50 protein-coding genes and 1 tRNA gene (1 of these 51 running past the window's edge) are annotated in these 57,671 nt (G+C 68.0%); 39 read left to right on the top strand and 12 right to left on the bottom strand.

The genetic code is table 11. The annotated features are described in order from the left end of the window. A protein-coding gene (gene lplAB, locus E8P82_RS04355) for a lipoate-protein ligase LplAB (protein WP_136453283.1) crosses the window boundary here: on the top strand, positions 1 to 416 show its final stretch. Its footprint begins 661 nt before the window's first position; the window shows 416 of its 1,077 coding nt (coding positions 662-1,077); the start codon falls outside the window, past its left edge; the stop codon is at positions 414 to 416. On the opposite strand, the gene pepN is transcribed toward lplAB, so the two are convergent. Continuing rightward, a complete protein-coding gene (gene pepN / locus E8P82_RS04350; protein WP_136453282.1) occupies positions 401 to 3,004 on the bottom strand; it encodes an aminopeptidase N in 2,604 nt (867 codons plus the stop codon). The genes lplAB and pepN overlap by 16 nt on opposite strands. 38 nt (positions 3,005 to 3,042) lie before the next feature. Continuing rightward, positions 3,043 to 4,332: a glucose-1-phosphate adenylyltransferase gene (gene glgC, locus E8P82_RS04345; protein WP_281275773.1), complete on the bottom strand. Its 1,290-nt coding sequence runs from the start codon at positions 4,330 to 4,332 to the stop codon at positions 3,043 to 3,045. A gap of 87 nt (positions 4,333 to 4,419) precedes the next feature. Here glgC and glgA point away from each other — a divergent pair, with 87 nt between their 5' ends. Continuing rightward, a complete protein-coding gene (glgA, locus tag E8P82_RS04340; RefSeq protein WP_136453280.1) occupies positions 4,420 to 5,613 on the top strand; it encodes a glycogen synthase in 1,194 nt (397 codons plus the stop codon). A gap of 1,009 nt (positions 5,614 to 6,622) precedes the next feature. On the opposite strand, the gene E8P82_RS04335 is transcribed toward glgA, so the two are convergent. Next, positions 6,623 to 8,752, bottom strand: a complete 2,130-nt coding sequence (locus E8P82_RS04335) for an acyl-CoA dehydrogenase family protein (protein ID WP_136453279.1) — start codon at positions 8,750 to 8,752, stop codon at positions 6,623 to 6,625. Then, positions 8,749 to 9,498: a TetR/AcrR family transcriptional regulator gene (locus E8P82_RS04330; protein ID WP_136453278.1), complete on the bottom strand. Its 750-nt coding sequence runs from the start codon at positions 9,496 to 9,498 to the stop codon at positions 8,749 to 8,751. Before E8P82_RS04330 ends, E8P82_RS04335 begins: the two co-directional genes overlap by 4 nt. 63 nt (positions 9,499 to 9,561) lie before the next feature. On the opposite strand from E8P82_RS04330, the gene E8P82_RS04325 reads away from it, so the two are divergent. The 10 genes from E8P82_RS04325 to E8P82_RS04285 all read left to right on the top strand — a co-directional run bounded on the left by E8P82_RS04325 (position 9,562) and on the right by E8P82_RS04285 (position 19,175). Then, a complete protein-coding gene (locus E8P82_RS04325) occupies positions 9,562 to 10,878 on the top strand; it encodes an acetyl-CoA C-acetyltransferase (protein WP_136453277.1) in 1,317 nt (438 codons plus the stop codon). Continuing rightward, positions 10,878 to 12,254 (top strand): 3-oxoacyl-ACP reductase, encoded by a 1,377-nt coding sequence (locus E8P82_RS04320; RefSeq protein ID WP_136453276.1) that lies wholly within the window; start codon positions 10,878 to 10,880, stop codon positions 12,252 to 12,254. The genes E8P82_RS04325 and E8P82_RS04320 overlap by 1 nt, the downstream gene beginning before the upstream one ends. Continuing rightward, positions 12,251 to 13,216, top strand: coding sequence for a MaoC family dehydratase (locus E8P82_RS04315; RefSeq protein ID WP_136453275.1), 966 nt, complete (start codon positions 12,251 to 12,253; stop codon positions 13,214 to 13,216). Before E8P82_RS04320 ends, E8P82_RS04315 begins: the two co-directional genes overlap by 4 nt. A gap of 43 nt (positions 13,217 to 13,259) precedes the next feature. Further along, positions 13,260 to 14,510, top strand: coding sequence for a kynureninase (locus E8P82_RS04310; RefSeq protein WP_136453274.1), 1,251 nt, complete (start codon positions 13,260 to 13,262; stop codon positions 14,508 to 14,510). A 105-nt stretch (positions 14,511 to 14,615) separates the two neighbouring features. Further along, a tRNA-Leu gene (locus E8P82_RS04305) sits at positions 14,616 to 14,699 on the top strand. A 167-nt stretch (positions 14,700 to 14,866) separates the two neighbouring features. Next, complete coding sequence (locus E8P82_RS04300; RefSeq protein ID WP_211096795.1) at positions 14,867 to 15,619, top strand: hypothetical protein; 753 nt, start codon at positions 14,867 to 14,869, stop codon at positions 15,617 to 15,619. Positions 15,620 to 16,001: 382 nt separating this feature from the next. After that, positions 16,002 to 16,340: a hypothetical protein gene (locus E8P82_RS04295; RefSeq protein ID WP_211096794.1), complete on the top strand. Its 339-nt coding sequence runs from the start codon at positions 16,002 to 16,004 to the stop codon at positions 16,338 to 16,340. After that, a complete protein-coding gene (locus E8P82_RS14975; protein ID WP_168796484.1) occupies positions 16,337 to 16,513 on the top strand; it encodes a hypothetical protein in 177 nt (58 codons plus the stop codon). The genes E8P82_RS04295 and E8P82_RS14975 overlap by 4 nt, the downstream gene beginning before the upstream one ends. A gap of 148 nt (positions 16,514 to 16,661) precedes the next feature. Continuing rightward, positions 16,662 to 17,963 carry a M20/M25/M40 family metallo-hydrolase gene (locus E8P82_RS04290; RefSeq protein WP_136453271.1) on the top strand — a complete coding sequence of 434 codons (1,302 nt, stop codon included), beginning with the start codon at positions 16,662 to 16,664 and terminating at the stop codon, positions 17,961 to 17,963. A 27-nt stretch (positions 17,964 to 17,990) separates the two neighbouring features. Further along, positions 17,991 to 19,175, top strand: a complete 1,185-nt coding sequence (locus E8P82_RS04285; RefSeq protein WP_136453270.1) for an acyl-CoA dehydrogenase family protein — start codon at positions 17,991 to 17,993, stop codon at positions 19,173 to 19,175. A 115-nt stretch (positions 19,176 to 19,290) separates the two neighbouring features. On the opposite strand, the gene E8P82_RS04280 is transcribed toward E8P82_RS04285, so the two are convergent. Continuing rightward, positions 19,291 to 19,524: a DUF5703 family protein gene (locus E8P82_RS04280; protein ID WP_136453269.1), complete on the bottom strand. Its 234-nt coding sequence runs from the start codon at positions 19,522 to 19,524 to the stop codon at positions 19,291 to 19,293. Between the two features lie 41 nt (positions 19,525 to 19,565). On the opposite strand from E8P82_RS04280, the gene E8P82_RS04275 reads away from it, so the two are divergent. Then, the gene (locus E8P82_RS04275; protein ID WP_136453268.1) at positions 19,566 to 19,868 is read left to right on the top strand and encodes a hypothetical protein; all 303 of its coding nucleotides are present in this window, start codon (positions 19,566 to 19,568) and stop codon (positions 19,866 to 19,868) included. Between the two features lie 27 nt (positions 19,869 to 19,895). Here the strand turns inward: E8P82_RS04275 and E8P82_RS04270 are convergent, their stop codons facing one another. Next, positions 19,896 to 20,831, bottom strand: a complete 936-nt coding sequence (locus E8P82_RS04270; protein WP_168796483.1) for an aldo/keto reductase — start codon at positions 20,829 to 20,831, stop codon at positions 19,896 to 19,898. A 76-nt stretch (positions 20,832 to 20,907) separates the two neighbouring features. Between E8P82_RS04270 and E8P82_RS04265 the strand changes: the two genes are divergently transcribed. Further along, positions 20,908 to 21,732 (top strand): undecaprenyl-diphosphate phosphatase, encoded by an 825-nt coding sequence (locus E8P82_RS04265; RefSeq protein ID WP_136453267.1) that lies wholly within the window; start codon positions 20,908 to 20,910, stop codon positions 21,730 to 21,732. Positions 21,733 to 21,755: 23 nt separating this feature from the next. Next, positions 21,756 to 23,084 (top strand): cysteine--1-D-myo-inosityl 2-amino-2-deoxy-alpha-D-glucopyranoside ligase, encoded by a 1,329-nt coding sequence (gene mshC / locus E8P82_RS04260; protein ID WP_136453495.1) that lies wholly within the window; start codon positions 21,756 to 21,758, stop codon positions 23,082 to 23,084. 44 nt (positions 23,085 to 23,128) lie between these two features. On the opposite strand, the gene E8P82_RS04255 is transcribed toward mshC, so the two are convergent. Further along, positions 23,129 to 24,019: a PAC2 family protein gene (locus tag E8P82_RS04255; protein WP_246020943.1), complete on the bottom strand. Its 891-nt coding sequence runs from the start codon at positions 24,017 to 24,019 to the stop codon at positions 23,129 to 23,131. 106 nt (positions 24,020 to 24,125) lie between these two features. On the opposite strand from E8P82_RS04255, the gene E8P82_RS04250 reads away from it, so the two are divergent. From E8P82_RS04250 to E8P82_RS04165, 18 genes are all read left to right on the top strand, one after another. Then, positions 24,126 to 24,905: an HAD family hydrolase gene (locus E8P82_RS04250; protein WP_246020942.1), complete on the top strand. Its 780-nt coding sequence runs from the start codon at positions 24,126 to 24,128 to the stop codon at positions 24,903 to 24,905. After that, positions 24,902 to 26,062 carry a site-2 protease family protein gene (locus tag E8P82_RS04245; protein ID WP_136453266.1) on the top strand — a complete coding sequence of 387 codons (1,161 nt, stop codon included), beginning with the start codon at positions 24,902 to 24,904 and terminating at the stop codon, positions 26,060 to 26,062. Before E8P82_RS04250 ends, E8P82_RS04245 begins: the two co-directional genes overlap by 4 nt. A gap of 90 nt (positions 26,063 to 26,152) precedes the next feature. Beyond that, positions 26,153 to 27,280 carry a tRNA (adenine-N1)-methyltransferase gene (locus E8P82_RS04240; protein ID WP_136453265.1) on the top strand — a complete coding sequence of 376 codons (1,128 nt, stop codon included), beginning with the start codon at positions 26,153 to 26,155 and terminating at the stop codon, positions 27,278 to 27,280. A 125-nt stretch (positions 27,281 to 27,405) separates the two neighbouring features. Continuing rightward, positions 27,406 to 29,163: a proteasome ATPase gene (arc, locus tag E8P82_RS04235; protein ID WP_136453264.1), complete on the top strand. Its 1,758-nt coding sequence runs from the start codon at positions 27,406 to 27,408 to the stop codon at positions 29,161 to 29,163. 77 nt (positions 29,164 to 29,240) lie between these two features. Next, entirely contained in the window at positions 29,241 to 30,806 is a 1,566-nt protein-coding gene (gene dop / locus E8P82_RS04230; RefSeq protein ID WP_136453263.1) for a depupylase/deamidase Dop, read from the top strand. A gap of 54 nt (positions 30,807 to 30,860) precedes the next feature. Next, on the top strand, positions 30,861 to 31,067 hold the full coding sequence (locus tag E8P82_RS04225) for a ubiquitin-like protein Pup (RefSeq protein ID WP_136453262.1): 207 nt from the start codon (positions 30,861 to 30,863) through the stop codon (positions 31,065 to 31,067). 3 nt (positions 31,068 to 31,070) lie between these two features. After that, positions 31,071 to 31,904 carry a proteasome subunit beta gene (prcB, locus tag E8P82_RS04220; RefSeq protein ID WP_136453261.1) on the top strand — a complete coding sequence of 278 codons (834 nt, stop codon included), beginning with the start codon at positions 31,071 to 31,073 and terminating at the stop codon, positions 31,902 to 31,904. Between the two features lie 3 nt (positions 31,905 to 31,907). Beyond that, positions 31,908 to 32,651: a proteasome subunit alpha gene (gene prcA / locus E8P82_RS04215; protein WP_136453260.1), complete on the top strand. Its 744-nt coding sequence runs from the start codon at positions 31,908 to 31,910 to the stop codon at positions 32,649 to 32,651. Continuing rightward, complete coding sequence (gene pafA, locus E8P82_RS04210; protein WP_136453259.1) at positions 32,651 to 34,012, top strand: Pup--protein ligase; 1,362 nt, start codon at positions 32,651 to 32,653, stop codon at positions 34,010 to 34,012. The genes prcA and pafA overlap by 1 nt, the downstream gene beginning before the upstream one ends. Before the next feature lie 167 nt (positions 34,013 to 34,179). Then, on the top strand, positions 34,180 to 35,103 hold the full coding sequence (locus tag E8P82_RS04205) for an FKBP-type peptidyl-prolyl cis-trans isomerase (protein ID WP_136453258.1): 924 nt from the start codon (positions 34,180 to 34,182) through the stop codon (positions 35,101 to 35,103). A 42-nt stretch (positions 35,104 to 35,145) separates the two neighbouring features. Further along, on the top strand, positions 35,146 to 35,541 hold the full coding sequence (locus tag E8P82_RS04200) for an FKBP-type peptidyl-prolyl cis-trans isomerase (RefSeq protein WP_136453257.1): 396 nt from the start codon (positions 35,146 to 35,148) through the stop codon (positions 35,539 to 35,541). Between the two features lie 122 nt (positions 35,542 to 35,663). Then, positions 35,664 to 37,649 carry a helix-turn-helix transcriptional regulator gene (locus E8P82_RS04195; protein ID WP_136453256.1) on the top strand — a complete coding sequence of 662 codons (1,986 nt, stop codon included), beginning with the start codon at positions 35,664 to 35,666 and terminating at the stop codon, positions 37,647 to 37,649. 9 nt (positions 37,650 to 37,658) lie between these two features. Then, entirely contained in the window at positions 37,659 to 38,009 is a 351-nt protein-coding gene (locus E8P82_RS04190; RefSeq protein WP_136453255.1) for a hypothetical protein, read from the top strand. A gap of 34 nt (positions 38,010 to 38,043) precedes the next feature. Beyond that, positions 38,044 to 38,370 carry a Sec-independent protein translocase subunit TatA gene (gene tatA / locus E8P82_RS04185; protein WP_211096793.1) on the top strand — a complete coding sequence of 109 codons (327 nt, stop codon included), beginning with the start codon at positions 38,044 to 38,046 and terminating at the stop codon, positions 38,368 to 38,370. A gap of 69 nt (positions 38,371 to 38,439) precedes the next feature. Continuing rightward, on the top strand, positions 38,440 to 39,225 hold the full coding sequence (gene tatC / locus E8P82_RS04180; RefSeq protein ID WP_136453492.1) for a twin-arginine translocase subunit TatC: 786 nt from the start codon (positions 38,440 to 38,442) through the stop codon (positions 39,223 to 39,225). Positions 39,226 to 39,280: 55 nt separating this feature from the next. Beyond that, positions 39,281 to 42,103: a DEAD/DEAH box helicase gene (locus E8P82_RS04175; RefSeq protein ID WP_136453253.1), complete on the top strand. Its 2,823-nt coding sequence runs from the start codon at positions 39,281 to 39,283 to the stop codon at positions 42,101 to 42,103. 44 nt (positions 42,104 to 42,147) lie between these two features. Next, positions 42,148 to 43,788 (top strand): amidohydrolase, encoded by a 1,641-nt coding sequence (locus tag E8P82_RS04170; RefSeq protein WP_136453252.1) that lies wholly within the window; start codon positions 42,148 to 42,150, stop codon positions 43,786 to 43,788. 442 nt (positions 43,789 to 44,230) lie between these two features. After that, on the top strand, positions 44,231 to 44,971 hold the full coding sequence (locus E8P82_RS04165) for a polyprenol monophosphomannose synthase (protein WP_136453251.1): 741 nt from the start codon (positions 44,231 to 44,233) through the stop codon (positions 44,969 to 44,971). 86 nt (positions 44,972 to 45,057) lie between these two features. On the opposite strand, the gene E8P82_RS04160 is transcribed toward E8P82_RS04165, so the two are convergent. The 4 genes from E8P82_RS04160 to E8P82_RS04145 form a co-directional block, all read right to left on the bottom strand. Continuing rightward, the gene (locus E8P82_RS04160; RefSeq protein ID WP_136453250.1) at positions 45,058 to 45,405 is read right to left on the bottom strand and encodes an RNA polymerase-binding protein RbpA; all 348 of its coding nucleotides are present in this window, start codon (positions 45,403 to 45,405) and stop codon (positions 45,058 to 45,060) included. A gap of 146 nt (positions 45,406 to 45,551) precedes the next feature. Beyond that, positions 45,552 to 46,484, bottom strand: a complete 933-nt coding sequence (locus E8P82_RS04155; RefSeq protein WP_136453249.1) for an SPFH domain-containing protein — start codon at positions 46,482 to 46,484, stop codon at positions 45,552 to 45,554. Between the two features lie 72 nt (positions 46,485 to 46,556). Continuing rightward, entirely contained in the window at positions 46,557 to 47,042 is a 486-nt protein-coding gene (locus E8P82_RS04150; RefSeq protein ID WP_136453248.1) for an NfeD family protein, read from the bottom strand. Between the two features lie 154 nt (positions 47,043 to 47,196). Beyond that, positions 47,197 to 48,099, bottom strand: a complete 903-nt coding sequence (locus tag E8P82_RS04145; protein ID WP_136453247.1) for a putative RNA methyltransferase — start codon at positions 48,097 to 48,099, stop codon at positions 47,197 to 47,199. Between the two features lie 68 nt (positions 48,100 to 48,167). Between E8P82_RS04145 and E8P82_RS04140 the strand changes: the two genes are divergently transcribed. Continuing rightward, a complete protein-coding gene (locus E8P82_RS04140; RefSeq protein WP_136453246.1) occupies positions 48,168 to 50,216 on the top strand; it encodes a S9 family peptidase in 2,049 nt (682 codons plus the stop codon). Next, positions 50,213 to 52,588: an ATP-binding cassette domain-containing protein gene (locus E8P82_RS04135; protein WP_136453245.1), complete on the top strand. Its 2,376-nt coding sequence runs from the start codon at positions 50,213 to 50,215 to the stop codon at positions 52,586 to 52,588. Before E8P82_RS04140 ends, E8P82_RS04135 begins: the two co-directional genes overlap by 4 nt. 23 nt (positions 52,589 to 52,611) lie before the next feature. Here E8P82_RS04135 and E8P82_RS04130 read toward each other — a convergent pair whose 3' ends face one another. Then, entirely contained in the window at positions 52,612 to 53,772 is a 1,161-nt protein-coding gene (locus E8P82_RS04130) for an N-acetylglucosamine-6-phosphate deacetylase (RefSeq protein WP_246020941.1), read from the bottom strand. A 149-nt stretch (positions 53,773 to 53,921) separates the two neighbouring features. Between E8P82_RS04130 and E8P82_RS04125 the strand changes: the two genes are divergently transcribed. The 4 genes from E8P82_RS04125 to E8P82_RS04110 are packed head-to-tail and all read left to right on the top strand — an operon-like array spanning position 53,922 to position 57,553. Further along, positions 53,922 to 54,797, top strand: coding sequence for an SIS domain-containing protein (locus E8P82_RS04125; protein ID WP_136453243.1), 876 nt, complete (start codon positions 53,922 to 53,924; stop codon positions 54,795 to 54,797). A gap of 19 nt (positions 54,798 to 54,816) precedes the next feature. Continuing rightward, the gene (locus E8P82_RS04120; RefSeq protein WP_211096792.1) at positions 54,817 to 55,764 is read left to right on the top strand and encodes an ROK family protein; all 948 of its coding nucleotides are present in this window, start codon (positions 54,817 to 54,819) and stop codon (positions 55,762 to 55,764) included. After that, positions 55,761 to 56,678, top strand: coding sequence for a 1-phosphofructokinase family hexose kinase (locus E8P82_RS04115; RefSeq protein ID WP_136453241.1), 918 nt, complete (start codon positions 55,761 to 55,763; stop codon positions 56,676 to 56,678). Before E8P82_RS04120 ends, E8P82_RS04115 begins: the two co-directional genes overlap by 4 nt. Positions 56,679 to 56,689: 11 nt before the next feature. Next, positions 56,690 to 57,553 carry a class II fructose-bisphosphate aldolase gene (locus E8P82_RS04110; protein ID WP_136453240.1) on the top strand — a complete coding sequence of 288 codons (864 nt, stop codon included), beginning with the start codon at positions 56,690 to 56,692 and terminating at the stop codon, positions 57,551 to 57,553. Positions 57,554 to 57,671: the final 118 nt, after the last annotated feature.

Genomic DNA, 57,671 nt, shown 5'->3' with positions numbered 1-57,671 from the left:
GGGTCATGGAGGCGCTCGGCACGCTCGGTATCGAGGCCTGGTACCAGCCGCTCAACGACATAGCGACCGGAATCGGCAAGATCGGCGGGGCAGCGCAGAAGCGACTGGCCGACGGCGGCATGCTGCACCACGTCACCATGAGCTACGACATCGACGCCGACAAGATGCTCGAGGTGCTGCGGATCGGCCGGGAGAAGCTCTCCGACAAGGGCACCGGTAGCGCGAAGAAGCGCGTGGACCCACTGCGGCGGCAGACCGGGATCTCGCGGGAGGAGATCATCGACGTCATGACGGAGACGTTCCGTCGCCGCTACAACGCAGTGGATGCCACGCTGTCGGCCGAGGAGCTACGCCGCGCCGAGGAGCTGGTGGAGCGGAAGTTCGGCACCGACGAGTGGCTCTACCGCGTTCCGTGAGCCTGCGCCCTGAGCCTGCGCAGCAGATGATCGCGTTCCTCGACGACGATGCGGCGCAGGGCTGCGGGAGCGTCCGCGTTCCTCGACAGCCACTCGTCCGTCCGCACGACGACGGGGTGGTCCTCCGGGGAGGAGGAAAGATCCTGCCGGCCCGGATAGAGACCGCGCACGATCCTGCTCGCCATCTCGATGCCGCGGGTCGCCCAGATGCTGCGGAGCATCCCGAAGTAGGGCTCCTCGTAGGGGATCAGTAGCTCGCGCAAGCCGAGCATGAAGCCCTCGATCGCCGCACTGAGCAGATCGTTCGAGAGCCGGTCACCATGTACGGCTTCCTCCCAGGTCGCCTTCTTGATCGCGGCGTCCGGTATCGCAGCGGAGGCGAGGGTGAACTCCACCCGCCCGGACGCGGTCGTGTCCGCTGCGCGCTCGGCCTCCAGCTCGCCCGGGAGGATGCGCCCCTGGGCGGCGAGCCCCTGGAGGAGCAACCAGCGCAGTTCCGCATCCAGGCGCAGCCCCGGGATCGGCTCGTCGCCGTCGAGAACCGCCCGGACCGCGTCGGCCGACGCGGTGGCGCTGCGTGAGGTGAGGGCCAGCGCCCGCGCCCAGACGAGCTGCAGGCCCGAACCCGCCTCCGACGCCCGCAGGCCGTCCCACAGGCAGGCATGGAGCTGGTCATGCAATCCCGCACGCGACGGTTCGGGCGCGAAGCCGTCGATGGCGGCACGCGCATTGGCGAGCAGGACCTGCAGTACGCCCACGTCCGTCTCCGCGGGCGCGGCGAGCACCACCGCCGCGAGGTAGGAGGGGACGGCCAGGCGCGCGTCCCGTGTCGCGGACCAGAGTGCTCCCAGGCACGTGGCCCTGGCGAGCGGGTCCCGCAGTCGGTGCACGGAGGTCAGGAGGGTGGACAGCGAGCGTTCGTCGAACCAGACCCTGGCATAGGTGAGATCGTCGTCGTTGATGAGGAGGAGATCCGGCTGGGTGCGTCCTGCAAGCTGGGGGACCGGCGTCGTTCCGCCCTCGACCACCACCGCCTCCGCCGAGGTGCGGACGAGCCACCCGTCGTCGTCGAAGCTGTAGAGCCCGATCCTGATGCGGTGCGGACGCGGTTGCTGTTCACCGGTCACCGGGTCCGTGGCGTCCTGCACGATGGTGACGCTCGTGAAGGTTCCCGCGTCGACGGTGACCTCCGCCCGGAGGGAAGGGACGCCGGAGGTCTGCAGCCAGGCCCGCGACCAGGCAGCGAGGTCCTGACCGGTGGCGTCGGTGAGCACCTCGAGGAGATCCGCGAGCGTGGTGTTGCCGTAGGCGTGCCGGGCGAAGTACTGCCGCGCTGCGAAGAAGAAGGCGTCCCTGCCCACGAATGCCACGAGCTGCTTCAGGACCGAGGCGCCCTTGGCATAGGTGATGCCGTCGAAGTTCTGTTTCGCGGCCTCCAGGTTCGGGATGTCGGCGACGATGGGGTGCGTCGTCGGGAGCTGGTCCTGGACGTACGCCCAGGCCTTCCGGCGATTCGCGAAGCTGACCCACGCGGTGCTCCAGCGCGTCGCCTCCGCCACCGCCAGGGTGCCCATGTAGTCCGCGAAGGATTCCTTCAGCCACAGGTCGTCCCACCAGGACATGGTCACCAGGTCGCCGAACCACATGTGGGCCATCTCGTGCATGATGGTGGTCGCACGAGCTTCCCGCTGCGCCTGGGTTGCCACGGACTCGAAGACGTAGTCCTCCGTGAAGGTCACCAGACCGGGGTTCTCCATCGCACCGAGATTGTATTCGGGCACGAACGCCTGCTCGTACTTGCCGAAGGGGTAGGGGTAGCCGAAGACGTCATGGAAGAAATCGAGGCCCCGTTTCGTCGTGTCGAAGATCTCCGGCGCATCGAGGGAGGCTGCGAGGGAGCTCCGGCAGTACACCGTCAGCGGGATCTCGAGACCTTCCCCTGCGGTGCCGGACCGGCCGGTCCACGCATCGCTCTCGAGGTGGTAGGGCCCGGCGAGCACCGTGGTGATGTAGGTGGAGATCCGCGGGGTGGGGGCGAAGCGCCAGCGTGAGAGCGGCGCTCCTTCCACCTCCGCGATGTCCTCGGCGGCGCTGTTGGCGGCGACCGTCCACTCCGAGGGCGCGATGACGCTGAAGGTGAACGACGCCTTCAGATCCGGCTGCTCGAAGTTCGCGAAGACACGTCGGGCGTCCGCCGGCTCGTACTGCGTGTACAGGTACGTCTTCTCGTCCACCGGATCCACGAAGCGGTGCAGGCCCTCGCCGCTGGTACTGTAGCGGGCCCGCCCGCGTACCGTCACCGTGTTGTGCGCTGCCAGGCCGCTGAGCCGGATGCGGGCGCCGTCACGGGCGTCGGACGGGTCCACCGACACACCGTTGAGTTCGATACCGACGACCTCGCCGATGAAATCGAGAAAGGTGTCGGCCCCGGGCTCGCGGCACCCGAAGACGATCGTCGTGGTACTTCGGTAGGTGTCCTCATCCGGGTCGCGGGCTCCCGACAGATCGAGTTCGACGCTGTAGCTCTCGGTCTCCAGCAGTGCCGATCGTACGGAGGCCTCGTCCCGGCCCAGGTTCTCGTTCTCCATCCACGTATCAAATCATGGAGCGTCCTGCCCGCGGGACATCAGCCCGGCTCGACGACCTGCCCCTTGCGGATGATCGTCAGTCCCGAGTCCGTCACGACGAGACCGCGGCTCCGGTCCAGCTCGGCATCGACGCCGATCCTGACGCCGGCCGGGATCCTGACGTTCTTGTCGATGATCGCCCGCCGCACCACCGCCCCCGCGCCGACCTGGACCTTGTCGAGCAGCACGGATCCGGAGACTTCGGCGGCCTCGGCGACGAAGACGTCGGTGGCGAGGACGGAGGACCGCACGGCTCCTCCGGAGACGACGACGCCCGCCGACACGATCGAGTCGTGGGCCTCACCCGGGCGACCGGAGGAACTGCGCACGAACTTGGCCGGCGGGGAGATGCTCTGGCGCGTGTAGATGGGCCACTTCAGGTTGTACAGGTTGAACAGGGGCAGCGGGGAGATGAGGTCCATGTTCGCGTCGTAGTACGAGTCCATGGTCCCTACGTCGCGCCAGTACTGGCGGTCACGGTCCGTGGATCCGGGGATCTCGTTCAGTGTGAAGTCGTACACGGCGGCGTCGTTGCGATCCACGAAGTACGGGATGATGTCCCCGCCCATGTCGTGCTTGGTGTCGAGGCGCGCGGCGTCCTCCTCGAGTGCCTTCAGGAGTGCCTCGGTGGTGAAGACGTAGTTGCCCATGGATGCGAGGAAGCTGTCCGGGTCATCGGGCAGACCGGGTGTGCTGGACGGTTTCTCGACGAATGCCCTGATGCGTCCGGGATCGTCCGGCTCCACCTCGATGACCCCGAACTGGTCGACCAGGTGCATCGGTTGGCGGACGGCCGCAACGCTCACGGAGGCTCCGCTCTTCACATGCGCGTCGACCATCTGCTCGAAGTCCATGCGGTAGACGTGGTCGGCGCCGATCACCACCACGATGTCCGGCTGGGCGTCGTGGATCAGATTCAGCGACTGGTAGATCGCGTTGGCGCTGCCGAGGAACCAGCTCTTGCCCCTGCGCTGCTGGGCGGGTACCGACGCCACGTAGTTCTGCAGCAGCGTCGACATGCGCCAGGTCTCCGAGACGTGCCGGTCGAGGCTGTGAGACTTGTACTGCGTGAGGACCACGATCTGCAGGTAGCGGGAATTGACGAGATTCGACAGGGCGAAGTCGATGAGCCGGTAGCTGCCCGCGAAGGGAACGGCCGGTTTGGCCCTGTCCGCGGTGAGCGGCATCAGCCTCTTGCCCTCCCCGCCTGCCAGTACGACGGCGAGTACTTTCTTCGGTGCCACGTCGGCCTCCCGCTCTTCCTCGAGTGTTCTGCCCCGTCGATCGATACCCGATCGGACGCAGGTGCACGTCCCGGAACCCCTCCGGTCTGCTCACACTAGAGGACTTCGACCGGACTGCACTACGTTGTGAGAGTGCGAGTAGACATTGTGACCAAGGAATTCCCGCCCGAGATCTACGGTGGGGCAGGAGTGCACGTCGCCGAGCTCAGTCGTGTCCTCGCGGGCCAGGTGAACCTGCGGGTCCACGCCTTCGGAGCAGCCCGTCCGGAGGACTACCACGGAGCCTCGGTGCTGTCCTACGGGGTTCCGGAGGCTCTCGCCGGCGCCAATGCCGCGGTGCAGACCCTCGGGACGGATCTGCAGATGCTCGACGGCATCGCCGGCGCCGATCTGGTGCACTCGCACACCTGGTACGCCAACATGGCCGGTCATCTCGCGGCCCTGCTGCACGGCATTCCGCACGTGCTCAGCGCCCACAGCCTCGAGCCGCTGCGCCCCTGGAAGGCGGAGCAGCTCGGTGGCGGGTACGCGCTCTCCTCGTGGGTGGAGAAGACCTCCTACGACGCGGCAGCCGCCGTGATCGCGGTCTCCGCGGGGATGCGTGCCGACATCCTGCGCAGCTACCCCGACGTCGACCCGGGCAAGGTGCACGTGGTCCACAACGGGATCGACGTCTCCCAGTGGTCGCGGGACGAGGACGACGACGTCCTGCGCGCCCACGGGATCGACCCCGACCGGCCGAGCGTGGTCTTCGTGGGCCGGAACACCCGGCAGAAGGGCGTGCCCTACCTGCTGCGGGCGGCCGCCCACCTCTCCACCGACGTGCAGCTGGTCCTGTGCCTGGGCGCCGCCGACACGCCCGAGCTCGCAGCCGAGACGGAGCAGCTGATCAGTGACCTGCGCCGGAGGCGGGGCTCGGTGGTCCTCATCGAGCGGATGCTGCCCCGGCGCGAGGTCGTGCAGATCCTCAGCCATGCGACGGTCTTCGCCTGCCCCTCCATCTACGAACCCCTGGGGATCGTCAACCTCGAGGCGATGGCCTGCGGGGCCGCCGTCGTCGCCTCTGCCACCGGCGGTATCCCGGAGGTCGTCGACGATGGCGTCACGGGCACGCTGGTACCGCTCGAGCAGGTCCAGGACGGCACGGGAACACCACTGGACCCGGAGCGCTTCGTGGCCGACTTCGCCGCGGCCCTCACCGCTCTGGTCGAGGACCCGGCGCGGGCGTCCGCCATGGGCGCTGCCGGCCGCAGGCGCGCTGAGCAGCACTTCGACTGGGGCACCATCGCCGACGCCACGCTCGAGGTCTACCGCGGCGTGCTCTAGATCTGGGGACCCGTTCGGGCGATGTGGACGGGCGAATGGAGTGTCATCCGGGGCGTGCCGCAGCTCCGATCCCACTCGTGGCTGCTGAAATCCGGGATCGAAGCGTCCTCTAGGGACTGCCTGCATCGTCGATCCCACTCCTCGGGAGTCAGCTGTGGGTAGCACCGACCCTTCCCACGCGACAGCCCTGAGCAGTGGGATCGATAGGCAGCACGCCGAAGGGCGGATGGAGCGTCCGTGAGATCCCACTCGCCGTGCCTAAAGTCTGGGATCGAAGCGTCCTCTAGGGACTGCCTGCATCGTCGATCCCACTCCTCGGGAGTCAGCTGTGGGCAGCAGCGGTCCTTCCCACGGGAGAGCCCTGAGCAGTGGGATTGATGGGCAGCACGCCGCAGGGCGGATCGAGTCCCCGCTCGATCCCACTCGTGGCGCCTGGAGTTCGGGATTGAAGCGTCCCTCGGAACCGCCTGTTCCATCGCTCCCACTTCTGGCGCCTAGAGTCCGGGAGCGACCGACGACTCGGCGTCAGCGGCATCGTCGTTCCCACTCCTCGGGAGTCAGCTGTGGGCAGCAGCGGTCCTTCCCACGGGAGAGCCCTGAGCAGTGGGATTGATGGGCAGCACGCCGCAGGGCGGATCGAGTCCCCGCCCGCTCCCGCTCGTGATGCCTGAACCCTAGGAGCGACGCGTCCTCCGGGACCGGCTGCACTGTCGATCCCACTCATGACGGATGACCTGCGGGCAGCAGGAGCATGGCCGTCGGATGACTCCTCCCGATCCCACCCTTGGTGCATGACCGGTGGGATCGGGGGAGTCATCCGGGCCAGGCTGGACCGCGGATCCCACTGCTGGGGTGCGGCATCTGGGAACTACCGGTCGTTCCCACCGGAGGGCACGGAAGGATGGGATCGACGGCCCACCCCCGCTGTGACGGCCCACCCCCGCTGTGACGGCCCACCCCGCCGTGACGGCTCGCCTCCGAGCGATCGGCCCCGTGCGAGCGCCTCGCCCTACTTGGCGGCAGACGACGCCTGGGTCTTCCCGGTCTTCCTCGCCTTCTTGTCCTGGGCCGAGCGGGCGAGCAGGGTCTTCTCGTCGATCGGCGCGTCACCGCTGGCACGACGACGCCGGACGTAGGCGGCCGCTTCCTCCTGGCGCTCCTGCTCCGCTCCGCCGGCCACGGCCGACCGCAGATGCTCCGGACCATAGCCGAAGGCCTCCACGAGATCGAGTGCATGCGGACGGATCTTCGTCAGCAGCCGGTTGATGTACCCGTCCAAGGTGCGGGCGCGCTGCGAGGAGAGCCGGCCGTTCATCAGGAACCAGGCCAGGTCCTTCTCGATCAGGCACAGCCCGAACAGATCACGCAGGCGCGTCATGACCTCCTTCGTCCCCGGATCCTGGATCTGCTGCAGTGCGCGGGAGAACGCCTCCCACTGGAGCAGCTCGGCGTGTGCATGGGCCACTTCGATCAGCTCGTTCTGGTGCTCGTTGAACAGAGCTGCCGACTTCTCCTGTGACATGCCCTTCGCCCCGCGCAGGACGGCGGCCAGCTCCGCCACGCGCGACTGCACGCGATCCGAGAGGAGCTCACGCTGGGTATCCTCGTCGCGCAGTGCCTTGGCGGACTTCCGTTCCGACCCCGAATCGACCACGGTCTGGGCGACCCTGCGCAGACCGGAGCGGTGCAGCGTCTTCTCCGCGGCCTGCGACACGGCGTAGCGTGCCAGCACCCCGAAGTCGACGCCCTTGAACTCCTTCGCGTAGTCCGTCAGCAGACGCTTGGCGACCAGCTGGAGGAGGATGGTGTTGTCCCCCTCGAAGGTCACGTACACGTCCAGGTCCGCACGCAGCGACGCGAAACGGTTCTCGATCAGGAAGCCCTGGCCTCCGGTGGCCTCCCGGCTCTCCTGCAGGGTGTCCAGTGCCAGCCAGGTGCTCAGGGGCTTCAGGGCGGCGGCGAGGGTCTCGAGATCCTGGCGGTCCTCGTCGGTGTCGTGCCTGCCCGAGAAGACGTCGTCGAACTTCTCCAGCAGTTCCTCGTGGGCGAACGACGCCGCGTAGGTCGCAGCCAGTCGCGGCAGCAGGCGCCGCTGGTGGCGCTGGTAGTCCATCAGCACTTCCTCGGTGAGATTCGAGGAACCGTTGAACTGACGTCGCTGGGTGGAGTAGGTGATCGCTGCGGTGAGGGCCAGCTTGCTCGCGGCGACGGCAGCGCCGTCGAGCGAGACGCGGCCCTGCACGAGAGTGCCGAGCATCGTGAAGAAGCGCCTGCCCGGGGACGCGATCGGCGAGGTGTAGGTGCCGTCGGCGGCAACATCCCCGTAGCGGTTGAGCAGATTCGTGCGTGGTACCCGGACGCCGTCGAAGTGCAGTCGCCCGTTGTCGATGCCGTTCAGTCCGCCCTTGATGCCGTCGTCCTCCCCGCCGACGCCCGGCTTGAAGGACCCGTCCGCCTCGCGGAGCTCCACGTACAGCCCGTGCACACCGTGGTTGACCCCGTTGGTGATGAGCTGGGCGAAGACGACGGCGGCCCGCCCGTCGATCGCGCCGTTGCCGATGTAGTCCTTCCAGGCAGCCCGGAAGGGGGTGTCGATGACGAACTCGTCCGTCGCGGGATCGAACGTGGCTGTGGTGGCGATGCTCGCCACGTCACTGCCGTGGCCGGTCTCGGTCATGGCGAAACAGCCGGGGATCTCCAGGGACAGGATGCCCGGGAGCCAGGCCTCGTGGTGCTTGTCGGTACCCAGATGCAGCACCGCGGAGCCGAAGAGACCCCACTGCACACCGGCCTTGATCTGCACCGAGGGGTCACCGATGACGAGCTCCTCGAAGCCGGCCACGTTCCCGCCGTGGTTGTCGTCGCCACCGAAGGCCGCAGGGAACGCGCGGTGAACGGCCTTGTTCTCCACGAGGTAGTGCAGCTGGTCGGAACAGCGCAGGCGGTGGTCGTGGTGGGTGAGTCCCTCGATCTTGTGCAGCTCGGGCCGTCCCGCCAGTTCGCGGGCCGTGCGGCGGATGTCGGCCCATCTGCCCAGGAGCAGTTCGCCGAGTTCCGCCGTGTCGACGGTGGCCTGATCGTTGTCCGTGATGTCGACTGTCGCCGGAATCTGCTGAGGCGTGGAGATGGTCTGCGTCATGGCATGTCCTTTTCTTGTCGGCGCGTGGTGGAAGGAAGTGCGGGGGGCTCGCCAGGGCCGATGCCGTCGAAGAGCCATCCGGTGATCTGGCGGGCGAGTTGCTCCTCCGTCGGCCTGCCCGGTCCGGGCGGTGTGGCGAGCCACTGCTCGCCGGCGGAGCGCACCATGCCGATCGCCGCAGTGGGCCAGTACTCCGGGGCGGCGTCGTCGGGACCGGCGGAGCGCTCCGGGGAGAGCAGGAAGGCGCGGACGGGGCGCGAGATCATCGCCGTCACCGCGGCGAGGAAGTGGGCGAGCGTGTCGTGGGCACCGTCGTCGGACGCGCTCGACTCGGCGATGCCCACGCGGGTCACGAAGGCGTAGACGTTCGGTGAGGTCTGCGCCATCTGCAGGTACGCCAGCACCATCGAGTGGAACCCCTCCCGCGGGCCGGAGGCGGCCTTCGCGGCATCGAGCACCTTCTGCTGCATCTGCCCGAGGACCACCTCGGCGACAGCCCGCTGCAGACCGGTCTTGTCGCCGAAGTAGCGGTAGTACACGGACTTGGAGGTATCGGCCGTGGCCGCGATGTCCTCCATCGAAGCACCCGGACCGAGGGCGTCGATGGCGCGCCTGGCCGTCTTGATGAGCTCACGACGTCGTTCCGTGCGGTGCTCGGTCCACCGGCTGGAACGCCCGTCGGGCACGGGCACGGAAGGATCACCCGGTACTACGGAGGCATTCTTGCGCGAGGGGGCCAACTTCATGATACCTAGCGTATCAGCTACGATAGGTATCGATAACTTCCATCGCTCTCCAGGAGTTCTTCCATGACAGATCAGGTGCAGGCCCACAACGCTCCCAGCACACCCCGTACGGCAGTGGTCATCGGCGGGAACCGTATTCCCTTCGCCCGGACCGGCGGCGCCTACGCATATGCGTCGAACCAGGACATGCTCATCGCCGCGCTGGACGGGCTCATCGCCCGGTTCGGGCTGCAGGGCGAGCGCATGGGGGAGGTCGCCGCAGGCGCCGTGCTCAAGCACACCCGCGACTTCAACCTCACCCGTGAAGCGGTCCTCGGTTCCGCGCTCTCTCCCGAGACGCCCGCCTACGATCTCCAGCAGGCCTGCGCAACCGGTCTCGAGACGGTCGTGGGACTGTCCAACAAGATCAAGCTGGGGCAGATCGACTCCGGCATCGCCGGTGGGGTGGACTCCGCCTCCGACGCCCCGATCGCGGTCAGCGAGGGCCTGCGCCGGGTGCTCCTCGACCTGGGCCGGGCGAAGACGACGCAGCAGAAGATCCGCATCCTCGCCACGCTGCGGCCCAGGGATCTCTCGCCGAGCGTGCCGGGGACGGGAGAGCCCCGCACCGGGCTGTCGATGGGAGAGCACCAGGCGATCACGACGGCGGCCTGGAAGATCACACGAGAGGAGCAGGATCAGCTGGCCTACCAGAGCCACCACAACCTGGCGGCCGCGTACGAGCGCGGCTTCTTCGAGGACCTCGTGACCGGCTACCGCGGTCTCGTGAAGGATGCGAATCTCCGCCCGGACACGTCGGTGGAGAAGCTCGCGACCCTCAAGCCGGTCTTCGGGAAGGATCTGGAGACCCCTGCCACCATGACCGCCGGCAATTCGACGCCGTTGACCGACGGCGCCGCCGTGGTCCTGCTCGGCAGCGAGGAGTACGCCGCGGCACACAATCTGCCCATGCTGGCCAACATCGTGGACGCCGAAGCTGCTGCGGTCGACTTCGTCAGCGGGGAAGAAGGTCTGCTGATGGCGCCCGTCCATGCGATGCCGCGCCTGCTGGCACGCAACGGGTTCACCTTCGACGACTTCGACTTCTTCGAGATCCACGAGGCCTTCGCCGGAACGGTCCTGGCATCGCTGGCCGCATGGGAGGACGAGGACTACTGCAAACGCGTCCTCGGACTGGACGGCGCGCTCGGGAGCATCGACCGCTCGAAGCTCAACGTCAACGGGTCCTCCCTGGCAGCCGGACACCCCTTCGCAGCGACCGGCGGGCGCATCGTCGCCTCGCTGGCCAAGACCCTCTCCGAGAAGGGCGGACGCGGACTGATCTCGGTCTGTGCGGCCGGCGGCCAGGGCGTCGTGGCGATTCTCGAGGCGAGGAACTGATGACGGACCGGTACATCGACCTCGTCAACACACCGCTGCCGGGGAAGCTCGCCAAGGCGCTCGGTCTGCCGCGTCCGTCCGTCCTGCGGCGCTTCACACCGGGCGAGCCCGTCGCGACGCAGCCGATCCTCGTGACCGGATCCGGCGCCGGGGCCGACGCGCTCGCCGAGGTGATCCTGGGCTGGGACGTCGAGGTCCGGCGCCACGTGCTGCCCGGGGAGAAGCTCAGCGCCGCCGTCGTCGTCCTCGACGCCGCCGAGTCGCCGGCAGATCTGTCCGCTCCGCTCCTGGAACTGGGCCAGGCCGTGAAACTGCTGGTCCCGGGCGGACGCGTGGTCGGGATCTCGCGGTCCGCCGAGGACACGACCGATCCGGCACGAGCCGCCGCCCGTCAGGGTATCGACGGCGCACTACGCTCGGTGGCCCACGAGCTGCGGGGAGGTGCCACGGCCAACGGCATCATCCTGCGGGGGGAGGCCACGACGACCGATCCTTCCACGATCGGCACGCTCCGCTTCTTCCTCTCCGGCAAGAGCGCCTATGTGGACGGCCAGTTCATCGAGGTGCTGGCGCTGCCCGAGGAGAGTGTCTCCGAGCTCGCGGCGTCGACCGCCGCCGAGGGCGAGGGCATCCCGGATCGGCCACTCGCGGGCAGGACGGCCGTGGTGACCGGAGCTGCGCGCGGGATCGGCGCCAGGATCGCGGAGATCCTCGCGCGCGACGGCGCCCACGTGATCGCCGTCGACGTGCCCGCCGCCGGCGAGCAGCTGGCGCAGGTCGCCAATCGGGTGGGTGGCACTGCGCTGCAGCTCGATATCACCGCTCCGGACGCCGGCACCCGCATCCTCGAGCACGTGGGGGAGCGGCACGGCACGCTGGACATCGTGGTGCACAACGCCGGCATCACACGCGACAAGCTGCTCGCCAACATGGACGCAGCCCGGTGGGACTCCGTGATCGCGGTGAACATCTCCTCGCAGCTGCGCATGAACGAGCAGTTCCTGGGCTCGCCGGTCTTCTCCTCGTCCGGGCGCATCATCTCTCTCGCCTCGACCAGCGGCATTGCCGGCAACCGGGGCCAGAGCAACTACGCCGCCTCCAAGGCCGGTGTCATGGGCATGGTCCGGGCGCAGGCAGAGGCGTTCGACGGCGGCGCACGCACCATCAACGCTGTGGCCCCCGGGTTCATCGAGACCGACATGACGGCGAAGATCCCGGCCGTGCGGCGGCAGGTGGCCAGGCGCCTGAGCAGTCTGCAGCAGGGAGGCCTGCCGGTGGACGTCGCGGAGACGATCGCGTTCCTGGCCTCCGACGCCGCAGCCGGCGTCAACGGTCAGGTGGTCCGCGTCTGCGGCCAGAATCTGGTGGGAGCATGAGCGGGGGCGGGTCGGCCGGAACGCCGACGCAGGAGCTGGAGAGGGTACCGGGCCTGCCCGGACTGTACCGGAAGGCGCTCACGCTGGCCGTACGCCGCAGGATCGGCCGCGCCGGTACGCCGTCGCAGCTGCCAGACGCCCGGCACGCCGTCCGCGGTGTCACGGCCGATCCCACCGAGTTGACCCGGTTCCAGCAGTTGCTCCACTCCACTGCGCGGGACCTGCTGCCCTCGGCCTACCTGCACACGCTCGCCTTCCCGGTGGCGATGAGCGTCCTCGCGCGCTCCGACTTCCCGCTGCCCCTGCTGGGCATGGTGCATCTGAGCAACGAGGTGCACCAGGCCCGACAGGTCCGCTCATCGGAGCGGCTCGACGTCGTGGCCTGGGCGGAGGATCTTCGGCCGCACGCCGCCGGGACGCAGGTGGACCTCGTGACGGAGATCAGCGCGGCCGGAGAGCGCGTCTGGACGGGGCGCTCGGTGTATCTGGCGCGCGGGGTGCGGCTCGGCGCAGGGGCTGAAGCCGAACAGCGCCAGTCCTCCGACCGTCCCGCGTTCTCGCCTCCCACGCCCACGGGGATCTGGCGGCTCGACGCCGGGATCGGGCGCCGCTACGCCGCGGTGTCGGGGGACTGGAACCCCATCCACCTCAGCGCTCCGACGGCGAAGGCGCTCGGCATGAAGGGCGCCATCGCCCACGGGATGTATCTCGCGGCGCGGATGGTGGACCAGGCCGTGCCGGCGCCGTCGGGCGCCCTCGACTGGCGCATCGACTTCCTCTCGCCGGTCCTGCTGCCCGGACGGGTCACGACGTCGTTCACGCGGACGCGCGACGACGGCGACGGCAGCTCCGGCGCCGGCAGGACCGACGTCGTCGGCTGGTCGGCGAAACGGCGCCGGCCCCACTTCACGGGCTGGGTGCGCTCGGGCCAGGACGCGGGCGGTTCGGCGCAGAACGGCTGATGTCGCCCGGCCGATGGGCTGGGGTGCGATCTACACTGGGGCCATGACTCGTTCCTCCCTCGCCGATCGCGCTGCCGAACTCGACGCCGACGACCCTCTGGCACCCCACCGCAAGCTGTTCCTCGACGCTCCGGACGACTCCGTCCGGGCGTACCTCGACGGCAACTCGCTGGGGCGCCCGCTCGCGGCGACGGTGGACACGCTCACCTCGTTCGTACAGGAGCAGTGGGGCGGTCGCCTCATCCGCGGCTGGGACGAGGGCTGGCTGAGGCTGCCACAGCAGATCGGGGACCGCCTCGGGAGGGTGGCTCTCGGCGCCGCCGAGGGTCAGTGCGTCGTGGCGGACTCCACCAGCGTGCTGCTGTACAAGCTGGCGCGTGCCGCCGTCGCCGCCCGTCCGGAGCGCACCGAGATCGTGGTGGACCGGGACAACTTCCCGAGCGACCGGTTCATCGTCGAGGGCATCGCCCGCGAGCGCGGTCTCACGGTGCGCTGGCTGGACGTCGCCTACGACGGCGGGGCCACCCCCGACGACGTCGCCGCCGCCGTCGGTCCGCAGACCGCCCTGGTGCTGCTCAGCCATGTCGCCTACCGCTCGGGCTTCATCGCCGACGTGCCAACCATCACGCGCATCGCCCACGACGCCGGAGCGCTGGTCCTCTGGGATCTGAGCCACTCCGTGGCCTCCGTCCCGGCACAACTCGATGCCTGGGAGGTCGACTACGCCACGGGCTGCAGCTACAAGTACCTCAACGGCGGACCCGGTGCCCCGGCATGGGCCTACGTGGCGCAGCGGCATCTGGCGACCTTCGAGCAGCCGATCCTGGGCTGGCTGGGCAGCGCCGATCCCTTCAGGATGGGTTCGGCCTACGAGCCCGCGGACGGTATCAGGCGCCTCGTCTCGGGAACACCGCCGATCATCGGCATGCTCGCCATCCAGGACATGCTCTCCGTGATCGAGGGCGTCAGCATGGACGCCATCCGTGCGAAGTCCGAGCTCCTCACCGCGTTAGCGGTCCACGCGGTCGACACGCTGCTCGAGCCCCACGGTGTGGTCCTGGCCTCGCCGCGCGACGCCTCCCGACGCGGTGGACACATCACCATCGACCACGCCGCGTTCGCCACCATGGTGCCCGAGCTGTGGGAGGAGGGCGTCATCCCCGATTACCGCAACCCGAACGGCATCAGGCTGGGTCTCTCACCGCTGACGACGTCGTTCGAGGACGTTGTGCTCACCATCGAGGCGATCGCGGCGCGGCTGGATGCGCGCGGTGCCTCGTCCCCGCAGGTGTAGCACCGGCACATAGCGCAGAGGTGTCGGGCTGATTCACCATCGGCGCGCATCTCGTGTAGAGTCTTTCTCGTTGCTTTCAGCGGTTCAGGCCGCGGAAAACCACCCGCGCGGGTGGCGGAATGGCAGACGCGCTAGCTTGAGGTGCTAGTCCTCTTATTGAGGGTGGGGGTTCAAGTCCCCCTCCGCGCACAGTGAAGTCCCCGGTCAGAGTGCTCTGGCCGGGGACTTTTTGTTGATGAGATCTCCCGTCAGCTCTGCCATGTCATTGCCCTTCATGGTCGATGGAACGGTTCCTGGCAACACCATTCGCCACTCATAACACCGTTGACCACTCGGTGGCTTGTTAGGATCGGGGAATGTCTTCTCACGCACCGGCAGTACTCGCGATCGGTAGCTGCCGAATCTTCCGACCGCTGCGGCGCCTCAGCGACCTCGGATCAATTCAACTGGTGAATCAGACCCACCACAATTGGTTCACGCACACCGCCGCTGCAGCGCGCCAGTTCGTCGAGATCAGTGAGGGCCGAACGATAGTTCCAGAGCCGCTGCGCGGTGCGGCATTCGAGACAATGATCGGCTATGAAGCCGAGATGTCGGGTGAAATTCCGTCTTTCGATCTTGCAGTTGTAGAAGTCAGCACAGTGAAGCAGCACAGCGCCGAAGGCATTGAGCTGAATGCTCACCGTGTGTACAACATTGCGAAGGAATTGGGTATCGAGTACAGGCCGGTAGTGAACGGAGACGTTTCGCAGGTTCCGGATGGCCATCCATTGAAAGGCATGACTGTCAGCAGAGCATCCGCGGAGTCGATTGCTGCGGACATCAGGGCACTCAGGGACCAGCTGGCGGTACCGATACTCACGGTCGACCATTTGTACTTCGAGATCGAGGGCGAACCTATGGCGGAGAGAACCAGTCTTACTCAAGTCCTGGAGTCTGTCGCAGACGGCGACGGTGTGATGTTCCATCCGACAAAGCCGGTAATCGTAGAACATGGTGTCGACGTCGCCTTGGCCGACAGCAATCATTACAGGAAAGAATTCGAGACCGTTGTCGCCGAGCGAATGTATGCCAGTATTCTGCGTGCAGCCAGTCGGTCTGTGAGCTGACTGAACTAACGGCTCCGTCTACTTCAGCCTGTGAACTATCTTGTCCGGAGCGCGCGGCGAGTCTGCCGGATACTGACTCATCTCGATACCGACCCTCAGGCGACGCGTTCCGGCTTTGCATCTGCGACGACGGTGTGCTTCGCGCTCAATGCCCTCGCATGCTCGCGACGTCGGGTCGCCCATACTACTCGCAGAGCGGTATGGCTGCGGCCGACACCGAAGGCCGCTCTGGTCGATCGGCACCATCACCCTCGTCGCTCTCCTGCTCGGTGCCCGCTCCTGGCGCGTGATCGCTCCGGGATGAGGTCCGGGTCCGTCGTGAAGCTATCGATTCCCTGATCCTCGATGAGTCGGTCCGCGCCCGCCCCGACATAAAGTACCCATGGACACGACGTACGAGGAGAGGAGGACGACGATGTCCGGAACTCTGGCTGAAGCGCTCAGTCATACGGAGCGCTCACCGGGGTGGCTGCGCTGGGGAGGCGCCATTGTCCTTCTCCTCGTCGCGGTCATCCTCGCGGTGGAAGCCGTCATCGAATCGGCATGGCTGGTCTATCCGGTCGCGGGTCTTTTCGTTCTTGCCGCATTCTGGTGGTGCTGGTTGGCGAAGATCACGATCACGGTCGACGATCGGACCGTCACTCTGCGCGGCCCTGCATGGAAGCGCGTGCTGCAACGGCAGCAGCTCCGTCAGTGTCCGTGGAGGCAGACAGCGGCATGACCACCGGGCTGGTGAACTGGCCGGTCGTCTCTCGGGAGCGTGACCACCTCACGCGGTTGACCATGGAAGGTTCCACCGCCGTGACCTTCTCGGATCCAGCCGAACACCGCTACCAGTTCGTGCTCGGCGACCACGCGCACGCCGAACTGGTGGCAGCGGCGATCGCCCGCTGACGACCACCAGGACCATGCAGCGGGAGGCAGTGCCTGCCTCGTCGTCGTGCGGAGGACTGCGAGGAACGACCGCGGGCAGGGGAGAGCGGAAGACCGTTGGCCTGCAAGCCTCGGTAGGCTTGGAGCAACCGCTACCCAGGAGGACCACATGGGCATCACACCCGAAGCTGAAGTCGTCAGGATCTGCCAGGAACTGATCCGTTTCGATACCTCGAACTTCGGGGGCAACGAAGGCCCGGGGGAGCGCCAGGCCGCAGAGTACACGGCGGGGCTCATCGAGGAGGTGGGCCTGTCCACGCAGCTCTTCGAAGCGGCACCGGGACGCACCTCCGTCGTGGCCCGCATGGAAGGAACTGATTCCTCCCTTCCCGCCCTCGTGGTGCACGGCCACCTCGACGTCGTCCCCGCACAGAAGGAGGACTGGAGCGTCGATCCGTTCAGCGGCGAGGAGAAGGACGGCCTCATCTGGGGCCGCGGAGCCGTGGACATGAAGGACATGGACGCCATGATCCTGTCCGTCCTGCGGTCCATGCAGCGCGACGGCGTCAAGCCGCAACGCGATCTGATCTTCGGCTTCTTCGCCGACGAGGAAGCCGGCGGTGCCTACGGTGCCTCATGGCTCGTGGACAACAAGCCCGAGGTCTTCGAGGGCGCCACGGAGGCCATCTCGGAGGTCGGCGGGTTCTCCGCGACCATCGGCGGGCAGCGCACGTATCTGCTGCAGACAGCCGAGAAGGGCATCTCCTGGCTCCGCCTGGTGGCCCACGGCCGCGCCGGCCACGGCTCGCAGATCAACACCGACAACGCCGTCACAGCTTTGGCCCGCGCCGTCACCCGCATCGGCGACTACTCCTGGCCCATCGAACTCACCCCCACCACACGCCAATTCCTGGACGGCGTCACCGAGCTCACGGGTGTGGAGTTCGACGCCGACAATCCCGAGATCCTGCTGCGCGAGCTCGGCACGGTGGCCCGCTTCGTGGGTGCGACCCTGCAGAACACGGCGAACCCGACCGTCCTCAAGGGCGGCTACAAGCACAACGTGATCCCCGGCACGGCCGAGGCTCTGATCGACGTGCGCACGCTGCCGGGTCAGCAGGACCAGGTCCTCGAGATCATCCGCGGACTCGCCGGTGAGGGAGTGGACGTGAGCTACGAGCACAAGGACACCTCGCTCGAGGTGCCGTTCGCCGGCAATCTCGTCGACTCGATGATCGACGCCCTGCACGCCGAGGATCCCGGAGCCAGGGTGCTGCCGTACACGCTCTCCGGTGGGACGGACAACAAGTCGTTGAGCCGCCTCGGGATCACGGGCTACGGCTTCGCGCCCCTGCAGTTGCCGGACGAGCTGGACTTCACGGGAATGTTCCACGGCGTCGACGAGCGCGTTCCCACGGATTCCCTGCGGTTCGGCGCGAAGGTCCTCGCCCGGTTGCTGACCACCTACTGAGTACCGTTCACGGACAGGATGCCGCCCATGACGCGAACCAGCACCGCCCAGACCGCCGAGCAGTTGCTCCCCGATGACCTGCTCGAGCGCTTCAGGGCACGAGCCGCGCGCTACGACGCCGAGAACGTATTCTTCGCTGAGGACTTCGCGGAGCTGCAGGACAACGGGTACCTGCAGCAACTGGCGCACACCAGAGTCGGATCAGCCCGAGGAACGGAGCGCGCAGCATCCGCTCAGCGCCGACTGGCCGCGGCCGCTCCCGCCACCGCGCTCGGGGTGAACATGCACCTGATCTGGACGGCGGTGGCCGGGATCCTGGCCGATCGCGGCGACGATTCGCTCCTGTTCGTCCTCGATGAGGCAGCACAGGGCGAGATCTTCGCCTTCGGCGTCTCCGAACCCGGGAACGACGCCGTCCTCTTCGACTCCCTGACGCGCGTGGAGCCGCTCGACGACGGCGGGTACACCTACAGCGGGACCAAGGTCTTCACGAGTTTGTCCCCGGTCTGGACGCGCCTGGGCATCTTCGGCAAACTCGTCGGGGAAGACAAAGAGGACGGGGACGATGACGTACTCCTCCACGCCTTCGTGCCCAGGGGCACCCCCGGTGTGGAGATCCTGCAGGACTGGAATCCGCTCGGCATGCGGGCCACGCAGTCGAACACCACGCGCCTTACCGATGTCCGGGTGTCCTCCGACGCCGTCTTCCGCCGCGTGCCGGTCGGTCCGAACAGGGAACCGCTGATCCACGCGATCTTCTCGGCCTTCGAGACCCTCATCGCGTCGGTCTATCTGGGCATCGCCGACCGGGCGCTCGAGTTGGCGGGCCAGGCCCTGACGACGCGCCGCAGCCATGTCGCAGGCCGTGCGTTGTCAGACGACCCGGTACTGCGGAACCTCCTTGCGGGAGCCGCGATGCACCGCACCGGGGCTGCAGCGGAACTGCGCGGAGTCCTCCACGACATCGACTCGCGCACGGACGCCGCTGCGGACTGGTTCGCCCGACTCGTGACGCTGAAGACCCACGCCGTCCAGGCTGCAGTGGAGGCGACCTCCGTGGCACTGCACGTGGGCGGTGGATCGGGCTTCTCGGCGTCGTCGGAGGTGGTGAGGCTGCATCGCGATGCGCTGGCCGGGCAGTTCCACCCGTCCACCCTCGAATCGGCCCGGTCGACCGTGGCGACGAGTCTGCTCGGACCGCCGTCGAGCTAACGGTTCCCGCCGCTGCCGGCGGCCCTGTCGGAGGCTGTGCCGACAGGCTCCGCCATCGACTGGACCCTGTTGTGAGTTGAACTCCGCGGTGGGGTGGACTCTGCCGTGGGTCGGACTAGGCTGTACGTTCGACCCGCAGCACCTTGCGCCTCAGCCAGTACCGCCGGCTCCCGCCGATGTAGACGCAGCTGCGCTCCAGCTCCCACTTGCCGTACTCGGTGTGCTCGGTGACGAGCCGACGAGCTGCGGGCAGGGGTTCGTTCGCCGAAACAGTGAGGACCAGGTACTCGTACTGTCGTCCGTAGTCGCGCTTCCGGATGGCGGTCGCGTTCTGGAATTGTTCTCGCATATCCCTCCAATTCTTCTCACTTTACCGATAACGTCTAGCCCATGAGCATAGATCCGCGTGTCGCGCTCGAGCGCCTCGTCTCGGCTCTCGAGGAGCACCTTGCCTCGTCGGCGTCGCGGCGCCGGGACGACGACCCCGCGGTGGAAGCAGCGTATCGCAGCGTCGCTGCAGCCTTCGAGGACTACCAGGAGGCCCTCTACGACGCCTTCGGCGAGGTCACACCCCTGGAGGTCTACGACGATGACGACAGCGACGATGATGACGACGTGGACGACGACAGCGACGAGTCGGGATACGTGTCCGAGCTGATCGACGCAGAGGTGGAGCAGGGACCGAGTGCCTGACCGGCGCCCGGCCGGGCCTCGTGCCGTTCAGTCCGCGAGCGCCGAGACCTCCCCGAGGACATCGGCGATCGGCTCTGCCACCGGCGCTCCGCCGATCCGGAGGATCTCCTCGAGCTGCTGCGAGGTCCGGGCACCGATGATCGCCGAGGCGACGCCCCTGCGATGCAGCAGCCAGCGCAGGGCGAGTTCGTGCGGCGGCAGATCGAGACCGCGTGCAGCGGTGCACAGGGCTTCCGTGACGCGTTGGGCCCGGCCCGAGAGATAGGGCTCCACGTAGGGGGACCAGACGTCCGAGGCCCCCCTCGATCCCGTCGGGATCCTGCCGCGGTACTTGCCGGTGAGCACGCCGCGTCCCAGCGGAGCCCAGGCCAGCACCGCTGCTCCGAAGGCCTCGGCCGACGGGAGGATGTCGCGTTCCGCGCGCCGGTTCACGAGGGAGTACTCGACGTCGTTCGCCAGGATCGGGAACGACGCCGTCGCCGCGGCGCGCGCGAATTCCCAGCCCGGGTAGTTGGACAGCCCCACGTAGCGCGCCCGACCGCTGCTGTACGCAGTCTCCAGGGCGCTGAGGATCTCGTGCAGCGGGACGGCAGGATCCGGCGTCGGCGCCAGCCACAGATCCACGTGATCGGTCCCGAGGAGGGACAGCGAACCGTCCAGCGAATCGAGCAGACCCCGCCTGGAGCTGTCCAGGCGCCTGCTGCCGGAGCGGGTGGTTCCGCCCTGCACCGCGAGCACCACCTCCGCACGGGCGACGGCGTCGCCGAGGAAGCCGCCGAGCATGGCCTCCGCCCGACCCTCTCCGTAGCGCCCCGCGGTCTCCACGAAGGTGCCTCCGGCAGCAGTGAACAGGCGCAGCTGCTCGCGCGCCACGTCCTCCGGTACCTCCTGGCCCCAGTTCATGGTGCCCAGTCCCAGAGCGGAGACGGACAGCCCGCTCGCTCCCACATTTCGCCGTTGCATACGGCCCAGCCTAGATGTAGTGACCTGTGAGGGTGCGTGCACGCCGACGCCGACGCGATGGCCTAGGGTCGGACGTGTGAACTGGCTAGAAGCGATCATCCTGGGATTCGTCCAGGGCCTCACCGAATTCCTGCCCATTTCATCGAGCGCTCACCTGCGCATCGTCGGAGAACTGCTGCCCGACGCGCAGGATCCCGGGGCTGCCTTCACCGCCATCACGCAGCTGGGCACCGAGACCGCCGTCATCGTGTTCTTCTGGCGGGACATCGTGCGGATCGTCAGGGCATGGTTCGGGGCACTGCGAGGGACAGTGCCGAGGGACGACCCGGATGCCCGGATGGGCTGGCTGGTGATCATCGGCAGTGTGCCCATCGTGGTGCTCGGTCTCCTGTTCCAGGACCAGATCGAGAGCACCTTCCGCAGCATGTGGATCGTCGCCACCATGCTGATCGTCTTCGGCCTGATCCTCGCCGTGGCCGACCGCGCGGGCCGCCAGCGGCGGGAACTGACCGATCTCACCTACCGGCACGGTATCCTGTACGGTCTCGCGCAGGCGCTGGCACTTGTGCCGGGCGTCTCCCGCTCCGGTGGCACCATCACGGCCGGCCTGTTCATGGGCTACACCAGGGAGGCGGCCGCCCGCTACTCCTTCCTCCTGGCCGTTCCGGCGGTCTTCGGCAGCGGTGTCTTCCAGCTCGTGAAGAGCTGGGACGAGACCGGCCCGTACGCACTGCCCGAGACCGCCCTGGCCACCGTGGTCGCCTTCGTCGTGGGCTTCGCCATCATCGGCTGGTTCCTGAAATATGTCAGCACGCGCGGCTACGGTCTTTTCGTCGGGTACCGCATCCTGCTCGGCGTGGCCCTCTACGTGCTGCTGGGCGCCGGGGTCATCACCGCCTGAGGAGTGCCCGTAAGGTGGAACGTGTGATTGCGTGGAACTCGACTCCTGTCCCAGACCTCGACGGCAGCCAGTCGGGCATCGAACTGTTCGACACCGCCCGCGAGGAGCTCGTCCCCCTGCCGGTCCGGCCCGAGCGGAGTCTGTACGTGTGCGGGATCACCCCCTACGACGCGACGCACCTGGGCCATGCGGCGACCTACGTCGCCTTCGATCTGCTGAACCGTGTCTGGCGCGACGCCGGATCCACGGTCTCCTACGTGCAGAACGTGACCGACGTCGATGATCCGCTGCTGGAGCGAGCCACGGCGACGGGCGTCGACTGGCGCGATCTCGCCGCCGAGCAGATCCAGCTCTTCCGCGAGGACATGGAGGCGCTCAACGTGCTGCCCCCAGACCACTACATCGGTGCTGTCGAGTCGATCGGCTGGATCGCCCCGGTGGTGGAGGAGCTGGTGGACCGGGACCTCGCCTACGCCGTTCCCGGGGGCGCGGGGGAGCCCGGCGGCGACATCTATTTCTCCCTCGACGCCGTTGCCGCGCTGCACGAGGACGACGACGCCCGCTGGTTCCTGGGTCAGATCTCGCATCTGGACGCCGACGTGATGCTCGGGCTCTCGGCCGAGCGGGGAGGGGACCCGGCGCGCCCGCACAAGCGCAACGCACTCGACCCACTGCTCTGGCGGGTCGAACGGCCGGGTGAACCCTCCTGGCCGGGAGGACGCCTCGGTGAGGGCCGCCCGGGCTGGCACATCGAGTGCGCGGTGATCGCGCGGCGGTTCCTGCCGGCACCGTTCACGGTCCAGGGCGGAGGCTCCGACCTCGTCTTCCCGCACCATGAGATGAGCGCCTCCCACGCCTGGGCGGCGGGCGGTGTCCCGCTCGCGGACCACTACGCACACACGGGTATGGTCGGGTTCGACGGCGAGAAGATGAGCAAGTCCCGCGGCAATCTCGTGCTCGTGTCGAAGCTCCGCCGGGCCGGAGTCGAACCGGCTGCGATCCGGCTGGCCATCCTCGCCCACCACTACCGCACCGACTGGTCCTGGACCGATCAGGTGCTGCCGGAGGCCGTGGCCCGCCTCGAGGCGTGGCGTGGGGCGGCACGGTCCGCCACGGAGTCCGACGTCGTCCTGGTCCGCGACCGGGTTCGCGAGCAGCTGGCGAACGATCTCGATGCACCGGCCGCCCTGCACGTGATCGATGAGTGGGCGGCCTCGACGCGTGAGCGCACCGATGAGCGGCCGAGGTCATCGACCGCCCGTGCAGCAGATGGAGCGGAGGACGGTGGAGCACAGCAGCGCCTCACCGACGTCGTCGATGCCCTGCTCGGGGTGCGGCTCCCGGAGTCCTGACCTCCGGCGCGCGACCGCCCGCGTCGCCGTGCCCGGACGGGGAGCTACTGCTCCCGACGTCGCTTCCTGAGGTAGCGCTCGAACTCCCGCGCGATCGATTCCCCGCTCGCCTCCGGAAGATCCACCGTGTCCTTGGCCTCCTCGAGCTGACGCACGTAGGCGGCGACCTCGGGGTCCTCGACGGCGAGTTCGTCCACGCCACGCTCCCAGGCCTCGGCTTCCTCGGTCAGCACCTGCGAATCCACGGTGATCTGCAGGACCTCCTCCAGCTTGTTCAGCAGGGCGAGCTGCGCCTTGGGCGAGGGCGACTGTCCCACGTAGTGCGGAACGGCGGCCCAGAGCGACATGGTGGGGATGTCCGCGAGCAGACCAACCTCGGCCAGGACGCCGACAATGCCGATGGGGCCCTCGTAGGTGGACGGCTCCACGTCGAGGCTCTTGCGTACCATCGCATCGTCGGAGGTGACCGTGACCGGGATGGGACGGGAATGGGGCACGTCGGCCAGCAGCGCGCCGACCAGGACGATGCAGTCGACGCTCATCTCCTTGGCGAGCGCGACGAGCTCCGCCGTGTAGGCGCGCCACTTGTAGGACGGTTCGACACCGTTGACGAGAACGAGGTCGACGTTCGAGTCGGGCACCTCGGTCTTGCTGATGCGCGTGGTGGGCCAGCTGATGCGGCGCTGACCGGAGGAGTTGCGCTCGATGGTGGGCCGCGTGAACTGGAAATCGTAGAATTCGTCCGCGTCGATCGTGGAGATCCGCTCGCTGCCGAAGAAGCGTCCCAGGTACTTCAGTGCATCACTGGCCGCCTCGCCGGCGTCGTTCCACCCCTCGAAGGCCGCGAGCATGATCGTGATGCGCCGCTCGGGCTCACCGGCGTCCTGGAAGAGATCCTGTACCCCGCTCTGCTGGTTCTCGTCAAAGCTGTTCACGTCTCTCACCCTAGTCCCCGCCGCTCGGGCCTGTCAGGGACGTGGGTCCCGCTTCGCGCAGAGCAGACGGGCAGGTGCCCCGAGCACCCCCCGTAGACTTGACCGCATGGCATACCTCCCCAGCGACAGCGCCCGGATCCCGGGCGACGCCGAACCCGGCAGCAGCGCGTCCGGCACCGCGACGGGCGTCCACCGGCTGCAGGGGGTGCTCTGGGACATGGATGGGACCATCGTCGATACCGAACCCTTCTGGATCCGGGCCGAACAGGAACTGGTGGAGGCACACGGGGGCACCTGGACCGACGAGCAGGCGCTGTCGCTCGTCGGGCAGGCACTCTCGTTCTCCGCCGCACAACTCCAGGGCGCCGGCGTGCGACTCGGGATACGGGACATCATCGACCACCTCACCGACCAGGTCGCGGCCAGGGTACGCGCCGGGGCACCCTGGCGCCCGGGTGCCCGGGAACTGCTGGCCGGCCTCCACGCGGAAGGGATTCCCTGCGCGATGGTCACCATGTCCGAACCCCTGCTGGCCCACGCCGTCGCGGACCAGCTCCCCGAGGGCACCTTCTCGCACCTCGTCACCGGCGACCGGGTGAGCCAGGGCAAACCGGACCCCGAAGCGTACCTTCTGGGCTTCGAGCTGCTGGCGAGGGATCATCCCGGACTGAGCAGGGACCGCGTCATAGCGATCGAGGACTCCCTGCCGGGGGTCACCTCGGCACTGGCCGCCGGCGTCGTCACCCTCGCCGTACCCCACATCGGAACGCTCCCGCCGGATGATCGCCGCACCGACTGGGACAGCCTTGCCGGCAGGAGCCCGGCCGATCTGGCGGCGCTGCTGCCTGCCGTACGCTCCGACGTCGTCGTACCCGAGCACTCATGAGCCGTACCCCCGAAGCCCCCGGCACCCGGCCCGGGCCGGGACTCTCGCTCGGGCGCATCGCCGGGATCCCCGTGTCGCTGGCCTGGTCGTGGTTCGTCATCACCGTCTTCATCGCCGTCGTCTTCGGACCGCGGGTGGCCTCCGCGTTCCCGGGTATCGGTATCGGTATCGGTGCGTACGCCGTCGCACTGGGGTACGCATTGCTGCTCGCCGTGTCCGTCCTCCTGCACGAGCTGGCCCACGCGCTCACCGCGCGGGCGTTCGGCTGGCCGACGACGCGCATCGTGCTCAATCTCTGGGGTGGTCATACCCAGTTCGCCACGTTCAACGCCTCCCCGGGACGCTCCCTCCTCGTCGCGCTCGCCGGTCCGGCCGCCAACGTCGTCCTCGCCGCCCTCGGCTGGGTGGTCCTGCAGGCCATGGTCCCCGGCTCGGTCGCCCACCTGCTGGTCACCATCCTCGTCTGGGCGAATCTCCTCCTCGGCGCCTTCAACGTGCTGCCGGGATTGCCGCTCGACGGCGGTCGCCTGGTGGAGAGTGCCGTGTGGAAGGCGACCGGCAGCCAGGAGAAGGGGACCATCGCTGCCGGATGGGCCGGGCGGATCATCGTGATCCTCCTGCTCCTGGCCGTGGTCGGTCCGCCCCTGCTCCGCGGACGCTCCCCGGACCTGACGATCATCCTCATCGTCGTCGTCATGGGCGCGTTCCTCTGGACGGGCGCTTCGGCGGTGATCGAGGGCGCGCGCGTGCGCCTGCGGCTTCCGGCGATCAGTGCCGGCAGACTGCAGCACCGGGCCGTCGGTCTTCCTGCGGGAGCGAGCGCCCTGGCGGCCCGTCGCGTATTGCGCGAGAACCCCGGTACCGTCGTCGTGCTCACCGGTGCGGGTGGCGTACCGGAGGCGGTCGTCGACGAGGGCGCGCTCCTGGCCGTGCCCGACGACGCCGCGAACACGACGCCGGTCTCCGCGACGGCCCGCCGCCTCGGAGCCGGCGCCTACGTCCCCGAGACCGCCGGTGGCCAGGAGCTCGTGCAGTTCCTGGCACGTCTCGAGGGCAGCGAGTACGCCGTGATCGACCGCCGCGGCACGGTCACGGGACTGCTGTACCAGCGGACGGTGGTGCAGGCCATCACCGGCAGGGGCACCCCCGATCCCTGACCCACGGCGCAGCCGAGCGCGTCACGTCCACCCCGATCCACGAGCACCCGTTCCCGTGCCGGCCAGGCCCGGCCCACCGAAGGACCACGCATGAGTTCCAGCCCGATCGATCCCGCCACACCGGTCCCGTCGCCGGCACGGACAGCACAGACAGCGCAACCGGTGCAGGACTCCCGGGTCGCGCCGCACGGGGCTGCAGCGCGCCGTGGACCGTTCCGTGCGGGTGAACGTGTGCAACTGACCGATGAGAAGGGCAGGATGAACACCATCACCCTGACCCCCGACGGCGCCTTCCACACCCACAAGGGCTTCCTGCAGCACGACGCGATCATCGGCGCCCCGGAGGGGACCATCCTCGAGAACACCGACGGCGGGCTCTACCAGGCGCTCCGGCCCCTCCTGTCGGACTTCGTGCTGTCCATGCCGCGCGGTGCCGCCGTGGTCTACCCCAAGGACGCCGGGCAGATCGTCACGATGGCCGACATCTACCCGGGTGCGCGCGTGGTCGAGGCGGGCGTCGGATCGGGAGCGCTGTCCATCTCGCTCCTGCGCGCCGTCGGTGACGCCGGGTACCTCCATTCCTTCGAACGCCGGTCGGAGTTCGCCGACATCGCGCGCGGGAATGTCGAGACGATCTTCGGCGGTCCACACCCCGCCTGGCAGATCACCCTCGGGGACTTCCAGGACCAGGTGGTGCAGCACGAGGAACCCGGATCGGTGGACCGCGTCGTCCTCGACATGCTGGCTCCCTGGGAATGCCTGGAGGCCGTGGCGACCGTGCTCGCCCCCGGGGGGGTCTGGATCAGCTACGTGGCGACCGTGACGCAGCTGTCCCGGACGGCCGAGGCCATCAGGGCGGACGGGCGCTTCACCGAGCCCGAGGGGTGGGAATCCATGGTGCGCGGCTGGCACCTGGAAGGTCTTGCCGTGCGTCCCGACCACCGCATGGTGGCGCACACCGGTTTCCTGCTCACCGCGCGCAGGCTCGCGGACGGAGCCGTCGGGTTCACCCCCAAGCGCCGTCCGTCGAAGACCGGCTTCAGCGAGGAGGACCTGAACGCGTGGACCCCCCAGGCGGTGGGGGAGCGGGAGGTCTCCGACAAGCGGTTGCGGCGCGTGGCTCGCGACGCCGCCTCCACGATCCAGCGCGGGTCGCTCCCGCCGGAGGAGGCGCAGGCACGCCGCGATGCCATCGCCGACGGCGGGAGCCCCGAGTAGGAGCCACACGCAGCTTCCGGCAGGCGTCACAGAGGCGCCGGGAGAGCCCCGGGCAGTCGGGACCGTCAGGGCTCTGCGCTACAGTCGGAAGACACCAGACGACACAATCCAAGGTGGCGAACACCATGTCCGAGTCCAGCGAGAACGCACGCGCCGACGACCAGCGGGATCCTGTCCCACCCGCACTCGAGAACTCCGTGGCCCAGCGTCAGGCCGGCATCCTGCGCGACAGACTGCGCAGTATCGACCGCCAGCTCGCCGCCGCCACGCAGAACAACGCGAAACTGGTCAGCGCGCTGGAAACGGCGCGCGCGGAGATCGTGCGGCTGAAAGCGGCCCTCGAGAAGGAGGGAGCTGCTCCCTTCAGCTTCGCGACCGTCATGCAGGTCAATCCCAGGCGGGCCTCCGAGCCGGGCGTGACGACGGACGCCACCGTGCAGGACACGGCCGACATCCTGCAGTCCGGGCGCAAGCTCCGCGTGACCGTCAGCCCCCTGATCAGCGTGCGCCGCCTCGCACCGGGCCAGGAAGTACTGCTCAACGAGTCCCTGACCATCGTGGCGGCGCTCGGGTTCGAGCGTGCCGGAGAGCTGGTCACCGTCAAGGAAGTGGTGGGCGCCGACCGGGCAGTGGTCGTGGGGCGGACCGACGACGAGCGCCTCATCAAACTCTCCGGGCCGCTGCGGACCGAGAGAATCCGCGTCGGGGACGCCCTGGCCATGGACGCGAAGTCGGGTTTCGCGCTGGAGAAGGTGCCCCGCAGCGAGGTGGAGAATCTCGTCCTCGAGGACGTGCCGGATATCGCGTACCGCGACATCGGGGGCCTCGGGCCGCAGATCGAGCAGATCCGCGACGCCGTCGAACTGCCGTTCCTGCACCCCGATCTCTACCGCGAGCACGGCCTCAAACCGCCCAAGGGAATCCTCCTCTACGGCCCTCCGGGCTGCGGGAAGACCCTCATCGCCAAGGCGGTCGCCAATTCCCTGGCGGCCCGGGCGGCGGAGCGCGCCGGCGTCGAACAGATCCGCAGCCACTTCCTCAACATCAAGGGCCCGGAGCTCCTGGACAAGTACGTGGGGGAGACGGAGCGCCACATCAGGCTCATCTTCGCCCGGGCCCGGGAGAAGGCGTCCGACGGCAGCCCGGTCGTGGTGTTCTTCGACGAGATGGACTCGCTGTTCCGCACGCGGGGGACAGGAGTGTCCTCCGACGTCGAGACCACGATCGTGCCCCAGTTGCTCAGCGAGATCGACGGCGTCGAGAAGCTCGAGAACGTGATCGTCATCGGTGCCTCGAATCGGGAGGACATGATCGACCCCGCCATCCTCCGCCCGGGCCGCCTCGACGTGAAGATCAAGATCCAGCGGCCCGACGCCGAGGGTGCGGCGGAGATCTTCGCGAAGTACGTCACCGCGGATCTGCCCCTGCACGCCGATGACCTCGCCGAGAACGGCGACGATCCGCAGGCCACCATCGCCGAGATGATCCGGCGCACCGTGGAACAGATGTACTCGACGGACAGGTCCAACGAGTATCTCGAGGTCACGTACGCCAACGGCGACACCGAGATGCTGTACTTCAAGGATTTCAACTCCGGGGCCGTGATCCAGAACGTCGTCGACCGCGCCAAGAAGTACGCCATCAAGGATCTGCTCCTGGACGGCAGCAAGGGCCTGCGCATCGAGCACCTCATGCGTGCCGTCGTCGACGAGTTCCGAGAGCACGAGGACATGCCCAACACCACCAACCCCGACGACTGGGCGCGGATCTCCGGCAAGAAGGGCGAGCGCATCACGTACATCCGGACCATCGTGCAGGGCAAGGCCGGGCAGGAACCGGGCAAGACGCTCGAGACGACGGCGAACACCGGCCAGTACCTGTGACGGGTTCGCCAGGACGGTCCGCAGCACGGCAGCCAGGACTGCCTCCGGTCGGAGAGGGTATCTCCGTCCACCGTGTGATGGGCACCGAGACGGAGTACGGGATCATCGCCCCGGGACTACCCTCCGCGAATCCGACGCTGTTGTCCTCGCAGGTCGTCAACGCCTATGCGGCGACCCTGCGTCAGGGACTGGGTAATCTCGCCGGGACCCGCTGGGACTACACCGACGAGACGCCGCTGACCGACGCGCGGGGTTTCCGGATGGACCGCGCGAGCGCGCATCCGAGTCAGCTGACCGACGAACCCGCGGAACTGGATGCGGAGCAGATCGCGCTCGAACGCGGGGGTTCCGCGGAGGTCGCCGTGCTCATGAACCTCGTGCTGAACAACGGTGCCCGACTGTACGTGGACCACGCGCATCCCGAGTACTCCTCACCCGAGGTGACCAACCCGTTGGACGCGGTCCTCTGGGACAGGGCCGGCGACCACGTGGCCGTCGCGGCCATGGACAGGATCGCCTCCACGCCCGGTTTCTCCCCGGTGATCCTCTACAAGAACAACACCGACAGCAAGAGCGTCTCCTACGGCTCCCACGAGAACTACCTCGTGCCCCGCAGCGTCCCGTTCTCCCATCTCGCCGAGGCGCTCATCCCCTTCTTCGTCTCGCGTCAGGTCATCTGTGGTGCCGGCCGTGTCGGGAGAGGACCGCTGAACCAGGAACCGGGCTTCCAGATCAGTCAGCGCGCGGACTTCTTCGAGAACGAGATCGGCCTCGAGACCACGGTGCGCCGCCCCATCATCAACACCCGGGACGAGCCGCACGCCGTCGCCGAGAAGTATCGACGGCTCCACGTGATCATCGGCGACGCGAATCTCAACGAGGTCTCCACCTACCTCAAGACCGGCACCACGGCACTCGTCCTCGCGCTCATCGAGCAGTCCCTGGCGCCGGTTCCCGTCCTCGAGGACCCGGTGGGCGCGCTGAGGACCATCAGCCACGACTCCTCGCTCCGGGCCACGGTCAGGCTCGCCGACGGTCGGAGCATGACCGGGCTCGACCTGCAGGACCTGTACTGCGAGGCGGTGCTGCGCGCCCTGCCGGCCGACGCCGATGACCAGACCCGCGACGTCGTCGAGCGCTGGCAGAATCTGCTGACGACGCTGCGGCGTGATCCCGCGGATGCATCGCGCCAGGTCGACTGGATCGCCAAACTGAAGGTGCTCGAGGCCTACCGCGCCAGGGACCAGCTCGACTGGACCGATCCCAGGCTCGCCCTCGTGGACCTGCAGTACGCGGATCTGCGACCGGACAAGGGCATCTACAGCAGGCTCGCGCGCCGGGGGGAAGCGGAACTGCTGGTGGATGCCGCCGCGGTGGCGAGCGCCGCCGTCGAACCGCCGCAGGACACGCGGGCGTACTTCCGGGGACGCTGCATCGCCCGGTACCCGGCCGAGGTGGTCGGTGCGAGCTGGGACTCGCTCATCTTCGAGCTGGCCGGGGAGCGGCGGCTCCAGCGGGTACAGACCCGTGAGCCGTTGCGCGGTACCGCCGCACTCACCGCGGAACTCTTCGACCGTGCAGCCGATGCCGAGGACTTCCTCGCGATGCTGTTGAGCGGTCCCGAGCGCCGCGTGGCACCATAGAAGTCCGAGATACCGATCACCACGGTGGTCGCTAACAGGAAGAGGGTGGCCAGCATGGCGACACAGGACCGGAGCACTACGTCCGCCGCCTCCTCCGCTGCAGCGGAGGACGACGTCACGGAGCCCGCGGTAGCTGCTCCTGCAGCGCAGGACTCGGCGCAGACCCAGGGCGTCGATGACCTCCTGGACGAGATCGACGGTGTCCTGGAGTCCAATGCGGAGGAGTTCGTCCGCGGATTCGTCCAGAAGGGCGGCCAGTAGCGGATGCTCCCGGACGACGCGGCATCAGCGATCCCCGGGGCTGCGGCGACGTCCTTCGCCGACTATCTGGGGGTGCACCATCCCTCGCTCCTGCCTCCGCTCGCGACACGTGACCCTGCCGGAGCCGACGGCACGTTCGACGCCGGACATCTGGCGCCTCACGCAACCACGATCGTGTCCCTGACCTTCCCGGGCGGGGTCCTGATGGCGGGTGATCGTCGCGCGACCCTGGGGAACGTGATCGCCAGCCGGCACATCGAGAAGGTGTTCCCGGCGGATCACTACTCGGTCCTCGGGATAGCCGGCAGCGCCGGGATAGGGCTGGATCTGGCGCGCCTGTTCCAGGTGGAACTGGAACACTACGAGAAGATCGAGGCCACCATGATGAGCCTGGACGGCAAGGCCAACCGGCTGGCCGCCATGGTGCGCCAGAACCTCTCCCTGGCACTGCAGGGCCTGGCGGTCGTACCGCTGTACGCAGGCTTCGACGCGGAGCGCCACGTCGGCCGGCTGTTCTCCTTCGACGCCACGGGCGGACGCTACGAGGAACACGAGCACCACTCGGTGGGCTCCGGCTCGGTCTTCGCCCGCGGTGCCCTGAAGAAGCTGTGGAACCCCCGCCTCGACGAGGCTTCGGCCGTGCGCGTGGGCGTCGAGGCTCTCTACGACGCGGCGGACGACGACTCCGCCACCGGGGGACCGGACGTGGTTCGCGGGCTGTGGCCCGTGGTGTACGTCGTGGACGCCGCAGGAACCCGCCGGATCCCGGACCGCGAGCTCGAAGCCGTGGCCCGCGCACTTCTCGACGCGCGGTCGGCCGCAGGCCGGGAGGCATGACCCGTGACCCAGCAGTTCTACGTGTCCCCCGAACAGCTCATGAAGGACCGCGCGGACTTCGCGAGGAAGGGAATCGGTCGTGGCCGGTCGGTGGTGGTGATGAGCTGCCGCGACGGCATCGCGCTCGTGGCCGAGAATCCCTCGCCCTCCCTGCACAAGCTCGGTGAGATCTACGATCGCATCGCGTTCGCGGCCGTGGGGAAGTACAACGAGTTCGAGAGCCTGCGCCAGGCCGGTGTCCGCTACGCCGATGTCCGCGGGTACTCCTACGCCCGGGAGGACGTCACGGCACGGGGGCTCGCCAGTGTCTACGCGCAGAGCCTCGGCGCCGTGTTCACCGCGGAGAGCAAGCCGTTCGAGGTCGAACTCGTCGTGGCCGAGGTGGGCCGTACCCAGCAGAGCGACCACCTGTACCGGCTGATGTTCGACGGCTCGATCGCCGACGAGTCCGACTTCGTGGTGATGGGCGGCGCCGCCGAGGCCGTGGTCGAGGCACTGCGGGCCTCCTGGTCGAGCGACCTCAGTCTTCGCGAGGCCGTGCCCGCCTCCGCCCGTTCCCTCCGGAAGGCCGGTGCGGGCCCCACAGCAGGCGACGACGCCGCGTCCGGTATGATGCCGGATCCCTCCGTCCTCGAGGTGGCGTTCCTCGAGCGTGATCCGGACACGCTGCGTGGGAGCCGACGTGCCTTCCGGCGGGTCGGCGGACCGGAACTGACCACACTGCTGCAGCACGAACAGGACTCGTGATGGACCGGCGCATCTTCGGGGTGGAGACGGAGTTCGGCATCTCCTACTCCGGTCCGAACTCCCGGCCGCTCTCACCCGAGGAGGTGGCACGCTACCTCTTCCGGAAGGTCGTCAGCTGGGGCAGGTCCTCGAACGTCTTCCTCACCAACGGCTCGCGCCTGTACCTCGACGTGGGCTCGCACCCGGAGTACGCGACCGCGGAGTGCGACGGTCTTGCGCAGCTGATCGCCCACGACCGTGCGGGCGAACTGATCCTCGAGGACCTCATCCACGAAGCCCAGCGCAAGCTGGCCCAGGAGGGGTACGACGGCAGGATCTATCTCTTCAAGAACAACACGGACTCCACCGGGAACTCCTACGGCAGTCACGAGAACTACCTGATTCCGCGGGCAGTCGAGTTCGGCCGCCTCGCCGACATCCTCATACCCTTCCTGGTCACGCGGCAGGTGCTGGTCGGCGCCGGGAAGGTCCTGCCGACGCAGACCGGCTCCATCTACGCGTTCTCGCAGCGTGCGGACCATCTGTGGGAGGGCATCTCCTCGGCCACCACGAGGTCGCGGCCGATCATCAACACCAGGGACGAACCGCACGCGGACGCCGAGCACTATCGCCGGCTCCACGTGATCGCCGGTGACTCGAACATGTCCGAGACCACCACGCTGCTCAAGATCGGCTCGGTCGATCTGCTCCTGCGCATGGTGGAGGCCGGTGAGCAGATGCGTGACTTCCGCCTGGAGAACCCGATCCGCAGCATCCGGGAGATCTCCCACGACCTCACGGGACGCCACCTGCTGAGGCTGGCGAACGGCCGGCAGCTGACCGCCATCGAGATGCAGCGCGAGTACCTGGCCCGTGCCAGCGCCTTCGTGGAGCGGCATGGTGCGCACAACGATCACGTTCCGGGCATCCTCGACCTCTGGGAGCGGGTCCTCGAGGCCGTCGAGACCTCCGATACCTCCCGGATCGACACGGAGATCGACTGGGCGATCAAGAAGAAGCTGATCGACCGCTATCTCGCCCGATCCGGCGAGGGCCTCGACTCGGCGCGGGCAGCGCAGCTCGATCTCACCTACCACGACATCTCGCGCTCGCGCGGACTGTTCTTCCTGCTGCAGGCGCGCGGGGAAGCGGCGCGCGTCGTGGACGACATGGCGATCAAGGAAGCCGTGGACGTGCCGCCGCAGACCACGCGTGCGCGGCTCCGCGGAGAATTCGTGCGACGTGCCAAGGAGGCCAACCGCGACTACACCGTGGACTGGGTGCATCTCAAACTCAACGACCGGGCGCAGCAGACCATCCTGTGCAAGGACCCCTTCGCCTCGGTGGACGAGCGTGTGGAGCAGCTCCTGCAGCACCTGTGAAAGGACCCGTCAGGGCTTCCCGCAGGTGTTCGGGCGCGCCTTCCGGGTCGGTACGGGACTCACGCACCCGTTAGGCTTGACGGAGTTCCCTGTTCGCGGGCCCTCTGGCCGGACACCAATCTGAAAGTAGTTCTGTGCGAAAAGTACCTGCAATCCTGCTTCCGCTCATGTTGACGCTGACGGCCTGCGGCGGCATGACCACGGACGAGGTGATGGCGGGGTCCGCGAACTCGGCGGGCGCCACCGACGTCTTCGACTCGGTCGTCGTGACCGGAGGATCGGACGAGGAACCGCCCACCGTCGAGTTCGACGAACCCCTCGACATCACCGGGATAGCAGCCCAGACGGTCGTGGAGGGTGACGGCGACGAGGTGGAGGCCGGGGACACCATCGAGTACCAGTTGATCTCGCTCGACGCGGAGAGCGGCGATGTCCTGGGGGACACCTACAGCCTCGGCGAACCCCAGGTCCTGCCGGTGGACGACACGCTCGCGGAGCAGGACGCGGAACTGTACGAGGTCCTGGTCGGAACGAATGTCGGAGCGCAGGTCGCGTACACCGCACCGATCGACGAGCCGGCCGAGGGGCAGCCTGCAATCCCGCAGCAGCTGATCGTGTTCCGCGTCATCTCCGCCGAGGAACCCCCGCCACCCGCACCCGAACCGGAGATCCTGTCTCCCGAGGAGGTCCAGGGACTCGACGAGGACGGCATGCTTCCGACCTTCACCTTCGACGACGACGGCGCGCCCGAGATCACCATCCCGGACAACGAGCCCTCCGACGACCTCGTGGTCGAGGTGCTCGAGGAGGGCGAGGGCGAAGTGGTCACCGAGGACGACACCGTCACCGTCGACTACACCGGCTGGCGCTGGGAGGACGGCGAGCAGTTCGACTCGAGCTTCGAGCGCGGCGAGCCCGCCGAATTCCCGCTGAACGCCGTCATCGAGGGGTGGACCAGGGGACTGGCCGGCCAGAAGGTCGGCTCCGAGATCATGCTCGTCATCCCCGAGCCCTGGGCCTACCCGGGCGGCGAGCCCTCCGGAACCCTCGTGTTCTACGTCGAGATCATCAGCAAGGAATCCGCCGACTGACGCCGGCAGTACAGCCCCACCTACGACCACCAAGGAGTACCCATGTCCTTCGGACAGCGTGAGTTCGACCGGCAGAAGCCCGAGATCGACTTCCCCGACCACGGCGCACCCACCGATCTCGTCATCGAGGATCTCATCATCGGCAAAGGCGCTGTAGCCGAGCCCGGCAGTACCGTCTCCACGCACTACGTGGGGGTCGCCTTCTCCACCGGGGAGGAGTTCGATGCCTCCTGGAACCGCGGCACCCCGCTCGACTTCCGGTTGGGGGCACGGCAGGTCATCGAGGGGTGGGACCAGGGACTGGTCGGGATGAAGGTCGGTGGACGGCGGCGGCTCGAGATACCGTCCGAGCTCGCTTATGGTTCCAGCGGTGCCGGATCCGCCATCGGTCCCGATGAGGCGCTGATCTTCGTCGTCGATCTGCTGGGTATCCGCTAGGCCGCCGCCGCCCGGGATGCATCCGGAAGCACCAGCACCACTGCTCGACCGGGAAGGGACGCGGGTCAACCACCGTTGGCGTGCGTCCCTTCCGCCTTTTTCCATGAAGGTAGGGTTTCACCGTGTCCGCAAAACGTACCGAACGCCTTCTGACCCTCGTGATCATGCTCCTGTCGAGCCGCCGGGGTTTCACCAAGGAGGATCTGTTCTCGGAGATCGACCTGTATCGTGAGGCGACGTCCGTCGCCGCGCGGGAGAAGCTCTTCGATCGTGACAAGGCTGCGCTGCGCGAACAGGGCATCCCGCTGGAGTCCTTCAGCGAGGACACCATGTTCGACAACGACAACACCGTGCAGCGCTACCGGATCAATGCCGAGGACTATCGACTGGGCGGTGTGAGCTTCCTCCCGGAGGAATACGCCGTCCTGAATCTCGCAGCAGGAGTGTGGGATCAGGGTTCACTGGACTCCGCCGCCTCGCGTGCCCTGCGGAAACTCAGTTCCCGCAGTACCGACGGCGACATCGAACTGACCCCGCTCATCCAGCCACGCATCACCACCGACGCGCCGTTCTGGGACATCGTCTGGCAGGCACTCACGGCCCGAAGCCCCATCCGCTTCCCGTACCGGGCAGCCAGCACAGGTCGCGAGGAGGTCCGGACGGTCCACCCCTGGGGCATGGGTGCCCGCTTCGGCCACTGGTATGTCGTCGGCTACGACACCACCCGGCAGGCCGAACGCTTCTTCCGCCTGTCCCGGATGACGGCCGAACCCGTGGTGCTGAGTGGCACGTTCGAGGTCCCGGCGTCGTTCGACATGAACCGGACGCTGTCCTCGCTCTCACGCAGCGAGCCCGACCGTGTCGCCGTCGTCGCGGTGAGGCCGGGATCCTGCCAGGTGCTGCGGGTGCGCAAGGACACCGAGGTGACGCGGACCGGGCAGGACTGGGACCTGCTGCGCGTCCCCTATGCGGCATCGAGCCCGATGGCGGCGACGATCGCCGGACTGGGGATCAACGCCCGCGTCCAGGAGCCGCAGGAGCTGATCACCGAAGTGGCACGCCTGCTGGAGAGGGCGTACGACGCCGCCGTCATCGCTCCGCGCGACGTGGAGATCACCGCCGGTGCACGCCCGGCCCCCCGCCGGAAATCCTCCTCCCAGGACCACCTGCTGCGGCTGCTCGACCTCGTGCCCTATCTCCTGGCACATCCGGGAGCAGAGATCGGGGAAACGGCCCGGAAGTTCGAGGTCAGTGAGAGCCAGTTGACGAAGGATCTCGATCTGTTGTTCGTGAGCGGGCCGCGGCACTACCCGGACGCGCTGATGGACGTGAACATCGAGGACGGCCGCATCTATCTCAGCAACGCCCGCGATCTCGCCGAACCGGTCAAGCTGAGCATGGACGAGGCCTGTTCCCTGATCGTGGGTCTGCAGGCACTGCGCGAACTTCCCGGGATGCGGAACAACGAGGCGATCGTGAGCGCCCAGACGAAACTCACCGCTGCTGCCGGTGACGCTGCACGCATCGGCACCTCCGTCGCGACCAAGCTCACGGAGGACGACCTCGATCCGACCCTCGAGGTGCTGCAGGCCGCACTCCAGACGGGCGTCCGGATCGCGGTGGAGTACTTCGTCCCGACGCGGGACGAGATCACCCGCCGCGTCCTCGAGCCGATCAGGATCTTCCTCCATCAGGACACCTGGTACCTGGAAGCCTGGAGCACCGAGGCCGATGGCCTGCGCAACTTCCGGCTCGACCGCATCCAGAGCGCCCGGCTCACCGAGGAGCGCGCCACCGCGGTGAGGGACGAGGCAGCTCTGGCCCGGAGCAGATCCGTCACGCCCTACCGGTCCGGCGAGACGGACCAGACCGTCACACTCGTGCTGGAGAGCAGCGCGCGCTGGGTCGCAGCGCAGTACAACGCCGAAGCCGTGCAGGAGATGGGCGAGGACCGTCTCGCCGCCCGCCTGAGGATCGCCTCCAGCTCATGGATCCCAGGACTGGTGGCAGGCCTCGGCGGCTCGGCGGCCGTGGTCGCTCCCGATGCGGTACGACAGGAGACCCTGCGCTGGCTGGAGGCGGCCCGCGCCCACCAGGCGCTGGCCTAGACTGGGCTCATGCTCTGGTGGATGTGGATCGTTCTGTGGGCGCTGCTCGTACTCGCCGCGGCGATTTTCCTGGTGGTCGTCGGATTCCGCGTCTTCAGGAGCGGTGCGAGGACGATCACCGACTTCGGCGCCGCGATGGACCGCATGCAGCTCGTCCCCGCGAGGGAGGATACGGCGTCCCGGTCCGCAGAAGGCGTTCCCGGTCTCGACGTCCCGGCAGTGTTCTCGGCACCGGACGAGGTCCGGGCGGCGAGGGATGCAGCTGCGCTGCGCCGCGCCGCTGATCGACGCAGTCGGCGAGTGGAACGACGCGTGACGCGGCGCCAACCGCAGCTGCTGCGTGATATGCCCCACCTGTAGCCTAGACTGGGGACATCAACGAGAGGAATTGGGCATGAGGCTCGAAGGCTGGCACATCGTTATCATCATCGTCCTGGCGATCGTCCTGTTCGGCGCCCCGAAACTTCCCGGTCTCGCCCGGAGTGTGGGCCAGTCCATGAGGATCTTCAAGTCCGAAGTGAAGCAGATGAAGGACGAGAACACGACGGACGAGCCCGAAGCAGGGCCCGTGGAGGGACGTGTGGTCAACAATCCCGCCGCAGGCTCCTACACCCCGACCCATCAGGATCTCGGGCACGGCTCCACGCAGCGTATGCCGCACCGCACCGACGACGAGGCGGGCCCGGCTCAGCAGAGCGGCTCGTCGCACACGAACAGGTAGGCGGAGACCCGTTCCGTGTCACCTGCAAAATCCCGGTCCCGCGGCAGGAAGGCCAATCCCGAGGGGAAGATGGCGCTCAAGGCGCATCTACGCGAGGCGCGGAACCGGTTGTTCGTCTCGGCCATCGCGGTCATCCTCGGCACTGTCGGCGGTTTCTTCCTCTACAACCCGGTCCAGCAGGCTCTGGCCTCGCCCATCAACGAGATCGATGCTCAGGCGGGACGAACAGCGTCCCTGAACTTCGACACTGCGGCGTCACCGTTCGATCTGCTCATCCAGATCTCCGTGTTCCTCGGTGTCGTGATCTCCTCACCCATCTGGCTCTACCAGATCTGGGCCTTCATCACCCCCGGGCTCAGGACCAAGGAACGGCGCACCGCCCTGGCTTTCATCGCGGTCGCCGTGCCGCTGTTCCTGGCCGGTATCGGCCTGGCGTGGCTGATCCTGCCCAACGCCGTACGAGTGCTCACCGAGTTCACGCCGGATGATTTCTCCAACCTCATCAGCGTCTCCGTGTACTTCACCTTCGTGCTCCGGCTCATGCTGGCTTTCGGCATAGCGTTCCTGCTGCCGGTGGTGCTCGTCGGGCTGAACATGGTCGGGCTCGTCTCGGGACGGCAGATTCTCAAGGCATGGCGGATCACGGTGTTCCTCGTGTGCCTCTTCGCGGCCATGGCGGCGCCGGGCGGCGATGCACTGAGCATGTTCTACCTGGCAGTGCCCCTGCTGCTCCTGTTCTTCGTCGCCATCGGGCTGTGCCTGCTCAACGACAGGCGCCGCGCCCGTCGCATCGCCTCCCGCGAGGCCGCCGTCGAGGCCGGCGCTGACACCGCCTCGCCCCTGGGGGAACTTTAGGACGACGGACAGGGGCTGGAGCACCGGGTGGTTCGTGAACGCTTAGGCTGGACGGATGAGTAGTCCAGCTGAACGATACGCAGCAGCCAAGGCCCGCTCGGAGCATTCGCGGACCCAGTTGTCCCGGTTCGAGCAGACGCTCGCCTTCGAACTCGACCCCTTCCAACTTGACGCGTGCGCCGCCGTCGAGAGCGGACATGGCGTGCTGGTTGCCGCTCCCACCGGTGCAGGCAAGACCGTGGTCGGGGAATTCGCCGTCTACCTCGCGCTGCAGCGCGGACTCAAGGCCTTCTACACTACGCCCATCAAGGCCCTGAGCAACCAGAAGTACGCCGAACTCGCCTCCGTCCACGGAAGCGATCGCGTGGGACTGCTCACCGGTGACACCAGCATCAACCCCGACGCGGACGTGATCGTGATGACCACGGAGGTGCTTCGCAACATGCTGTACGCGAACTCCGACGTACTGGACCACCTCGGCTACGTGATCATGGACGAGGTCCACTACCTGGCAGACCGCTTCCGTGGCGCGGTGTGGGAGGAAGTGATCATCCATCTGCCCGCCGAGGTGACCGTGGTGTCGCTCAGCGCGACGGTCTCGAACGCCGAGGAGTTCGGTGCCTGGCTCGACACCGTCCGCGGCCGTACGGACGTGGTGGTGTCCGAGCACCGGCCCGTGCCCCTGTGGCAGCACGTCATGGTGGGTCAGAATCTGATCGACCTGTTCGCAGGGGACATCGCCTTCGACGAGGCGGCACCGGCCGGAGCGGTGACCGGAGCGCGCGACCAGTACGAGGTGAACCCGGATCTGCTCGATCTCGCGAGCAACGAGACCAGGCTGAATCAGCGTGCCGGTGGGGGTGCGAGCGGGCGACGTGGCAAGTCACGCAACTCTCGTCAGGGCGGAACTCCGACGACCATGGTGCGCCGTGCCACCAGACCGCAGGTGATCAGCGCGCTGGACCGGGCCGACCTGCTGCCGGCCATCACCTTCATCTTCTCCCGCGCGGGGTGCGAGGCGGCCGTCACGCAGTGCCTGCACGCAGGACTGTGGCTCACGACGGAGGACGAACAGGACCGCATCAGCGAGACGGTCGATGCGGCAACAGTGGACATCCCACGTGAGGATCTGGAGATCCTCGGATTCTGGACCTGGCGCGAGGGTCTGATCCGCGGGTTCACGGCCCACCACGCGGGAATGCTCCCGACCTTCAAGGAAGTGGTGGAGCGGCTCTTCGCCGCAGGCCTGGTCAAGGCGGTCTTCGCCACCGAGACCCTTGCCCTCGGCGTGAACATGCCCGCGCGCACCGTGGTCCTCGAGAAGCTCGACAAGTTCAACGGCGAGGCCCACGTCGACGTGACCGCCGGTGAGTACACCCAGCTCACGGGCCGGGCAGGACGGCGGGGGATCGATGTCGAGGGCCACGCTGTGGTGCTCTGGCAGCCGGGTACCGATCCGGGCGCGGTGGCCGGGCTCGCCTCGCGGCGCACCTATCCGCTGAACTCCAGCTTCCGCCCCACCTACAACATGAGCATCAATCTCGTCGCGCAGTTCGGCCGGTCGCGCTCCCGGGAGATCCTCGAGACCTCCTTCGCCCAGTTCCAGGCGGACCGCTCGGTGGTCGACCTCGCGAAGCAGGTGCGCAGCCGCGAGGAATCCCTCAAGGGATACGAGAAGGCCATGACCTGTCACCTGGGTGACTTCCAGGAGTACTCGAAGCTGCGACGCGAGTTGTCCGACGTGGAGTCCAGAGCGTCACGGGACAGATCGCGCACCCTGCGGTCCGCGGCGGAGTCATCGCTGGAGTCGCTGCGTCCGGGCGATGTCATCGATGTCCCGGGCGGGCGCAGCCAGGGGTACGCCGTCGTCCTGGACAGCGACTCCGCGCGGGAACCGCGGCCGACCGTCCTGACGCTCGAGACGCAGATCCGCAGGGTCGGCGCCCAGGATCTCGACGGGCCGGTCGAGGTGCTCTCACGTATCCGGATCCCCAAGAGCTTCAGCGCCCGCAGCCCCAAGGACCGTCGCGACCTGACGTCGTCGCTGCGCAATGCCCTGCAGGACAGGCGACCACCACGAGCCGGTGCGGACCGCATCGCCGCGGGCTACTCGGCGTCCGCGGCCGCGGAGGAACGGGTCATCACCGAGCTGCGCCGCCGTGTGCGGGCACACCCCTGCCATGGCTGCAGCGATCGCGAGCAGCACGCCCGCTGGGCCGAGCGCTGGTGGAAGCTGCGCCGCGAGACCGACAGGCTCGCGGGGCAGATCAGGGGCCGCACCAACACGATCGCCAAGACCTTCGACCGGGTCTCGGAGGTACTCACCCACTACGGGTACCTCCGGGGAACCGACGACGGCGTCGTCGTCAGCGACGCGGGGCAGAAGCTTCGCCGCATCTACGGTGAGAAGGACCTGCTGATCGCCCTGAGTATCGAGGAGGGGGCATTCGGCAGCCTGAACGCCGCAGAACTGGCGGCGGTCATGACGGTGCTCGTCTACCAGGCCAAGCGGGAGGAACGCGGGATGCGTCCGGTGATGCCCAGTGCGGTGCTGGAGACCTCCGTCGAGACGATCATCCGCCAGTGGTCCGAGCTCAACGACGTCGAGGAACAATACCGCCTCCCGATCACGGGGGAGCCGGAGCTCTCACTCGTGTGGCCCATGTTCAAGTGGGCGCAGGGACGCTCGCTGCAGGCTACGCTGAGCGGCACGGAACTCGCCGCCGGTGATTTCGTGCGCTGGTCCAAACAGGTGATCGATCTCCTCGACCAGTTGGCGAAGGTGCCGGATCTGCCGGGCAACCTCCAGCAGACGTGCACGCGTGCCATCCGGCTGGTTCGTCGCGGCGTGGTGGCATACTCGAACATCAGCGCGTAGCTGCTGCAGCACGCATCATCCACAGGAAGTCTGCCCACCCCGACATGTCACACCACGAGCGCCCGAGACCGATCCTCTATCGCAACGGCTCGGTCTACAGTCCGGCTGACCCCTTCGCCACCGCCATGCTCGTGGACGGGGCGACCGTAGCGTGGGTCGGGTCCGAGCACGCCGCGGCGAATCTCGCCGGACCGGACGTGCTCACGATCGACCTGGACGGAGCGCTGATCACCCCGGGCTTCGTCGACGCGCACACCCACACCACGGAGACCGGGATCGCCCTCGGCTCCATCGACCTCTCCGCCTGCAGGTCTCTCGGCGAACTGCTCACGGCGGTATCGACGGCGGCGCAGGCCGGGGCCTCGACCATTCTCGGCTTCGGCTGGGACGAATCGGGGTGGCCCGAAAAACGCGTGCCCACGGCGGCCGAACTCGACCGTGCCGGCCGCGGTGCGCTCGTCTACCTCGTGCGGGCGGATATCCACTCGGCCGTCGTCTCCGGCACTCTCGCGGCAGGACTCGAACTGGCGGGTGTCGACGGATGGAGCGACGGCTTCGTCGTCCGTGGCGCCCATGAGGCAGCACGGAAGGCCACGCGGCGCCTGTCCGACGGCCAGCGTCGCAGCTACCAGCAGGCAGCCCTGCTGCATGCCGCATCCAGGGGCTATATCGCGGTCACGGAGATGGCTGCTGCGCACATCGCCCCGTCGGACGATCTCCGGACACTGCTCTCCATCGACGGTCCGGGACACGATCTCCCGCTGCCCGAGGTCATCCCGTACTGGGCCCAGCTGACGTCGTCCCCGGAGGAGGTCAGGGAGCTGATGCTCGGCTTCGACGGCCGACTCGCCGGTCTCGCCGGGGATCTGAACGTGGACGGGTCGATCGGCTCGCGAACGGCGGCACTGCGGGAGGACTACAGCGACGACCCGGGGAACCGTGGGACGCTCTACCTGGGCGAGGACGACGTCACAGCCCATCTTCTGGCGGCCACCGCGGAGAGTGTGCAGGCGGGCTTCCATGTGATCGGCGATGCGGGTCTCGACGTCGTCCTGCGTGCCCTGGAGGCAACGGCACGCGTGACGGGCGTGGAGGCGGTACGGCGCTCCCGCCACCGTCTGGAACACGTCGAACTGGCCGATGACGCGGCCGTCGAGGCACTCGTGCACTTCGGGGTCGCCGTGAGTGGTCAGCCCGTGTTCGACGCGCTCTGGGGAGCGGGCGGGGGCCTCTACGACCAGCGACTGGGCGGCAGGAGGCCGGGCATGAATCGCTTCGCCTCCCTGCTGGCCCGGGGTGCTCTGCTTGCGCTGGGTTCCGACAGCCCCGTGACGCCGCTGGACCCGTGGGCATCGGTGCGTGCGTGTCTGCAGCACAGCAACACCCTGGAGAGGATCTCCGCGCGGGCAGCGTTCATCGCGCACACCCGCGCCGGCTGGAGACTCGCCGGGCGCAGTCCGATGCTCGGACAACTGGCTCCCGGTACGCCGGCCTCGTTCGCCGTCTGGGAGGTGGAGGAACTGATGGTGCAGACTCCGGACGCGCGCGTACAGTCCTGGAGCACGGACCCCCGCGCCGGGACCCCACTGCTGCCGGCCCTCGACACCGGGAACCTTCCGGTGTGTCTGCAGACCGTGCACGAGGGCCGCCGCCTCTACAGTGCCGAAGGCTTCGACGGTCGATAGGGCACAGGATCGGTGGGGCATGATTCTTCGGCGGTCCGACCCCCGCCTGACCTGCACCGAAGGAAGAACGAGCAGGTCAGAGGCTCATTGACACGCTCTCCCAGGCACGTAAACTCTTGCCCTACGGGTTGGTAGAGCCCCTCGGTGGGGATAACCTGGCCGGTCTTCACAAGCGCAGTGCATCGGCCTCAACCATGGCGCGTATTGCCCGATCACGTGAAGTCGGCAGGCACGCGGGCAGGTCCACTCATCAGTAGAAAACGGCGCCGGTACAGCTGCGGGCGTCGGTACGAGGATGAGAGGGCCTGCCTTCGTGTCGCACCGTCGGGCCGGGCGACGACCGGCCGGTCGGGCGGATCCGCGGTCGCCTATACTTGCAGACTGGCTCCTCGTCCGGAGCAGTTCCCGAGTACGGAGCGTCCCACCCGAAAGGCCCACCCGCGTGCGAGTCGTCACGATCATGCCCACCTACAACGAGATCGAGTCGCTCCCGCTCACCCTTGCGCGTCTTCGTGCCGCGGTACCCTCCTCCGACGTCCTGATCGTCGACGACAACAGCCCCGACGGCACCGGTGATCTCGCGGATCGGTCCGCTGCGTCCGACCCACGGGTGCATGTTCTGCACCGTACCGGCAAGGAGGGGCTCGGTGCGGCCTACATCGCCGGTTTCCGCTGGGCACTCGAGCGTGATTACGACCTGCTCGTGGAGATGGACGCCGACGGATCGCACGGGCCCGAGCAACTGCCGCGCCTCCTGGAGGCCGTGGAGGGTGCGGACCTGGTCATCGGGAGCCGCTGGGTCACCGGTGGCAGCGTGCAGAACTGGTCCCTGCACCGCACCCTGCTGTCCCGGGCCGGCAGCGGCTATTCCAGGCTCATGCTCGGCCTGCCGGTGCGGGACGTCACTGCAGGGTTCCGGGTCTTCCGCCGGTCCACCCTGGAGGCCCTGGAGCTGTCGGCCGTCGAATCGGTGGGTTACGGCTTCCAGGTCGACATGACCTTCCGGGTGGCCCGATCGGGTCTGCGGATCGTCGAGGTCCCCATCACCTTCGTGGAGCGTGGATTCGGCGTCTCGAAGATGAGCGGGAGCATCGTCGTCGAAGCGATGGTCAACGTCACGCGGTGGGGCCTGGCGGCTCGCTGGCGGAAGCTCTCAGGTGACGGACGCCTGCCCTGGTCCTGAAGACCTGGCCTCGGAGGTCTGGCCCGAAAGCAGAACAGGAGGCATCCGCCGCAGCGAACGCCTCCTGTTCGGTATTACCCGAGTGGTTATGCCGACGTACGCTCCCCGCGACGTTCGCGGAGGATGGTCAGCCGATCCTGCAGGATCTGCTCGAGCTCGTCCATGGAGCGGCGCTCCAGCAGCATGTCCCAGTGCGTGCGCACGGGCTTGTCATTGGAGGTGTCGGGCTTCTCGCCGTCGACGAGAAGAGCTTCCTTGCCGGTCTTCGAGACCCAGGTCGCCGGGATCTCGGCCTCCGAGGAGAAGGTCACGAAGACACTTTCCCCGTCCTCGCACCGGTATTCGACGCGCTGGCGAGGAGCCGGTTCGACCCCGGATTCCGTTTCCATGGACTGCGCTCCGAGGCGCATGCCGCGCAGGCTGCGATCGCTCATGATTCTCTCCTAGTCACCGATGTACGCTTCACCTGCATAACCTCGGAGCGACGGAGAATGTTCCGGTCGGGTCCGGCGCAGGCACAAACACTCAAGTCTACAGGCGGTGGCCGTCGCCGCTGGGCGCCGACGGCCTCCGCATGCAGCTAGCTCTGCGTGGTGAGCTCAGGACCATCAGCGGGGGAGTCGGGGGTCGTGGTGCCGAGCACGTCACCGATGCCCTTCAGCGCCTCGCCGACCTCACTCGGGATGATCCAGAGCTTGTTGGACGATCCGTCAGCGAGCTTCGGAAGGGTCTGCAGGTACTGGTACGCCAGCAGCTTCTGCGTCGGATTGCCCTTGTGGATGGCATCGAACACCTTGTGGATCGCCTGGGCCTCACCGTCGGCGCGGAGGATCGCTGCCTTGGCATCACCCTCGGCAGCGAGGATGGCCGCTTGTCGCTGGCCCTCGGCCGTGAGGATCTGCGATTGCTTCGTGCCCTCGGCCGTGAGGATCGCCGCGCGGCGGTCGCGCTCGGCCCGCATCTGCTTCTCCATCGAGTCCTGGATGGACAGCGGCGGGTCGATGGCCTTGAGTTCCACACGGCCCACCCGGATACCCCAGCGACCGGTGGCGTCGTCGAGGACACCGCGCAGTTGGCCGTTGATCTGGTCACGCGAGGTCAGCGCCTGCTCGAGGTTGAGGCCGCCGACCACGTTCCTGAGGGTCGTGGTGGTCAATTGCTCGACGGCCTGGATGTAGTTGGCGATCTCATAGGTGGCGGCGCGGGCATCGGTGACCTGGAAGTAGACCACGGTGTCGATGGAGACCACGAGGTTGTCCTCCGTGATGACCGGCTGTGGAGGGAAGGACACCACCTGCTCACGCAGGTCGAGGATCGGGAGCAGTCTGTCCACGAACGGGATCAGGATGGTCAGTCCCGGATTCAGCGTTCGCTGATATTTGCCGAGCCGCTCCACCACGCCCGCGCGGGCCTGCGGGATGATCCGCACCGCCTTCACCAGGACGACCAGAACGAAGATGATGAGGACGACGAGAACCAGCGTGAGTGCGATCGTTCCGGATGAGCCGTTCATAGATCCCCTTGATTGTGGTGACGCACCCCAGTGGGAGGCACGATGGACGAGATGAGAACAGCGGCGGGTGGCCTAACCACCGACGGTCGGCGGAACAGGACCGTCGGCCGCCGGGGCCGCCGGCTCGACGACGGCCGTGGCGCCCTCGATCCGTGCCACGGAGAGCCTGGCGCCGGCGGGCAGGGACAGACCGTCCGCCGAACGCGCTGTCCAGGTGTCGCCGCCGATCTTCACGGTCCCCGAAAGACCCGTGACGGGTTCCAGGGCGAGCGCCGTCGATCCGACGAGGCGATCCATGTTGTCCAGCCGGTCGGCGGGCCCCTTCTTGAGATGGCGCAGCGCTATGGGCCGTACGAGGAGGATCATCAGCAGGGAGACGACGGCGAAGACGACGATCTGCAGAACCGCTCCGCTTCCTGCGAGAGCGGCGAAGAGACCGCCGAGGGCGCCGACCGAGAGCATGATGAAGAACAGATCCAGCGTCAGCGTCTCCACCGCTGCAAGCCCCAGGAAGAGAACGAGCCAGAGAAACCAGCCATTGTCGAGCAACCAGTCCATGGTGCAACCCCTTTGATCCGACAGCGCGCGGAGCACCGCCTGACTCCATCATGGCAAAGGGCTCCGACATTACCTAGACCCACTGCTCAGGACGGTCCCGTCGTTACCGTTCTGTTCCCGGCACGGTCGAACCCGCACGGTCGAACCTGTGGGGTCACACGTGCGGGTCCGCACCCGCAGGAACCGCCAGGGCGGCCGGGACAGGCTCGCCGGTGGATCGGGCGAGAACCTGGAGGGTGAAGCGCGCCTCGACCTCCAGTGCGTCGCCTGCTCCGGGTACCGCATCGGGTGCGGTCCGGGCGTCGAGCCGCTTGCGGGGGTGACGTGCCGCGGGTCCCATGACCAGCGCCGATTCGGCGAGCTCACGGGGCAGGGTCATGACGTAGTCGAGGTCCTCCCGCGCCACCTCCACGAGCAGCCCGTGGAAGGCTGCCGTGACGTCGTCGGCTTTCTGGTCCGGGACCGCGAGGAGCGGGCCCACGGTCTCCAGCCCCGCCAGGTGACCAGGACGTGGAGTGACCGCGACGACGCAGCCGTCCGGCGCGAGGATCCTGGTGAACTCGACCGGGTTCCGGGGAGCGAACACATTGAGGAGCACATCCACTGATCCATCGGACACCGGCAGGGACCGCCAGACATCCCAGACGATACTGATTCCGCCGGGCAGTCTGCGCGCTGCCCGGCGGAGGGCGGGCTTCGAGATGTCCAGTGCAAGAGGGAATGCACCCGGAAAGGAAGCCACGATGCCCTCGAGGTAGTACCCGGTCCCGGCGCCCGCGTCGAGGACCACGGCCGGTGATCCCACGTGCCGCCGTACTGCCGAGACCACGGCCTTCCTGAGCGGAGCGTAATGACCGGAGCCGAGGAACGTGTCCCTCGCATCGACCATCTCGGCGGTATCGCCGTCGAACGGTGACCCTCGTCCCGTGAGCAGATTGACGTAGCCCTGCCGGGCCGCATCGAAGCGGTGACCGTTGCCGCACGTCAGGGAGCGGTCGTCACCCGCCAACGCCAGCCTGCACACGGGGCAGACGAGGAGGGCGGGAAGGGCTCGCATGGGTCCAGCCTAGAGAGAACGTGCTCCTTCCGTTGACTCGGGCCACTGTTTCCGATCTGATCAGGAGGATGAAACCAGACCAGCTCGAGCTCCTGACCATCACCGGCGCACCGGCCCTCCACCCGGAGGGTTCCCGTCTCGTCGTCTCCGCGACCCGACCGGATCTCCGCGCGGACGCCTATGTGGGACAGCTCTGGGAAGTCGCGCTCGACGGCGGCCGACGGCGACTGACGCGCGGCTTCAGGGACACGTCCCCGCGCTACTCGCCCGACGGGTCGCTCCTGGTGTTCCTGCGCGCAGCACCAGGGGCGAAACCGCAACTGTTCGCGGTGCGTGCTTCCGGGGGAGAGCCGGCTCAGCTCACGGACCAGCCGCTCGGCGTCGGGGCCTTCGACATCTCCCCGGATTCGACAACCGTCGTCTTCGCAGCCCGTGTCCCCGAGCACGGGCGTTACGGGACGGTGGACGGCGTCACCCCCGACCTGGAGGATCCGCGGCTGATCACCGGCTACAAGTACCGGATGAACGGGCTCGGGTACACCACGGACAAACGCTCGCAGCTGTTCACCCTTGCCATTCCGGATCCCGACGCCGAGCCGTACGTCGCCGCCGTCGGTCGTGCCGCGGCGGACGACGAGAAGGACTCCGATGACGCCGCAGAACGCTCCGGGTTCCCCGTCGCCGCGCAGCTGACCACCGCCGACGCGGACCACCTCGAGCCGGTCTTCTCGGCCGACGGACAGCGGATCTTCTTCACTGCCGCGCTCGGTCCCGCTGCGGATGCCACGCTCGTCTCCGACATCCACGTGATCAGCCCCGACGGCGGTCAGCCGCAGAAGCTCACGAACCTGGGCGCGGACACCCTGCTGGGGTGCAGCGCGGCGCAGCCCAGCAGGGACGGTGCGTGGCTGTTCTTCCTGGCCTCCGACCTGTCACCGACCGGGCTGGACTTCGTGGCCCGCAACACCGCGCTGTACGTCATGCCGACGGACGATCCCGCCTCGGTAACCCGGCTCAGCGATCCCGAGACCATCGACGTCGGCGACGTGCAGGAGATCGTGGCGGACGGCCCCGACTCCGTGCTCGTGGTCGACCGCTCGCGCGGCTCGGGGAAGCTGCTGCGGTTCCGGCCTTCGGGGGAGCCGGAGACCCTGGTGACCGGCCCGACGGTCGTCACGGGTGCGGCGGCAGCCCAGGGGACCGTCGTCGTGTCCTTCACCGACCCCTCGACCACCGGCGAGGTCGCCGTCGTCGAGGACGGCTCCCTGCGCCGGCTCACCGACTTCTCCGCACCTCTCCAGCAGCGCACACGCATCGGGGAACCGCAGGAACGCTCCTACGCGGCCCCCGACGCCACCCCGGTCCACGGCTGGGTCGTCCTGCCCGAGGGGGACGGCCCGCATCCGGTCCTCCTCGTCATCCACGGGGGTCCTTTCGCGCAGTACGGCTGGGGCTATTTCGACGAGGCGCAGGTCTATGCGGCGGCGGGCTACGCGGTGCTGCTGTGCAACCCCCGCGGTGCGGCCGGCTACGGGCAGGCCCACGGCCGCGTGATCAAGGAGGCCATGGGCACGGTGGATCTCGACGACGTCCTCGCCTATCTCGAGGGTGCACTCGCCGAGTTCGACGCCATGGACCCCGGACGGCTCGGGGTCATGGGAGGCTCGTACGGCGGGTACCTGACGGCGTGGACCATCGCCCACGATCATCGGTTCCAGGCCGCGATCGTCGAACGGGGGTACCTCGACCCGCCGTCGTTCGTGGGGTCCTCGGACATCGGGTGGTTCTTCTCCGAGGCCTACACCGGGGCCGATCCCGCACAGGTGGAGGAGCAGAACCCCTTCGCGAAGATCGGAGACGTCCGTACCCCCGCATTCGTGATCCACTCGGAGGAGGACCTGCGCTGCCCGATCGAGCAGGCCCAGCGGTACTACACGGCGCTGAAGAAGCAGGGCGTCGAGACGGAACTGCTCGTCTTCCCGGGGGAGAACCACGAGCTGTCGCGGTCCGGCTCTCCCTGGCACCGACGGCAGCGTTTCGAGCACATCCTGCGCTGGTGGGCGAGGTACCTGCCGACGGCGTCGAATCCTGCAGGTTCGGCCGAGGCACGGACATGACGACCGGCAGCAAGGAGCAGCGGCACACGGCCGACACCCATGACCTCATCCGTGTGCAGGGCGCCCGCGAGAACAACCTGCGCGACGTCAGCATCGACCTCCCGAAGCGGCGACTCTCCGTGTTCACGGGCGTCTCCGGATCCGGGAAGAGCTCGCTCGTCCTCGACACCATCGCCGCCGAATCACAGCGCATGATCAACGAGACCTACAGCGCGTTCCTGCAGGGCTTCATGCCCACGCTCGCCCGGCCGGAGGTGGATGTCCTCAAGGGCCTGACGACGGCGATCATCGTGGATCAGGAGCGCATGGGCGCGAACCCGCGCTCCACCGTCGGCACGGTGACCGACGCCAACGCGATGCTGAGAATCGTGTTCTCGCGCCTAGGAGAACCCCGGATCGGATCCCCCCAGGCGTACTCGTTCAATGTCGCCTCGATCAGCGGCTCCGGCGCGGTGACGATCGAGCGCGGCACCACCTCCGTGAAGGAGCGCCGCAGTTTCACGGTCACCGGGGGTATGTGCCCGCGGTGCGAGGGCCTGGGGTCGGTGACCGACATCGATCCTACTCAGCTCTACGACGACACGAAGTCGCTCGACCAGGGAGCACTGAGAATTCCCGGTTACAGCATGGACGGCTGGTACGGACGGATCTTCGGCGGCAGCGGCTTCTTCGACGTGAGCAAGCCGATCCGCGAGTTCTCCGGGCAGGAGCTCCAGGACCTGCTCCATCGGGAGGCGACCAGGATCAAAGTCGACGGCATCAACGTCACGTACGAGGGACTCGTCCCCAAACTGCAGAAGACGATGCTTGCCAAGGACCGCGAGGCCATGCAGCCGCACATCCGCGCTTTCGTGGACCGCGCGGTCACGTTCGTGCCCTGCCCGGACTGTGGCGGTACCAGGCTGAGCCAGAGCGCCCGGTCCTCGATGATCGGCGGCGTCAGCATCGCCGACGCCTGCCGGATGCAGATCAGCGATCTGGCGTCCTGGGTCAGGTCGCTGAACGAGCCGTCCGTCGCACCATTACTCACGGCGCTGGGGGACACCCTCGACTCGTTCGTCGGGATAGGACTCGGCTACCTCAGTCTCGATCGGCCCTCCGGCTCCCTGTCCGGTGGCGAGTCCCAGCGCACCAAGATGATCCGTCATCTCGGCTCCTCGCTGACGGACGTCACCTATGTCTTCGACGAGCCCACCATCGGCCTGCATGCGCACGATATAGAGCGCATGAACTCCCTGCTGCTGCGGTTGCGGGACAAGGGCAACACGGTCCTGGTGGTCGAGCACAAGCCGGAGCTGATCGCGATCGCCGATCACGTCGTCGACCTCGGCCCGGGCGCCGGAACCGCAGGGGGTACCGTCTGCTTCGAGGGATCGGTGGAGGCACTGCGCCGCAGCGGGACCCTCACGGGCCGGCACCTGGACGACCGTGCCGCCCTCAAGGAATCGGTGCGGACGCCGTCCGGCGTGCTGCAGATCAGGGGAGCCACGTCCCACAATGTGCACGACGTCGACGTCGACCTCCCGTTGGGGGTCCTGTGCGTCGTCACGGGCGTGGCTGGATCCGGGAAGAGTTCGCTGATCCACGGCTCGGTCTCCGGCAGGGTGGGCGTGGCGGCCGTCGACCAGAGCGCCATCAGGGGCTCGCGTCGCAGCAACCCCGCGACGTACACCGGCATGCTCGAGCACATTCGGAAGGCCTTCGCCAAGGCCAACGGCGTCAAGCCCGCGCTGTTCAGCGCCAATTCCGCCGGCGCCTGTCCCACCTGCAACGGTGCCGGCGTGGTCTTCACAGACCTGGCGATGATGGCCGGCGTCGCCACCACGTGCGAGGTCTGCGGCGGCAGACGCTTCATGGCGGACGTGCTCGAGTACAAGCTCGGCGGCAGGGACATCAGCGAGGTCCTCGAGCTGCCGGTCTCCGAGGCCGCCGTGTTCTTCGGTGCCGCCGGCACAGAGGTGCCGGCCGCATCCAGGATCCTCGGCCGGCTGTCCGACGTCGGTCTGGGCTATCTGAGTCTCGGTCAGCCGCTGACCACGCTGTCCGGAGGCGAGCGTCAGCGGTTGAAGCTCGCGATCATCATGGGTGATCCTGCCGACATCCTGGTCCTCGACGAACCGACGGCAGGCCTGCACCTCGCCGATGTCGAGAATCTGCTCGCCCTCCTGGATCGGCTCGTGGACTCCGGTACCTCGGTCGTCGTCATCGAGCACCATCAGGCCGTCATGGCGCACGCGGACTGGATCGTCGACATGGGGCCGGGCGCCGGGCACGACGGCGGCACCATCGTTTTCGAGGGACCTCCGGCCGACCTGGTGTCGACGCGCGCAACGCTCACGGGGCGGCATCTGGCGCAGTACGTGGGCGCCTGACCGGCCCGGTCCTGCCTGTGTTCTCATACCAGCCGCGATCCGGCTCCCCAGACGGCGTCAACGTGGAAATTGCTGTCGAGGAGCACGGCGTCGGCCGCGAACCCGACGTCGAGCCGACCGAGATCGTGAGCACGACCGACGGCGGCGGCCGGAACAGTCGTCAGGGCCTTCACGGCGTCACCGAACGAGACGCCGCACTCGAGGACGGCCCTGCGCAGCGCGGCGTCCTGGGTGAGGGTGGAACCGGCGATGGAACCGGTGGACACCGTCCGCGCGATGCCCTCGCTCACGACCACCTCCAGCGTGCCGAGCTGGTACGTACCGTCGGCGTAGTCCGCTGCGGCCATCGCATCCGTGATGAGAGCAACCCGTCCACGTGCCGAGGCGAATGCGAGGCCGACGACGCCCGGGTGCACGTGAACGCCGTCGTTGATCATCTCGAGTGTCACGTGATCGCTCCGAAGTGCGGCAACCACGGGGCCCGGGGCCCGGTGGTGGATGCCCCGCATGCCGTTGAAGGCATGCGTCAGGATCGACGCACCGCGCCCGAAGGCCTCCATGGCGGTCGGGTAGTCCGTCCCGCTGTGGCCGACCGCCACCGCCACCCCTGCATCGACGAAGCGTGTGATGGCTGAAGCCGCCCCCGGGTGCTCGGGCGCGATGGTGATCTGGCGCAGTGTGCCACCGGCTGCTTCCAGGAGCGCGTCCACCGTCGCGTCGTCCGCTTCGCGCAGGAGCGAAGGATCGTGCGCGCCGCGGAAGTCGTGGTCGAGGAACGGTCCTTCGAGGTGCGCGCCGAGCACGCCCGGATCCTCCGCGGTGATCCGGGCGATGGAACCGAGCCGGCCGAGGAGGGCATCGGTGGCTGCGGTGACGAGGGACAGCACCGTCCGCGTCGTGCCGTGCGCTCGGTGGGCACGCAGCACCGTTCCTATCGCCTCGGCCCCTTCGTCGGCAGCCGCGCCTCCTCCGCCGTGGCAGTGCATGTCGATGAAACCGGGCACCAGCGCGCGGTCCGCGGCGTCGACGACGGCGGCCCCGGGTGGGAGCCCGGTTCTCCAGGCGTCCCCGGTGCCGCGCGCCGAGACGCGGTCGTCGTCGAACCTCACCCACGCATCCGTCTGGGTGAGGGAACCGGAGGACAGCCGGGCCGAGTGGATGATCGTGGTCGGATGGGAATACACGGAACCTCCGGCGGGGCAACCGTCCGGTGATGCGTTACGGCACCGGAAGACTTTGCTACCCAATGATTGATTCTGACAAAACGAGCGGCTTACAATCGGATTAAAGCACCTAGCGATCATTCGCACGTCAACTGGAAGCGGAGAAACCCATGAGTGAAGCGTACGTACACGCGGAGTTGGAGTCGCAACCGGCCACCTGGCTCCGTGCGGCAGAGCTCGTTGCCGACGTCTCCCATTCCCTGCCACGCTCCGGCGAGCGCGTCGCCGTCGTCGGCTGCGGAACGAGCTGGTTCATGGCGCAAGCCTATGCCGTTCTCCGGGAGCGGGCAGGTCATGGAGTCACGGACGCCTTCGCGGCGTCGGAGTTCCCCCTCGGTCGCGACTACGACCGCCTGATCGCCATCTCGCGCTCGGGGACCACCAGCGAGGTGATCGAACTGATCGACTCCGTCAGTGACATGACCACGGTCGTGATCACAGCGGTCACGGATTCCCCCGCTGCAGAGATCGCGGACGAGGTGATCGGCCTCCGGTTCGCCGACGAACAGTCCGTGGTGCAGACCCGTTTCGCCACGACGGCACTCACGCTCCTGCGCGCCCACCTCGGCGAGGACGTCGAGGCCCTGTCGCGCGAGGCGGAGACCGCGCTGGCCGTCGACATCTCCGATTTGCTCGACATCGACCAGGTGACCTTCCTGGGCAGGGGATTCGCCGTCGGTCTCGCCTTCGAAGCAGCCCTCAAGGCTCGTGAAGCAGCCCAGTTCTGGTCCGAGTCCTACCCCGCGCTGGACTACCGCCACGGCCCCATCTCCATTGCCGAGCCGGGCCGCCTCGTCTGGCTCCTCGGAGAACTCGACGAGGATCTCGCAGCCGATATCGGCACGACCGGCGCGCGTTTCGTCCATCACGATCTCGACGCGGCGGCCGGCCTGATCGTCGCCCAGCGTTTCGCGGTCGCGCTGGCAGAGAAGCAGGGCCTCGACCCCGACAATCCGCGCTCGCTCACGCGCTCGGTCATCCGGTGACATGGAGCCGGAACTAGGCGTGGCTACGGCCGCGCCGCTCGGCCCGGGCGCGCCGGTCGTCGCTATCGACGTGGGTGGCACCACCATCAAGGCGGCCGCGCTCACCTCCGACGGGCGGCTGTCCGAGCCCCTTCGGGTGCCCACGCCTGTCCGTGGGCCGGATTCCGCCGAGCGGGTCCTGGACGTCGTCGGTCAGCTGGTCGGGGAACTCTCGGCGACTCCGGCAGACGCCCCCCGGGCCGTCGGTCTGGCACTGCCGGGAATCTTCGACGACGAGACGGGCGTCGGACACTGGTCCGAGAACCTGGGGTGGAAGGGCGTCGACTTCTCCGCGCTGACGGCGCGGCGGTTCGCGCTGCCCGTCGCCCTTCGCCATGACGTGCGTGCGGCCGCATACGCCGAGCGTCGGCTCGGTGCGGCCCGGGATGCAGCGACTGCGCTGGTGGTCCTCATCGGTACCGGGGTCTCGGCGGCGCTGTTCATCGGGGAGACCACCCATGTTGCTCGCGGCTATGCGGGCGAGATCGGGCACGCCGTCGTCGTGCCCGGCGGAGAGAAGTGCCTGTGCGGCAATCGAGGCTGTCTCGAGGCCACCGCGTCGGCAGCGGCCGTCGTGCGCCGGTACGAGCGGCTCACCGGAGCCGTCGTTCCGGGGGCCTCAGCGGTACTCGCCCTGGCAGACTCCGGCGATACGGCCGCCGGCCAGATCTGGGAATCCGCGCTCGATGCCCTGGCGTTCGGACTCGCCCACGCGATCAGCCTCGTGGCACCGGACGTGATCGTTCTCGGAGGTGGAGTGGCCGAAGCAGGGGACACCCTGATCCGGCCCCTGCAGGCGCGTCTGGAAGAGCTCGTCAGGATCCAGCCCGTTCCGCGGCTCACCCGTGCACACTTCGGTCAGGATGCAGGACTGTACGGATCCGCTCTCGCCGCCCGCGATCTGCTCGGTTCGGAGGCGGGCGCATGATCATCGCCGTGACGCCGAATCCGGCGTGGGACGTGACGATCGACGCGCCGCACCTTCAGCGTGGGGCAACCAATTCGGTACCGCCCGCGCGCAGGCGTGCCGGCGGCAAAGGAATCAACGTGGCCCGCGTGCTCGAGAGTCAGGGGATCGCGGCCCTGGCGCTGGCCCCGATCGGTTCGAAGGATCTCGAGGAGTTCGCGGCCGATCTGGGCACTGTGCCACATCGACTCGCCGCGTCCGCGACTGCTACCCGTAGCACGTATGCGCTCGTCGAGTCCGACGACGGCGTGACCACGATGGTCACGGAGCGCGGCCACGAGCGCCGGGACGAGGACTGGGAACTCTTCCACGAGCTGGTGCGGAGCCAGGTGCCCGGCGCCGCGTGCCTGGTGATCTCAGGTTCACTGCCTCCGGGCAGCGACACCGCAAGGGCCACAGCACTGGTGCGCGCCGGTCGTGACTCGGGTGTCCCGATCATCGCCGATCTCGCGCGGGACCATCTCCGAGCGGCGGCGGCAGCGGGTGCGGATGTGCTCAAACCGAACCAGGACGAGTTGCGGGATGCCGTCGGTACCTCGGACCCACTCGATGGTGCCCGCGCGCTGCAGGACCTCGGCGCCGGAGTGGTGGTCGTGTCCCTCGGCTCCGAGGGCCTGGTCGTCGTACCGCGCGAGCGCTCCGCCACGGTGTGGCGGGCCCGCACCCCGGAACCGCTCGCAGGGAATCCGACCGGGGCCGGTGATGCCGCAGTCGCCGCGATCGCAAGCCTGATCGCCACAGACGTGCACGAACCGGCGGAATGGGCGCGGCGCGCGGCAGCCTGGTCCGCAGCTGCTGTTCTGGCACCGCTCGCGGGTGAGCTCGGTTCTGCTCCCGACGCGCTCGAACGCGATATCGTCCTGTCCGCTCTCTAGAAGGAACCAGCATGCCTCTCGTCCCGACAGCGCAGATCGTCGCGGAAGCCCGCGAGCGGAAGGTGGGCGTCGCGGCCTTCAACGTCCTCCACCTCGAGACGGTGACGGCACTGGTGGCGGCCGCGGAGCGGGCGCGCCTGCCTCTCGTGCTGCAGATCTCCGAGAACTGTGTCCGCTACCACGGTTCGCTGGAGCCCATCGCCCGGGCGGCCATGGCGGCAGCAGCGGCGTCGGAGCAGCGGTTCTCCCTCCACCTGGATCACGCCGAGGACGAAGACCTCGCGCGCCGGGCAGTGGACCTGGGGTTCTCCTCGATCATGTACGACGGCGCGCGCCTCGATTTCGAGAACAACGTGGCGGCGACTCATCGCATCACCGAGTATGCCCACCGGCACGACGTGTACGTGGAGGCCGAGCTCGGCGAGATCGGAGGGAAGCAGGGAGCGCACGCGCCGGGTGTCCGCACCGATCCGGACGAGGCGCTCGAGTTCGTGACGTCGACCGGAGTCGATTCGCTCGCCGTGGCCGTCGGGTCGTCGCACGCGATGACGGACCGGACCGCACAGCTCGATCTGGAGCTGATCTCGCGGCTGAGCCGGAACCTGCCGCTCGTCCCGCTCGTCCTGCACGGTTCATCAGGGGTCGCCGATGCGCACATCCAGGAGGCCATCGGTGCCGGTATCGTGAAGGTGAATGTCTCCACCCATCTCAACAAGGCGTTCACGGGCGCCGTACGGACGTTCCTGGAGGACGATCCCGACGTCGTGGACTCCAGGAAATATCTCGGCACGGGGCGGGAGGCGCTGAGCCAGGAGGCCGAGCGCCTCCTGCGGATCATCTCGATGTCGTCGGCAGTGACGAACGGACGGGGCTAGCTGTTCTTCCCACGGAGGTTGTGTGCAGCGTGGCGTGGTTGAGTGAGGTGAGGACCTCCGGTATCGATATGGGTTACCACACCTGATCGAGTTCACGGAGGTCCTCGTGTCTTACGTT

Source organism: Arthrobacter echini (genome assembly GCF_004803505.1).
Classification (GTDB): Bacteria; Actinomycetota; Actinomycetes; order Actinomycetales; family Micrococcaceae; genus Arthrobacter_D; species Arthrobacter_D echini.
The sequence above is the reverse complement of the archived record's forward strand: the minus strand, read 5'-3'. Positions and strand labels throughout refer to the sequence as shown.

Excerpts from the sequence above, each read along its gene's own strand:
- pepN (WP_136453282.1), bottom strand. The coding sequence starts at position 3,004 with ATGGAGAACGAGAACCTGGGCCGGGACGAGGCCTCCGTACGATCGGCA.
- E8P82_RS04335 (WP_136453279.1), bottom strand. The coding sequence starts at position 8,752 with ATGACGCAGACCATCTCCACGCCTCAGCAGATTCCGGCGACAGTCGAC.
- E8P82_RS04330 (WP_136453278.1), bottom strand. The coding sequence starts at position 9,498 with ATGAAGTTGGCCCCCTCGCGCAAGAATGCCTCCGTAGTACCGGGTGAT.
- E8P82_RS04325 (WP_136453277.1), top strand. The coding sequence starts at position 9,562 with ATGACAGATCAGGTGCAGGCCCACAACGCTCCCAGCACACCCCGTACG.
- E8P82_RS04320 (WP_136453276.1), top strand. The coding sequence starts at position 10,878 with ATGACGGACCGGTACATCGACCTCGTCAACACACCGCTGCCGGGGAAG.
- E8P82_RS04315 (WP_136453275.1), top strand. The coding sequence starts at position 12,251 with ATGAGCGGGGGCGGGTCGGCCGGAACGCCGACGCAGGAGCTGGAGAGG.
- E8P82_RS04310 (WP_136453274.1), top strand. The coding sequence starts at position 13,260 with ATGACTCGTTCCTCCCTCGCCGATCGCGCTGCCGAACTCGACGCCGAC.
- E8P82_RS04300 (WP_211096795.1), top strand. The coding sequence starts at position 14,867 with ATGTCTTCTCACGCACCGGCAGTACTCGCGATCGGTAGCTGCCGAATC.
- E8P82_RS04295 (WP_211096794.1), top strand. The coding sequence starts at position 16,002 with ATGGACACGACGTACGAGGAGAGGAGGACGACGATGTCCGGAACTCTG.
- E8P82_RS14975 (WP_168796484.1), top strand. The coding sequence starts at position 16,337 with ATGACCACCGGGCTGGTGAACTGGCCGGTCGTCTCTCGGGAGCGTGAC.
- E8P82_RS04290 (WP_136453271.1), top strand. The coding sequence starts at position 16,662 with ATGGGCATCACACCCGAAGCTGAAGTCGTCAGGATCTGCCAGGAACTG.
- E8P82_RS04285 (WP_136453270.1), top strand. The coding sequence starts at position 17,991 with ATGACGCGAACCAGCACCGCCCAGACCGCCGAGCAGTTGCTCCCCGAT.
- E8P82_RS04280 (WP_136453269.1), bottom strand. The coding sequence starts at position 19,524 with ATGCGAGAACAATTCCAGAACGCGACCGCCATCCGGAAGCGCGACTAC.
- E8P82_RS04275 (WP_136453268.1), top strand. The coding sequence starts at position 19,566 with ATGAGCATAGATCCGCGTGTCGCGCTCGAGCGCCTCGTCTCGGCTCTC.
- E8P82_RS04270 (WP_168796483.1), bottom strand. The coding sequence starts at position 20,831 with ATGCAACGGCGAAATGTGGGAGCGAGCGGGCTGTCCGTCTCCGCTCTG.
- E8P82_RS04250 (WP_246020942.1), top strand. The coding sequence starts at position 24,126 with ATGGCATACCTCCCCAGCGACAGCGCCCGGATCCCGGGCGACGCCGAA.
- E8P82_RS04245 (WP_136453266.1), top strand. The coding sequence starts at position 24,902 with ATGAGCCGTACCCCCGAAGCCCCCGGCACCCGGCCCGGGCCGGGACTC.
- E8P82_RS04240 (WP_136453265.1), top strand. The coding sequence starts at position 26,153 with ATGAGTTCCAGCCCGATCGATCCCGCCACACCGGTCCCGTCGCCGGCA.
- arc (WP_136453264.1), top strand. The coding sequence starts at position 27,406 with ATGTCCGAGTCCAGCGAGAACGCACGCGCCGACGACCAGCGGGATCCT.
- dop (WP_136453263.1), top strand. The coding sequence starts at position 29,241 with ATGGGCACCGAGACGGAGTACGGGATCATCGCCCCGGGACTACCCTCC.
- E8P82_RS04225 (WP_136453262.1), top strand. The coding sequence starts at position 30,861 with ATGGCGACACAGGACCGGAGCACTACGTCCGCCGCCTCCTCCGCTGCA.
- prcB (WP_136453261.1), top strand. The coding sequence starts at position 31,071 with ATGCTCCCGGACGACGCGGCATCAGCGATCCCCGGGGCTGCGGCGACG.
- pafA (WP_136453259.1), top strand. The coding sequence starts at position 32,651 with ATGGACCGGCGCATCTTCGGGGTGGAGACGGAGTTCGGCATCTCCTAC.
- E8P82_RS04205 (WP_136453258.1), top strand. The coding sequence starts at position 34,180 with ATGTTGACGCTGACGGCCTGCGGCGGCATGACCACGGACGAGGTGATG.
- E8P82_RS04200 (WP_136453257.1), top strand. The coding sequence starts at position 35,146 with ATGTCCTTCGGACAGCGTGAGTTCGACCGGCAGAAGCCCGAGATCGAC.
- E8P82_RS04190 (WP_136453255.1), top strand. The coding sequence starts at position 37,659 with ATGCTCTGGTGGATGTGGATCGTTCTGTGGGCGCTGCTCGTACTCGCC.
- tatA (WP_211096793.1), top strand. The coding sequence starts at position 38,044 with ATGAGGCTCGAAGGCTGGCACATCGTTATCATCATCGTCCTGGCGATC.
- tatC (WP_136453492.1), top strand. The coding sequence starts at position 38,440 with ATGGCGCTCAAGGCGCATCTACGCGAGGCGCGGAACCGGTTGTTCGTC.
- E8P82_RS04175 (WP_136453253.1), top strand. The coding sequence starts at position 39,281 with ATGAGTAGTCCAGCTGAACGATACGCAGCAGCCAAGGCCCGCTCGGAG.
- E8P82_RS04170 (WP_136453252.1), top strand. The coding sequence starts at position 42,148 with ATGTCACACCACGAGCGCCCGAGACCGATCCTCTATCGCAACGGCTCG.
- E8P82_RS04160 (WP_136453250.1), bottom strand. The coding sequence starts at position 45,405 with ATGAGCGATCGCAGCCTGCGCGGCATGCGCCTCGGAGCGCAGTCCATG.
- E8P82_RS04155 (WP_136453249.1), bottom strand. The coding sequence starts at position 46,484 with ATGAACGGCTCATCCGGAACGATCGCACTCACGCTGGTTCTCGTCGTC.
- E8P82_RS04150 (WP_136453248.1), bottom strand. The coding sequence starts at position 47,042 with ATGGACTGGTTGCTCGACAATGGCTGGTTTCTCTGGCTCGTTCTCTTC.
- E8P82_RS04145 (WP_136453247.1), bottom strand. The coding sequence starts at position 48,099 with ATGCGAGCCCTTCCCGCCCTCCTCGTCTGCCCCGTGTGCAGGCTGGCG.
- E8P82_RS04140 (WP_136453246.1), top strand. The coding sequence starts at position 48,168 with ATGAAACCAGACCAGCTCGAGCTCCTGACCATCACCGGCGCACCGGCC.
- E8P82_RS04135 (WP_136453245.1), top strand. The coding sequence starts at position 50,213 with ATGACGACCGGCAGCAAGGAGCAGCGGCACACGGCCGACACCCATGAC.
- E8P82_RS04125 (WP_136453243.1), top strand. The coding sequence starts at position 53,922 with ATGAGTGAAGCGTACGTACACGCGGAGTTGGAGTCGCAACCGGCCACC.
- E8P82_RS04115 (WP_136453241.1), top strand. The coding sequence starts at position 55,761 with ATGATCATCGCCGTGACGCCGAATCCGGCGTGGGACGTGACGATCGAC.
- E8P82_RS04110 (WP_136453240.1), top strand. The coding sequence starts at position 56,690 with ATGCCTCTCGTCCCGACAGCGCAGATCGTCGCGGAAGCCCGCGAGCGG.